Below are 55,799 nucleotides of genomic sequence, written 5' to 3'. Positions count from 1 at the left end.
GATGGCATTCCTTGGCGAGGCCCCGCCACGCCTTCTTCGTCGCCTCGAAATCGGCGTCGGGTTCGAGGTCCAATATTTCCAGCGCGCGCATCTCGTCGGCGCTACGGCTGCCGTCGCCCGACCCGCCCCATTCATAATGCTGGGCGCGGGCGTAGCTGCGCGCGCCGCGCGCTTCGTCGGCGGCGCGTTCGGCGGCATCCTCGGCGCTCAGCCCTTCGAAATAGTCCCAACCGCGATTATATTCGGCGGCGTGGGTTTCACAGAAATACCAGCGATCGGGGTTGTTCGGCGATTTGGGCGCAGGGCAGTTGCCGGGGTTGGTGCAACCGTGACGGTCGCAAAGCCGCACCTTCTGCGCCTCGCGCGACGATCCATAGGGGCGCCAGCGGGGAAAACCCCAGTCGTCGGTTCTTTTGGCGCGGCTCATCCGACCCCATGTAGCGACGAGGGCCGGAAATGGCTAGCCGACCGCGCCGAATCGCGCCGAAAAAAGCGCTTTCCTAAAAAAGATCGCTGTGCGAGCATCCGCTGCCTGGCTCTTTCGATCGTGCATGTCCCGGTGATTTGTCACGCGTCGCCCATCACCGCTTAAAGCGACAAAGGAGACAGTTTCGATGCGCACATGCGTATCTTTTGTCGCTTTAGGACTTCAATCCTTCGGTTGATACCCGAACGCCTTGTGCGCCAGCTTGACCGTCGCGGGGTCGAGGTCGGGCGGGGTCATCGGCACCGCGGCCTCGAGCGTGTCGGCGATGTGGGTCAATGCGGCGATGCGTCCCGCCTTCTTGTTGTTGCCGTCGATCACCGTCCACGGCGCCCAACGTGTGTTGGTCTGCGCAAACATGTCGTGCATCGCGGCGAGATAGTCGGCGCGGCGCGCGCGGTTGCGATAATCGTCGGCGCCGGTCTTCCACCGCTTCCACGGATCGTCGAGCCGGTCGGCGAAGCGCTTGTCCTGTTCGTCCTGCGTGATGTGGACGAACAGCTTGACCAGATGCGTCTTCGACCCGGTCAGTTGCGCCTCGAACTCGTTGATCTCGTCGTAACCCTTGCGCCATTCGCCTTCGCTCGCATAACCCTCGACCCGCTCGACGAGGACGCGGCCGTACCAGCTGCGGTCGAAGATCGACAATTCGCGGTTTCCCGGCAGCCGTTTCCAGAAACGCCAGAGGAAATGGCGCGATTTTTCCTCGTCGGTCGGCGCGCTGATCGGCCAGACTTCGAAATATCGCGGGTCGAGCTGCGCCGCGAGGCGGGTGATGATCCCGCCCTTGCCGGCCGCATCCCAGCCTTCGAACATGATGACGCTGCGCTGGCCGTGGGTGATATGCGCCGCCTGGATGCGTTCGAGCCGCCCCTGCAGCGCGGCGAGATCCTCGCCATAATCGCCATCATATTTGGCACCGGATTCGAAGTCGGACAGGTCGATGGTCATCGCGCGACCTTAGCCCGGTCGATGCGCGATCACCAAGCGCCCGTTGCACCGCTGTCGCCCTTTGGCACAGCGCAGCGAGCGTTTGTTACTGCCCGGCCATATAGGCTTGTCGCGCGTCCCAGTCGGCAAGCGCGCGGCGATGGCGGTCGATACGCGCCAGCCCCTCGCCGATGTCGCGGTTTGTCGACCCCAGGCGCTGCGCCTGCCCGTACCAGTCGATCGCGGCGGTGAAATCGCGTCGCGCCTCGGCGCAGAGGCCGAGGTTGAAGGCAAGCGCCGCGGTCGGCTCGACATCGCGTCCGATCGCCGCCCAACTGTCGCAGGCACCCGCCTCGTCGCCCTTGGTCTGGCGGATCGCGGCTTTGAACGCCTCCGCCGCCGCCTTGGGCAGGCCCTTGCGATTTTCCTCGACGCGGACGTCTTCGGAAAAGCCGCTCGGCGCGAAGTCGCGGCGGATGGTCCCGACCTGCGCCTTCAACGTCGTTTCGACGAACGCATCGACGGTGCGGCTCGCCTTGCGGTCGGGGCAATAGACGAGTTCGTCGCGCGCACTCAGCGGGCGTGTATAGCGCACGCTGCCGTCGCCCATCGCGACCAGCCGGACATTGGTGCTGACCGTCGCCACCCGGCGTCGGCAGCGCATGTCATATTCCTCTTCCTTCAGGCATTTATTCTTGTCGGCGGGGTCCTGTTCAACGCAGCGCTTGCGCTTCTCGGTCGTGGCGGTTTCGTCGACCCCGACGCGAACATTGCCGGTGACCAGCGCATCGGTCGGCACCCCCGATTCGGGCGCAACCACCCGGAAATAGGGCCGGCCGCCAAAGCGAACGCCAGCGAGTTCGCTTTCCAGCGCCTGTGACAGGATGCTGCCGTCCTCGCCCTCGAAGCGGTCGACTGCGATACTGACCAGATCGTTGACGTTGGGGCTTCCGGCCGGGTTGGCACCCGCGATCGTCAGCGTCTCCGCCGTTGCGGGAACCGCACTACAGACCAGCGCACCGGCCAGTATCCATCGCGAATGGCTCATCATTTCCCCCCGACGCCCATCGACCCGCTGCCGGGCTATCGCAGCCCGCCAAGCGAGTCAAAGTTCGGTGGCGATGAAGTCGGCCAGGCGCTCGGGCGCTTCCATCGGGATGAAATGGCTGAGTTCGGCCCAATGCTCGTCGCGCACTGCGCCGAGCGAAGCGCCCAGGCCGGGCGATGTCGGGCTGACGGAAAAATCGAGAGTGCCTGCGCGCTCGCCGGTCTTGGCACGGATCACGCTGATCGGCGCCGAAATCCCACCAAACCAGCGATGGGGGTCGGTACGCAGCGCGTTGAGATAGACCGACGCCTCCAACGCGGGCGGGCAAGCCAGTTCCCACCCCTCGCCATCCGCAGCGGGAAGCAATCCAAACCGGCAATAATCGGCGAGCGCTTCGGCCCGCCAATGCGCATAGGGCGGACGCGTAGCGAAGTGCGCGGCCATCGCCTCCCAGCCATCCCAGCGATTCCGCCGCCGCGCCACCGGATGCTCGGCGGGGTCGGGAACGGGTTGCCCGACTGCTTCGGCATAAAATTCGGGCGGCATGATCACGGGATCGACCAGAATCAGGTGACGGAAAGCCCGCGGCCGCTCGGCGGCGAGCCGCGTGAGCAGATAGCCGCCCATGCTGTGCCCGCAGCCGACGAATGTTGTTCCCGCAAAAGGGTCGATCAGCGGCAACAGGAAATCGGTCGTTGCCGCCCAGTCGGACAGCGAAGCCGGCTTTGCGCTGCGCCCGTGACCGCGGCTGTCAGGCGCCACCACATGCGTCCCGGCCGGGAGCGCCGCAACGACCTGATCCCACAACCGGGCGTGAAAGCCCGTCGCATGAAGCAGCAACACCGACGGCCGGTTGGTGGGCTCGCCCCATTCGAACCAGCAAATCTCGCCATCCGGCGTCGACAGCCGGTGCTCCCGCGCCGCCGACGTCATGCTCAGCCCTTCGGCCCGTCCACGATGCGGATGCCGAGTTCCTTGAGCTGCTTGTCGCTGACCGGCGCCGGGGCCTGCATCATCAGGTCCTCGGCCTTCTGCGTCATCGGGAAGACGATGACTTCGCGGATGTTGGGCTCGTCCGCGAGCAGCATGACGATGCGGTCGACGCCCGGCGCCGAGCCACCGTGCGGCGGCGCGCCGAATTTGAACGCGTTGATCATGCCGGCGAAATTGGTGTCAACATCGGCCTGGCTGTAACCGGCGATTTCGAACGCCTTATACATGATGTCCGGCCGATGGTTCCGGATCGCGCCCGACGACAGTTCGACGCCGTTGCACACAATGTCGTACTGATACGCCAATATGTCGAGCGGGTCCTTCGAGGTCAGCGCCTCCAACTCGCCCTGCGGCATGCTGAAGGGATTGTGGCTGAAATCGATCTTGCCGGTTTCCTCGTCAGCCTCGAACATCGGGAAGTCGACGATCCAGCAGAATTCGAAGCGCGACTGGTCGATCAGTTCCAGCTGCTCGGCGACACGCGTGCGGGCGAGTCCGGCGAGCTTCGTGGCCTGCGCCTCCTTGCCGGCCGAGAAGAAGATGCCGTCGTTCGGGCCAAGACCGAGCGCGTCGGCGATCGCCTTCATGCCCTCCTGCCCGTGATTGTTCGCGATCGGCCCGCCGAACACGCCGTCCTTCTGCGTCGCATAGCCAAGGCCGGGGAAACCTTCGGACTGCGCCCACGAGTTCATTTCGTCGAAGAACTTACGGCTCTTTTCAGCCGTGTTCGGCGCGGGCACCGCGCGGACGACGTCGCCCGCCTCGACCATCGACGCAAAGCGGCCGAAACCCGACCCCTTGAACAGGTCGGACACGTCGGTGATCAGCAACGGGTTACGCAGATCGGGCTTGTCGTTGCCGTATTTCGCCATCGATTCCCGGTATGGGATGCGCTTGAACGGCAGCGGCGACACGGTGCGCCCCTTGCCCTGCCAGTCGGCGAATTCTTCGAACACGCCATGAAGCACGGGCTCGATCGCGGCGAACACGTCGTCCTGGGTGACGTAGCTCATCTCGAAATCGAGCTGGTAGAATTCGCCGGGCGAACGGTCGGCGCGCGCATCCTCGTCGCGGAAGCAGGGGGCGATCTGGAAATATCTGTCGAACCCGGCGACCATCAGCAGCTGCTTGAACATCTGCGGGGCCTGCGGGAGGGCATAGAATTTGCCCGGATGGACCCGCGACGGGACCAGATAGTCGCGCGCGCCCTCCGGCGATGACGCCGTCAGGATCGGCGTCTGGAATTCTGTAAAGCCCTGCCCAATCATCCGGCGGCGAAGGCTGGAAATCACGTTCGAGCGCAGCATGATGTTGGCGTGAAGCCGCTCGCGCCGCAAATCGAGGTAGCGGTAGCGCAGGCGGATATCCTCGGGATATTCGGTATCGCCGAACACCGGCAACGGCAGCTTGTCGGCCGACGACTGGACGACGATCTCGCTGGGATAGATTTCGATCTCGCCGGTCGGCAGTTTCGGATTGATCGTCTCGGGCGAGCGGGCCGAGACCTTGCCCGTCACCGTCAGCACCGATTCCGGTCCGGCCGCATCGACGATCGTGAACAGGTCCGACCCGGTCTCGACGATGATCTGGGTCACGCCGTAATGGTCGCGCAGATCGACGAACAGCACGTTCGCATGTTCACGCGTGCGATGGATCCAGCCCGACAGGCGGACCTCTTGCCCGACTTCGGCGGCGGTCAAGGCGGCACAGGTGTGCGTACGATAGGCGTGCATTTTTTCGTCTTTCAATCGTCGGGGAGCGCGGGCGAAAGCCGCACCGATATGGCCGCGCCTAAGGCAGGGCGACGCGCCATTTGTCAAGGGTAGAAGGGCGATTCAACCAGTCAGCCCCAGCCCGTCGAGCACCGCGCTGCCGAAGATCGCGCGATGCGTGGGATCGGGGATCAGACGGTTGCGGGCGGCGCGCCAGCGTTGCAAATCCTCGCCATAATCGGTTGCGACGCGTGCCCCATCGAGGTGACAGCTTTTCGCCCAGTGGCGCGTGAAGTCCACCCCCTCGCGGTCGAGCAGTTCGACGACGCGCGCATAGGCTTCGGCGGTCCGCGGGCTGCGCGGACCGTCGAAGTCGATCACTGCATTGTGGGTGAAACGCGCAGGTGCGAGCAGCCCCTGCGCGCGTTCCATGAAGCGCACTGTCACCGCGGTCGAACCGCCGTGGCGCGTGTAGACGCCGCAGATCAGCTCAAACACATGCGCCAAATCGCTGCGGTCGATCGTCACCGAGGCGTTGAACAGATCGGCGAGCGGCCGGTGGGTGTCGAGCCCCTCCCCCCAGGTGCCATGCACCGGCGGGTCATCGACGTCGGGACCTGCCGCATAGCCCATCTTCATCGCGAACTGGAGCAGCGCGCCGCGCGCCCAGGGGTAATCGTCGAGCAGCCGCCCGAGCAGGCTGAGCGCGTCGTAACCCGCGCCCATTTCCCCCGGCGTCGCCTGGTCGTAATTAGCGCGCCAGGGCTCGGCATAGAGGAAACGCAGCATCGCGGGGCGTTTGAACGGCTTGTACGGATTGACGATCATCTGGACGAAATCGGGATCGCGATCGAGCGCATAGGCGGCCGAAAAGCGACGGAAGTCGCCGACCGCGAGCCAGTCGAGCGCGGCGCAGTCAACCTTGCGCAGATTCTGGATCGGGCGGACGAGGAATTTGGGGACGCTATCGACGACGAGCGCGGTGACGATGCCGAGCGCCCCGACGGGCAACTGGACCGCGGCGAAGACGTCGTCGTCGCGCAGGACCGTCGACCCGGTCGCGGCGATGAAGGCGTCGCTCATCACCCCGGCCGCGGGTTCGACCCAATGGACGCCCGCAGGTGTCACCAGTTGCAGCGCGCGGATATGATCCTGGATGCCGCCGCGCGCGACCATCGAGCCGTGCGTCCCTGTCGCCGCTGCGCCCGCGAAGGTCTGGCCGTTGCCCGCGCCGCTCGTCCACAGCGAGCGGCCTTCTGCCTCGAGCTTGTCCGACACCTCGTCGACGAGCGTCCCTGCCTCGACGAGCATCAGCCCGGCGGCATCGACACCGGGCAAGACGTCACTCGCGGCGATGCGAAAGCAGCGGTTGAAGCGGCGGGTGTGGAGCAGCCAAGCGTCCGAACAGATATTGACGTTCGATGGCGACCAGCCTGCGCCGAGCGGCCGCACGCGTTTCCCCTTCGCCAGCGCTTCGCCAAGCCATTCGCGCACCGTCGCCGCCGCGATCGCGATCTCGTCGCGCCCGCGCGCCGCATCGCCGCTGCGCAGCGCGAAACGCGTCGCATCCTCGCACACGCCGGTGCCGTGATAATTGGTCCAGCGACCCGACTCGCCGAGCGGAACAATGGGCATCACGCGTCTCCCAGCGGCTGAATACCGGCATGGGCGCGCCAGGCGACGGTCACCGGGCGGATCAAGCCAAGCGTCGCGATAGCAACCAGGGTCTGCCGGCGCGTCGCATAGACTCGCAGGTCGCACAGCCCGTGATCGGCCTCCGGCGTCACAAAGGGTTGCCGCGCCGCGGCGGCGAGTCCCCAATATCTCAGCGTCACGACCATCGATTCCTCGTCGAGTGGCCGCGGATTGGCGATCGACACGAAGATGTCGCCCTGCCCCGCCATATATTGCCCGAAAAGCAGCGCAAAACCGATCGCCGCCAGCGTCCAGCCGACCCACATCATGTGCCGATACCCCCTCGCGTTTCAACATGCCGATGTTCCGGCTTCGCGACCCGAAGAGCGTGGGCAATTTTTCCTGCCCGTCTGCATCAACTAGCTGTATAGGCGCGGCATGCAAGTCCATCCGCTCATCGAAACCAGCGCCGCGCTCGTCGAATTCTGTGATCTCATCAAGGACAGCGAATTCATCGCCGTCGATACCGAGTTCATGCGCGAGAATACCTTCTGGCCCGAACTCTGCCTGATTCAGGTCGCCAACAGCGACCATGCCGCGGGTATCGACCCGTTGGCGAAGGACATGGATATGAAACCGCTGCTCGACCTGATGGTCGACAACGAGGACATGCTGAAGGTCTTCCATGCCGGCGGGCAGGATGTCGAAATCATCTTCAATCTGACCGGCAAAACGCCGCACCCGATTTTCGACACCCAGATCGGGCAGATGGCGCTCGGCCAGGCCGAACAGGTCGGCTATTCGAACCTCGTCGAGGCGTGGCTGGGCATTCAGCTCGACAAGGGCGCGCGCTTCACCGACTGGAGCCGTCGGCCGCTCGACAAGCGCCAGATCGATTATGCGATCGGCGACGTCACCCATTTGGCCAAGATTTTCCCGATGATGCTGAAGAAGCTCGTCAAGACCGGGCGCGGCCATTGGCTCGACGAGGAGATGGAAAAGCTCGCCGATCCGTCGAACTACAGCGTCGACCCCGACCAAGCGTGGCACCGGATCAAGATTCCATCGCGCAAACCCGACGTGCTCGGTCGCCTGCAATCACTCGCCGCATGGCGCGAGCGCGAGGCGCGGTCGAAGAATCTGCCGCGCGGCCGGATCGTCAAAGACGAAACGCTCGCCGACCTCGCGGCGCATCCGCCGAAGGATCAGGACGGCTTGGGCCGCGTACGCGGCCTGTCGGCGACGTGGCGCTCGAACGACATCGGCGGGCGACTGATGGATGCACTCGACAACGCCAAGCCGCTCGACCGCGACGACATGCCCGACCGCGCCCCGCGTGGGCCGGGACTGGGCAAGGAAGGCGTGCTCGTCGCCGACCTGCTCAAGCTGCTGCTCAAGATTCGCGGACGCGAGCTCAATGTCGCAGCGCGGCTGATCGCGCGCAGCGACGAACTCGAAGCGCTCGCAGCGGGACGGCGCGACGATATTCCGATGTTGCAGGGCTGGCGCTATGATGTGTTCGGCCATGCCGCGCTCGACCTGGTCGAGGGACGGATGGGCTTTGCCGTCCAGCACGGCAAGCTGGTGATGAGCAAGATCGAGGCCCCGACCCCGATCGACGCGGCCCCGATCGACGCGACTCAAGCTTAAAGAAGCAGCAATTCGGGCTTGGCGTCGAGCGCTTGCGCGAGCGAGCGCAGGCGGCGGTCGACCGATTCGCCGGCGAGGTGGTGCCAGCCCGCTTCGAGGCTGAGGACCAGCTTGCCCTTTTCGAGTGCAATGCGGCTCGCCTTTAGCGGCGCTTCGACCCCGCCGGTCAGGCGCTGCGCCAGCCGGATCGCGAGCCCCCATTGCCGCGCCCGCGCCAGCCGCTCGGCCGCGACGAGCGATCCCATCGCCGGAAAATCGCCGTCGGCGCCGCCGAAACCTGCGTGGAGAGCGCGCGCGAGCAGGATGCGGCCTGGAATGTCGATGCCGCGCCAGTTGCCGTGGAGGCCGATTTCGGTGCCGCGGTCGGCGCGGAAATCGGGGTTCGCCGACCAGGCGACATCGCTGAGCAGGCTGGCCGCGAGGCGGACACGACTGTCGGCGGCGTCTTCGCTGGCGAAGAGCGGTGCGATCCATTCGGCAAGCGCGGGACCGTGCGGGGCAAAGCGCGCGAGGCGGCGGCCTTCGAATTCGGCGGCAACGATCAGCGGGTCCTGCGCCCGCGTCCCGGCGTCGAGCGCCTGATAGAGCAGCCCTTCGCGCAAACCCGACGACGAAACCGTCATGTCGGGAACGTCGATGATGTTGGCGAGCGCGGCGAGCAGGGCCGCGGCGTCGGGCAGCGATGCGGCGCGATTCGACGCCATGCCGGGAATCGCCTTCAGTTCCTCGAAGCTCAGCCGCTGGGTCGCGCGGAGCAGCCGGCGCAGCGCGGTGCGCGGCAGACTGTGCTGGTCGAGCACCGCGAGCGGATCATGAGTGAGTTCAAGGTCGAGACGCGCCAGCGCGCGCCATGAGCCGCCGACGAGATAAAGCGGCAGCCCGGCGCAATCGCCCGGCCAGTCCTTGGCGCGCAGCATCTTGCGGATCGCGCGCTCGAACGCCTGCGGCCCGTCCTTACGCAGCGCGGGAAGCCGCAGCACGCCGAGCGGAAAACTGTTGCGGCGGCCGACCTGGCCGTTCGACACCGCCGCGAGTTCGAGGCTGCCACCGCCCAGATCGACCGCGATGCCGTGCGCGTCGGGGATGGCGGCGATGACGCCATAGCCCGCCGCCTCGGCCTCTTCCTGGCCCGACAGCAGGCGGATCTGAAGTCCCGCTTCGGCGGCGCCGGCGATGAAGTCGGGGCCGTTGGATGCGTCGCGCACCGCGGCGGTCGCGACGCACTGCAGGTCCTTGACCTCCATGTGCCGGGCCAGCAGCGCGTAACGGCGCAGGGCATAGAGGCCGCGCTTGGCGTCTTCGGAGGCGATACGACCGTCGATCGACAGGCCGCGGCCGAGGCCGGCGGCGACTTTTTCGTTGAAGATCACCGCCGGCGCGCGCGGCGGGCCTTCATAAACGACGAGGCGGACCGAGTTCGAACCGATGTCGATGACCGCGGAGCGGTGGAGTTTGGACTGGGGACGCAATTTTTCAATCATCGCGCATATTGAGGATGAGCGTCGGCACGTCCTGGCGCTGGTGGAGCGCGGTGCCGCGACCCGAAAGCGACGGGTTCGTCATGAAATAGTGGTGCAAGTTAAATGGCTTATCGTCCGGTGTTAAGCGTGCATAGGTGCCGTCGGGCAGCAGGACCCAGCTTTGTTCATTGTCGATGAGGTTGGCGACGAGCACCTGGTCCAGAATCTGGTCGTGGACGGTCGGATTTTCGATCGGGATCATATATTCGACGCGGCGGTCGAAGTTGCGCGGCATCCAGTCGGCGCTGGAGATATAGAGCTTGGCGTTGCGGTGCGGCAGCGCAGCGCCGTTGGCGAAGGCCCAGATGCGGCTATGCTCGAGAAAGCGGCCGACGACCGATTTGACGCGGATCGTTTCGGACAGGCCCGGAACCCCTGGGCGCAGGCAGCAGATGCCGCGCACGACGAGTTCGACCGGCACCCCGGCGACGCTCGCTTCATAGAGCTTGTCGATGATGCCGGGGTCGACGAGGCTGTTCATCTTGGCCCAGACGCCCGAGGGCGCCCCCGCGCGCGCCGCGGCGATCTCGGCATCGATGAGCTGGCTGAGATGCGCGCGCATGTTGAGCGGCGACATGGTGATCATGTCGAGCCGTTCGGGTTCGACATAGCCGGTGATGTAATTGAACAATTGCGCCGCATCGCGGCCGGCGCGCGGGTCGGCGGTGAAGAAGCTGAGGTCGGTGTAGATGCGCGCGGTCACCGGGTGGTAGTTGCCGGTGCCGAAGTGGCAGTAGGTTTTATACCCCTGCCCCTCGCGGCGAACGACCATCGAAATCTTGGCGTGGGTCTTCCATTCGATGAAGCCATAGACGACCTGCACCCCGGCGCGTTCGAGCTGGTTCGCCCAGAGCAGATTCTGTTCCTCGTCGAAGCGCGCCTTAAGCTCGACGACCGCGGTCACCGACTTGCCCGCCTCGGCCGCCTCGATCAGCGCGCGGATCACCGGCGACTGGTCGCCGGCGCGGTAGAGCGTCTGCTTGATCGCGACGACGTCAGGGTCGGCCGCCGCCTGCCGCAGGAAGGCGAGAACGACCTCGAAGCTTTCATAGGGATGGTGGACGAGGATGTCCTTGCTGCGGATCGCCGCGAAGCAATCGCCGCCATGTTCGCGAATGCGTTCGGGAAAACGCGCCGAGAAGGCGGGGAATTTGAGGTCGGGGCGGTCGACGTCGACGAGCGCCGACAGCGCCGCGAGGCCGACGAAGCCGTCGATCTTGGCGACGATCGCTTCATGCCCCTGGATATCGGCGTTGAGCACCGCGGCGAGTTCGCCGGGCATGTCGGCCTCAAGCTCCAAAAGGATGACGCGGCCGCGACGGCGGCGGCGGATCGCGGTGCGGAACAGGCGGACGAGATCCTCGGCCTCTTCCTCCAACTCGATGTCGCTGTCGCGGATGATGCGAAAGACGCCGCGCGCGCGGATACGGTAGCCGGGGAAAATGATGTCGCCGAACAATTCGATCAGAAATTCGATCGGGACGAAATTCGACGCCTCGCCGGGGACCGGCACGAAACGCGGGAGCGAGCCCGGTATCATCACCAGTTCGCGGATCGTCTCACCCGTCGCCTTGCGCTCTAGGTCGAGGATCACCCCGAGACCGCGGTTGGGGATGAAGGGAAAGGGATGCGCCGGATCGAGCACCTGCGGGGTGAGGATCGGGAAAATCTGGTCGATGAAATATTGGCGCAGCAGCGTCCGGAGCTTTCCGGCGTCCGAATGGTCGCCGTGGACGACGATACCCTGTTCGCCGAGTTGCCGGTGCAGCAATTGCCATTCGCTCTGCTGCTGATCGACGAGGCGGTTCACCTCGGCCTCGATCTCGGCGAGCTGTTGGCCAGGCGAGCGGCCGTCGGCGCTGGGATCATCGATCCCCTGCAACTGCTGGCCCTTGAGCCCCGCGACGCGGACCATGAAGAATTCGTCGAGGTTGCTGCCCGAAATCGACAGGAAGCGCAGCCGTTCGAGCAGCGGATGCGCGGGATTGCGCGCCTCCTCCATCACCCGCCGGTTGAAGGCGAGCCAGCTGAGTTCGCGGTTGAAGAAGCGTTCGGGGCCGAAGGATGGCCGCGCCGTGTCGGCATCATTGTCTGCGCGTAGGGGGCCGCCAGCTATCGACATGTGTCTTCATCCTGCCTTTCAAGGAGATCGGGATCGATCAGCCCCTGTGACAGTAATGTTTCACGCGTAAGACGAACCCCGACGCGCCGTCCCTGTTCGAGCGAGGCGGCGTCGAGCGCGGCGACAATGCGGTGGAGCGTCGCATAGCTGCGCTCCATGCGCGGGACGATATAGGACGCGACCTCGGGCGCGAGCGCCATGCCGCGCTGCGCGAACAGCGCCTCGATCAGGTCGCGCGCGAGGCAATCATCGGGTTCGCCGATCGCCAGCACGGGCACGGCGCGCAGGCGCGAGGCGAGATCGGGAAGCCGGATATCCCAGTCGGTGGGCGGCGCGTCGGCGATGACGAGAAGCGGGTCGCCGCTCGCCTGCGCGGCGTTCCACGCATGGAACATCTCTTCTTCGGAGACGCTGTCATGGCCGTCGATGACACGGCCGCCGGTTTCGCGCGCGAACAGCCGGCCGATCAGGCTGCGTCCCGACCCGCGCGGGCCGGTGAGAACCGCGGTGCGGACCGGCCATGTTCCGACATGGCGCAGATAACGCACCGCGTCGGCGTTGCTGGTGCCGACGATCAGCGGGCCGTCGTTGCTGCCCCCCGCGCTCCAGTCGAGCGGGAGCGCGATCTGTCGAGGGTTCCGATCCATTACCAGCAAGCCCGAGGCGTCAAAATGGCAAAGATATCGAGCCGAATGAACCGAAGGGAACAGTGGTTCTGTTTCCAAGGGTCATTTGGTTCGAGATCGAAGCCATTTTGGCGTCCCTTCGGGATTTGACCGATTTTGTCCATTGCTTCGTCAGCAAGCCTTAAAATATCGACATATTCCTGCGCCTTGCTTCCTCGCACTGAACAAAATCGCTTCAAACCTCGGGCTTGCTGGTAATGGATCGGAACCCTGGACGCGCCGGCCATCAGCGGCTGATCCGGAGCGTACTCCCGCTCGCCTGTACCTTGTAGCCGCGCGCTTCGAGCGCGGCTTTCAAAGCGGCGATGTCGCCGCGGAAGGTCACGCGCATCACCGACGTGCCGCCGAGCGCGAGGCTGGTGGTCGAGGCCGACTGGACGCCGGACACCCCACCGACGCTGCGCTCGGTTGCCGAGACCGATTCGACGTCAGGCGAACTATATTGGACGGTGAAGCTGGCGACGCCGACGGTCGGCGCGGTCGGCACGCTGGCATCGGTTTCGATGGGCAGTGCGTCGGTGTCGGTTTCCGCCACGTCGGGCAGTTCCTCGACCTTCACAGGTTTTTCGAGCACGAGATAGGTGTCGGTGCGCAGCACCCCGGCGGCAAGCGCGTCGGTATAGAGTCGGTCCATCCGTGCGACCGCCTTTTCCATCATGTCGGGCAGCGCGCGCGGGGTCGGGCCGGTCATCGTGAAACCGCCGATCAGCTTGTTGTCGGGACCGAAGCGCGCGGTGAAATGACCGGTGATCGGCCCGCCGGGATAGCTATATTCGACGCGCGCGATCGGGGTCAGCACGTCGGCGGCGCCATATTGGTCGAGGATTACGCGCCACCAGACGCGGCCACGGCGGCCGACCTGCCCTGAATTGAGCAGCAGGGTGTCGGCACCGGTGCCCGCGGTGCGGACATAGTCGATCGCGCTCTGCCCCGTATTATATTCGGCCCAGGCGCGCTGCCAGGCGCTGCGCTGTTCGAACACCTGCGGCATGCCGTCGATCGAATAGACGGGAATGACGAGCAGCGGCGGCGAACGCAGGGTGCGGCCGCTGACGCCAAGGATCTGGCCGGCGCGGACGCGGTCGAACTGGACACCGAGGCGCGCGACATAGCGGCGCGGGCCGATCTGTTCGTCCTCGACGACGATCGCGGTGACGATGCCGTCGAGCACCGAATCATTGAGCGCCGGCCCGTCGCTGCCGTTGGTCTTGCGATACAACTGGGCCCAGCCCTGGCGCTGCGCCTCGCGCCAGCCCTTGGTCCGGGCGTCGTCGGCATTGTCGCCGGTGACGTCGACGAGGATGCCGCTGGTCAGGAAGTCGCCGCTGCTGTTGATCGGGGTGATACCGCGATCGCCGCGCGTAATCTGGCCATCGACGACACCGACAACGAGAATCGCGAAGAAGAGACCGAAAAGCGCGGCCCAGCGCCAGTCGCGCGGACGAATGGCATCGAGGGTCAGGCGGGGCGCGAAGCGAGGGAAAGCAGCCGAAATCATATAGTTCTTACGCTTCGTTCCCAACCTTAGGGGCGACAGATCCTTTTTCGTCATTCCGGCGAAGGCCGGAATCTCAATCGTCGCATTCTGACGCGATGTCGAGATCCCGGCCTTCGCCGGGATGACGATTTCAGCATGCCCTACGCCAAAGCCGATGTCGCCGACAAGGAAATCATGGCATTTCGTAGCCAGAGTCGTTAGTCGCGCGTGCCATGGATTCCAAGCAGAACAAATCGGACGGGCAGCCCGCCGGATACACTTATGCCCAGGCGGGCGTATCGATCGACGCCGGCAATGCGCTGGTCCGTGCCATTGCTCCGCTCGCCCGTGCGACGCGGCGTCCCGGCGCCGATGCCGACCTGGGTGGCTTCGGCGGCTTTTTCGACCTGAAGGCAGCGGGGTTCAACGATCCGCTGCTCGTCGCGGCGAACGACGGGGTGGGCACCAAGTTGAAGCTCGCGATCGAATCGGGACGCCATGATGGGGTCGGAATCGACCTGGTCGCGATGTGCGTCAACGACCTGATCGTGCAGGGCGCCGAGCCGCTGTTCTTCCTCGATTATTATGCAACCGCGAAGCTGGACAATGACGTCGCGACCGCCGTCGTCGCGAGCATCGCCGAGGGCTGCAAGCAGGCCGGATGCGCGCTGATCGGCGGCGAGACCGCCGAAATGCCGGGCATGTACAGCGAAGGCGATTACGACCTGGCCGGCTTCTGCGTCGGCGCGGTCGAGCGGCACGAGGTGCTGACCGCCGACAAGGTCGCCGCGGGCGACGTCATCCTCGGCCTCGCCTCGTCGGGGGTGCATTCGAACGGCTTCTCGCTCGTCCGGCGGCTGGCGGCGGACAAGGGCTGGAAACTCGATCGCCCGGCGCTGTTCGACCAGGAGGTGCTGCTGATCGACGCGTTGATGGCGCCGACGCGCATCTATGTGAAGAGCCTGTTGCCGCTGGTGAAGACCGGCAAGGTCCACGCGCTGGCGCATATCACCGGCGGCGGGTTGCTCGAGAATATCCCGCGCATCCTGCCCGCGAACCTGCACGCGCATGTCGATGCCGATGCATGGGAGCAGCCGCGGTTGATGGCCTTCCTGCAGGCGCAGGGCAATATCGAGCCCGAGGAGATGGCGCGCACCTTCAACTGCGGGATCGGCATGGCCGTCGTCGTCGCGGAAGGCGATGTTGACGCTGTTACCGCGGCGCTGACCGATGCAGGCGAGACAGTGCTGCGGATCGGGCATATCGCCGACGGCGCGAAGGGCTGCACCGTGACCGGGAGTGCCGAAACCTGGAGCGCGATGGGCGCGTGGAGCGCGACGCATAATGCATAAACCATTCCTCCCTGTTGCGCAGCAATGGGGAGATGGCAGCCCCGTAGGGGCTGACGGAGGGGCCTTGGCGGCGGCACGAACCGATGGGTCGCCGCCCCTCCACCACCGCTTCGCGGCGGTCCCCCTCCCCATCGCTGCGCGACAGGGAGGATTTTCGTGAAAGCCAGAGTCGCCGTCCTGATCTCGGGCGCCGGGACCAATATGGCGGCGCTGCTCTATGCGGCGAAAGCCGCCGACTGTCCCTATGAGCTGGTGCTGGTCGCCAGCAACGATCCCGAGGCACCGGGGCTGGCGATCGCCGAAGCCGAGGGCGTCGCGACATGGAGCCTTTCGCACAAGGGACTCGATCGCGATGCGTTCGACGCACTGGTCGATACGCAATTGCGCGCGGCGAAAGCCGACTTCGTCGCGCTGGCCGGCTATATGCGAATCCTGAGCGACGATTTCGTCGGCCGCTGGGCGGGCCGGATGGTCAATATCCACCCGAGCCTGCTGCCGCTCTACAAGGGGCTGAACACCCACCGTCAGGCGATCGACGCCGGCGACCGCTTCGGCGGGTGCAGCGTGCATATCGTGACCCCGGGGGTCGACGACGGGCCGGTGCTGGCGCAGACGCCGGTCGCGATCGTCGCGGGCGACACCATCGACAGCCTGAGCGCGCGGGTGCGGATCGCCGAGCATCAGCTTTATCCGCCGACGCTGGCGGCGTTTGTGAGCCGCGAGCGCAATCCCGACTATCTGATCGGCCGGGTGCGCGACCTCGCACTGGCATTGCCCGAGGCCGACGAGATCAGCTCGCACGGCATGCCGTGTTTCGGAATACTGAAGGGCAAGAAATTCGCCTATGTCTCGCAGGACCATCATGGCGACGGCAAGACCGCGCTGTTGGTGAAGATCAGCGGCGCCGACGAGCAGGCGGCGTTGATCGAGATGGACGCGGATCGCTATTACCGCCCCGCCTATTTCGGCGACGGCTGGGTCGGCATCCGGCTCGATCTGGGCGATACCGACTGGGACGCGGTCGGCGACTGGCTGCGCAAGAGCTGGCTTTCGGTGGCGCCGAAGAAGCTGGCGGGCTTGATGGGGATTGCCGAGGAGTTTTGAGTAGCGGGCTTAGATGGCTCGCAAAAAGTCTGGTGTGCGGACGATTGACGATGTGTTGAATGGGCCCATCCCGATCAAGTGCAGGGAATGTGGCCGCTCTCACACGTTCAACGGTAAGAAGGAGCACCGCTCGTTTATCGATTGTGATTGCGGCTTTGCCGTCTCATTGCTTGGTGGCGCGATGTCAGAAGCCAGAATGGCCTACCATGATGAGATTTTGCGTCGTCACCGGTTGATAAGCCGCAATTGAAAAGGCCGCCGGATCGCTCCGGCGGCCTTTTCGATTTCGCTATCCCGAAAGGGTCAGCCGACGATTTCTTCGGGCTTGAAGAAATAAGCGATTTCGATCGCCGCATTCTCGTCGCTGTCCGACCCGTGGACGCTGTTCGCTTCGATGCTCTCGGCGAGTTCCTTGCGGATCGTGCCGGGGGCGGCGTCCTTGGGGTTGGTGGCGCCCATGATGTCGCGGTTCGCCTGCATGGCGTTTTCGCCTTCGAGGACCTGGACGACGACGGGGCCGCTGATCATGAAATCGACGAGTTCGCCGAAGAAGGGGCGTTCCTTGTGAACGGCATAAAAGCCTTCGGCCTGGTCGCGGCTCATGTGGATGCGCTTCGACGCGACGACGCGCAGGCCGGCGTCTTCCAGCATCTTGGTGACCGCGCCGGTCAGGTTGCGACGCGTGGCGTCGGGCTTGATGATCGAAAAGGTGCGGGTGACCGCCATGGGAAAGCTCCTGCGTGGGTGTGTTTTATGATCGGCGCGCGTCTAGCCGCGCTTTTGCCGCACTGCAAGGCAGGAAGGAGGCGGACACCCCGCGCCGGGGTCAACCGCCGTAGGTGACGGTGCCGTTGACCATGGCGCCGGCCTGGGTCGCGGTGACCTGTACCCCGCCCTTGCCGCCTTCGCCCTTCTCGGCGCTGAACATCATCATGTCACCAGCCTTGACCTCGCTCGACACCTTCAGCCCCGCGGCCTCGGCCTGCTTGCGGAAGTGGGCGATGACGTCGGCGGCCTGTCCCTTGACCTCGAAGCTCGCCATGCCGCTTTCGCCGTCCTTGCCCGACGCCGACATGCCGCCGGTCATTTTGGCGCCGGGATAGGCGGTGAAGCCCGCGGGCAGCCTGGCATTGGCGACGCCGCCGCCGAAGCTCACCTCGCCGTCGGCGGTCTTGATGCTGACCGCGCCGTCCTCACCGTCGGCACTCTTGGTGACCTTATAGTCGGCGGTCTTGCCGGTGTCGGGATCGGTGTAGGTGCCGCTTGTCACCTCCTGCTCCGATTTCGAGCTGCACGCGGCGAGCAGAAGCGCGGCGGCGGTGGCGGCGAGGATCAGCGTCGGGCGGTTGGTCATCATAAGCTCCTGTGACGGTTTGCGATTTTCATAGCGGCGGACGCGGACCGCGCGGTGACGCCGGTCACAGTCACGGTCCTTCCGACCAGCGGCCATTTTCGTCCTGTTTCCAGAAGCGGTTGTCGACATCGTCGCGCGCGGCGAGGCTGCGCCACAGCGCGCGGGCATCGTCGATGCGGCTGTTGTCGAAGAGCAGGAAGACGCGCGCGAAACCGAGCGCCTCCTCGCGCCACTCGCCGTCGGCGAGCGCGAGATGCGTCGCGCCATTGGGGGGTGGTGCGGCGAGCGTGCCGGCGATCAGGATCGGCTCGATCGCCTCGTCGGGCGACCCCGCGGCGCCATGCGGCAGGAAGCTCGCAGGCTGGAGCGTCCAGAGCGCCTCGTCGATCGCCTGGCGCTGCATCGCGGGACCCGCGACGACCAGCAGGCGGTCGCCGTTGGCGAGGATACGCCCTGCGATGGCGGGGAGCACCCGTTCGACCGGGTCGCGGGTCAGCCGGTAAAAGTCGACGCGGGGCATGGATTACAAGACCATCGTCATTGCGAGCGTAGCGAAGCAATCCAGAGCGGTTTACGCACACTCTGGATTGCCGCGTCGCCTTCGGCTCCTCGCAATGACGAGGTCCGGTGCATCATCCTTCGAAATTGTCGGCGATGAAGCGGTCGAGCAGGCGTACGCCATAGCCGGTCGCGCCCTTGGCATAGACCGGGCCGTCCTTGTCGTGCCAGGCCATGCCCGCGATATCGAGATGCGCCCATTTGACGCCCTCGTCGACGAAGCGCTTGATGAACTGCGCCGCGGTGATCGAGCCGCCCTCGCGCGGGCCGATATTCTTCATGTCGGCGATCGGGCTGTCGATCAGCTTGTCATAGGCGGCCGACAGCGGGAAGCGCCACAGCTTGTTGTTGCTGGCTTCGCCCGCGGCGATCAGCTGGTCGGCGAGGCCATCGTCGTTGGCGAAGATGCCGGCATATTCATGGCCGAGCGAGATCACCATCGCGCCGGTCAGCGTCGCGAGATCGACGATCACCGCGGGATCATAGATTTTTTGCGCCCAGGTGACGGCGTCGCACAGGACAAGCCGCCCCTCGGCGTCGGTGTTGAGCACCTCGACCGTCTGGCCCGACATTGTGGTGACGATGTCGCCGGGGCGCATCGCATTGCCGTCGGGCATATTCTCGACAAGGCCGACGATGCCGACGACATTCGCCTTCGCCTTGCGGCCGGCGATCGCTTTCATCGCGCCGGCGACCGCGCCCGCGCCGCCCATGTCCCATTTCATCATGTCCATGCCCGCAGCGGGCTTGATGCTGATGCCGCCGGTGTCGAAGGTGACGCCCTTGCCGACGAAGGCGACGGGCTTCGCGCCCGGCTCGCCGCCATTCCAGCGCATCGCGAGCAGCCGCGGCGGGCGGGTCGAGCCCTGCGCGACGCCGAGCAGCGCGCCCATGCCGAGCGCCTTCATCTGGCGTTCGTCGAGAACTTCGAGTTCGACGCCCAAGTCGGCGAGATGCTGGCAGCGTTCGACGAAGCTTTCGGGATAGAGGATGTTCGGCGGCTCGGCGACGAGCGTCTGGGTGAAGGCGACGCCGTCGGCGATCGCCTGCGCCTCGGCCCAGCCCGCGGGCGCCCCGCAGGGCGCCGCGATCACGATCGACTGGAGACTCGGCCGGGCATTATCGGCGAGACGGGTGCGATAGGTGTCGATGCGCCAGTTGCGCAGCGTCGCGCCGGTGGCGAAAGCGAGGATATCGTCGGCATCGACCGGCCCGGCGCTGACAAAATCGACATGGACGGTGGCGACGCCGCTCGTCTGCAGCCGCGCGGTCAGCGCCGCGCCGGCGCGTTCGAGGTCGTGGACGCCACCTTCGCCGATGCCGATAAGCAGCAGCCGCTTCGCACGGTCGCCGTCGATCGCCGCGGTTTCGGCCACCGTGCCCGCCGCAGCGTCGAAGCGCGCCTGCGCCGCCGCGGCGCCGAGCAACGCGCCGAGCGCGGCGGCACCGCCCTTACGGACCGGAAAGGCGACGACGTCGGCAGACGCATCGATTTGCGCGACAAACTGAATGTCCATCCTGTGACTTTCTTATGCGATGATTGATTGGAACGTGCCGGACCGATAGGGGTTTCGCTTGCGAGTTGCAAAAACAAAGCTGCGGGTTCAAGCGGGCCGCAGGCTCCAGGTGACGGGACAAAGGGATTCAATGACGGGGACTTTGTTCCAAGGGGGCGACCGGCCGCTGTGGCTCGCGACCGCCAGCGCGCTGGCGTTGCTGGCGGTTCCGGCCGCGGCGCAGACCGGTGCCGAACCGCCGGTTGTGCCCGCGCCGCAGGGTGAACCCGACCTCCAGACCCCCGATGTATCGACCGGGAAGACCGATGCGCCCGATGTCGCGGGCGAACAGCAGGTCGGTTTTGCCGCCGACAATCTGAATTACGACAGCGATACCGAGATCGTCGTCGCCGACGGCAATGTCCAGATGAACCGCGAAGCGATCCAGATGCGCGCCGACAAGGTGACGTGGAACCGCAAGACCGGCGAAGTCGTCGCCGAGGGCGATGTCGCGATCACCAACCCCGAAGGCGACACCGCCTATGGCGACCGGATCGTCCTGACCGACACCCTGCGCGACGGGATCGTCGACGACATGCTGGTGGTACTCGACAATGGATCGCGGCTTGCCGCAGTGCGCGGAAAGCGGTTCGAGAATGGCAATATCGAACTGGAGAATGCCGCCTACACCCCCTGCCCCGTCGAGGACAATGCGGGCTGCGCCAAGAATCCGAGCTGGCAGGTCCGCGCGGTCAAGGTGCTGTACGACAAGGCCAAGAACAAGGTCCGCTACAAGGGCGCGCGGATCGAGATATTCGGCCTGCCGCTGATCCCGCTGCCCGGTCTCAGCCACCCGCTCGACAGTTCGCCGAGCAGCGGGCTGCTGGTTCCCGAAATCCGGCTCGACCGGACCAATGGTTTCGAAATCGCGGTCCCCTATTATCTGCGGATCGCGCCCGACCGCGACGTCACGATCACCCCGCACCTCTACACCGGCGCGGCGCCGATGATCGAGGGCGAGTTTCGCGCGCTGACCGACGTCGGGTCGTTCCGCATCAACGGGTATGGCACCTATAGTTCGGTGGTCCCGCTCAACGGCACGCCGAGCACGGGCAACAACGAGCTGCGCGGCTATCTGGAGAGTGCGGGCAAGTTTCAGCTCAGCCCGCACTGGAGCGTCACTTACTCCGGCCGCATCGCGAGCGACCGCACCTTCCTGCGCCGGTACGACATCACCCGCGACGACCGGCTGCGGTCGACCTTCGAAGTCGAGCGGATCGGCGGACAAAGCTATTTGTCGATCGCCGGCTGGGCGACGCAGACGTTGCGCGCCGGCGACAAGCAGGGGCAGCAGCCGATCGCGCTGCCGATCCTCGATTATCGTCAGCGGCTGACTGACCCGCTGTTCGGCGGCCAGTTCGAGTTGCAGCTCAACACGCTGGCGATCGGCCGCACCGCGGGGCAGGACACGCAGCGCGCCTTTGCCGGGGTGCGCTGGGACCTGCGCCGCCTGACCTCGCTGGGGCAGGAAGTGACCTTTACCGCGATGGTACGCGGCGACGTCTATCACAGCGACGAGAATCTGCTCACCGCGATTCCCGGCTATCGCGGCAAGTCGGGCTGGGAAGGCCGCGGCATCGCCGCCTTCGCCGCCGACATGCGCTGGCCGTTCGTCGGCGAATTCATGGGCGGGACGCAGACGCTGACCCCGCGCGTCCAGCTCGTCGCGACGCCGAAGCTGAAAAACCTCGACATTCCGAACGAGGATAGCCGCGCCTTCGACCTCGAGGACAGCAACCTGTTCGCGATCAACCGCTTCAGCGGCTACGACCGGTTCGAGGACGGCGCGCGCATCACCTATGGCGCCGAATGGAATTACAGCCGGCCGGGTTTCAACATCAACAGCATCGTCGGGCAAAGTTACCGCCTGTCGGACAAGCCGAGCCTGTTCCCCGACGGCACCGGGCTGACCGACCGGACGTCGGACGTCGTCGGCCGCACCACCGTCGCGTACAAGGATTTCCTGCGGCTGACCCATCGTTTCCGGCTCGACAAGGACAATCTGGCGATCCGGCGCAACGAGTTCGACGCGACGATCGGCACCCGTGCGACCTATGCCGTGCTCGGGTACTCGCGGCTCAACCGCGACATCACGACGGTCGCCGAGGATCTGCAGGACCGCGAGGAAGCCCGCGTCGGCGGCCGCGTCGCCTTTGCCCGCAACTGGTCGGTCTTCGGTTCGGCGATCATCGACCTGACCAGCAAGGCCGATGATCCGCTGAGCCTGTCGGACGGCTTCGAGCCGATCCGCCACCGGCTCGGCGTCGCCTATGACGACGAATGCCTGTCGATCGCGCTGACCTGGCGCCGCGACTATATCGACACCGGCGACGCGCGGCGCGGCAACAGCTTCTCGTTCCGCGTGGCGTTGAGAAACCTGGGGTTCTGAGGCGGGTTTCGAGCGGTAGCGGCCTTGAAAATCCTCCCTGTGGCGAAGCCATGGGGAGGTGGCAGCGCGAAACGCTGACGGAGGGGCTATAGCGCGACGTCGCCGCCCCGCCACCACCGCCTACGGCGGCGGTCCCCCTCCCCATCGCTGCGCGACAGGGAGGATCGGCAACGTCCGCCTCCACCCTGAAGCCGCCGACGGGCCAGGCGCGACCGACATCTCATCCCATTCGCTCAGCTTGCGTTCAGCGTTCGGCGGTTAGTCCGACCCCAGTTATGATGCGCTTGCGCGCGCTTTGCGCTGGACCATCGGGCGTTTCGGCTGATACGGAGCGAACCGGAACCTCTTTCATAGGGTAAAAATGACCAAAATTTCGACCTTGATCGGCCTGACCGCTGTCGTGTCGCTGTGCGTTTCGCCGGTGCTGGCGCAGACCGTCCCCGACAGCGACGTGCCGACCACCAGTCTGAGCATCCCCGGCAATGTCCAGATTTTCGGCGACGCCAAGGGCAATGTCTATCGCCCGTCGGCGACGGTGAACGGCGAGATCATCACCGCCACCGACATCGAGCAGCGCATGGGGCTGATCCGCGTCGCGAACAACAATATCGAGCTGCCGCCCGAAGAAGAACAGCGCCTGCGCCAGCAGGTGTTCAGCAACCTGATCGACGAGAAGTTGCAGATTCAGGAAGCGAGAGCGGCGAAGATCGATATCGACGAAAATCTGATCAACGAACAGTTCGCCCGGCTTGCCGCGCGCTACAAGCAGACCCCCCAGCAGTTCACCGAATATCTGGCGTCGAAGGGTTCGTCGGCGGCGGCAGTGAAGCAGCAGATCCGCGGCGAATATGCATGGGACCGCCTGCTCGCGCGCAACATCCAGTCGACGACCAATGTGTCGACCGAAGAGGTCGAGGCGGTCGTCAAGCGGATGACCGATGCCAAGGGGCAGGACGAGTTCCACCTGGCCGAAATCTATCTGACCGCGACCCCCGAAACGATCCAGTCGGTCGCCGAAAACGCCCAGAAGATCGTCCAGGCGCTGCAATCGGGCGGCAGCTTCGCCGCCTATGCGCGCCAGTTTTCCGAGGCGTCGACCGCGGTGGTCGGCGGCGACCTCGGCTGGGTCAAGGGCGGACAATTGCCCGACTCGATGGCCGACGCGGCACGCCAGATGCAGCCGGGCCAGCTGGTCGGGCCGATCGAGGTTCCGGGCGGCGTGTCGATCATGCTGATGGTCGACCGGCGTCAGGTGCTGACCGCCGATCCGCGTGACGCGGTGCTCAGCCTCAAGCAGATTTCGCTCGATTTCCCGGCGGGTACGACCCCTGCCAGGGGCGCCGAGCTCGCCGGACAGTTCGCCGAAGCGACGCGCGGGATCGCCGGTTGCGGCGGCGCCGACGCCGTGGCCCAGAGCCTGGGCGCGCAGGTCGTCGCACGCGACGGCATCGCGATGCGCCAGTTGCCCGCCCCGCTGCAGGCGACGCTGATCGACCTGCAGGTCGGCCAGACGACCCAACCCTTCGGCGCCGCCAACGAGGGCGTCAGCGTCCTCGTGCTGTGCGGCCGCGAATTGCCGAACACGGCGACCGCGCCCAACCTCGAGGAAATCGAGGGCCGGCTGCTTGAGGAAAAGGTCAACAAGCGCGCCCAGCGCTATCTGCGCGACATGCGCCGGGACGCGGTGATCGACTTCAGCTGATGTCCGATTCCGCAAACCCGCGTCCGATCGCGGTCACCCTCGGTGACCCGGCCGGCGTCGGGCCCGAAGTCGCCGCCCGCGCCTGGGCGGTTCGCAAGGATCATGACCTGCCGCCCTTCGTGGCGATCGGCGATATCGCGTCGATCGCCGCGGTGTGGGACGGCCCGGTCGAACGCGTCGGCGATATCGCCGAAGCCGAACGGCTGTTCGACGACGCCCTGCCCGTCTGGCACCTCGAGGACAGCGGTCCGGTGGTGCCGGGATCGCCGAGCAAGGCAGGCGCGACCTGTGCCCTGCACGCGCTCGAAACCGGGATCGGGCTGACCCGCGGCCAGGCGACCGGCGCGCTCGTCACCGGGCCGGTGTCGAAGTCGCAACTCTATGGCATCGGTTATACGCATCCGGGACAGACCGAATTCATCGCCGAGCGCTGCGGCGTCACCGCGACCAATGCGGTGATGATGCTGGCGGGGCCGCGGCTGCGCGTCGTGCCGCTGACCGTGCATGTCCCGCTGGCCGAAGTGCCCGAGCGGCTGACCAGCGAGTTGATCGTTGCCAAGGGCCGGATCGTCGCGCGGTCGCTGAAGCGCGATTTCGGGATCGAGCGACCGGTGATCGCGGTCGCCGGGCTGAACCCGCATGCGGGCGAGAGCGGCGAGATGGGCGACGAGGAGCTACGAATCATCCGTCCCGCGGTCGAGCAATTGCTGGCCGACGGGATCGCGATCGAGGGGCCGCTCGCCGCCGACAGCCTGTTCGCGCCGCACGTCCGCACGCGCTACGATGCGTTGCTCTGCTGCTATCACGACCAGGCGCTGGCGCCGTTCAAGGCGCTGCATTTCGATGACGGCGTCAATCTGACGCTCGGGCTGCCGATCGTCCGCACGTCGGCCGACCATGGCACGGCGTTCAACATCGCGGGCACCGGCAGCGCCGATCCGGGGCCGACGATCGCGGCGATCCGCATGGCGGCCGCGCTGACCGCGATGCGCGAACGCAATTGCGCCCCCGCGGCGTGACCGGGCGGCCCCTCCCCAGCCTGCCGCCGCTGCGCGAGACGGTGCGCGCGCACGGGCTGCAGGCGAGCAAGGCGCTGGGGCAGAATTTCCTGTTCGACGAACAATTGCTCGACCGGATCGCGGCGCTGCCGGGCGATCTGGACGGCGCGCGCGTGTTCGAGGTCGGGCCGGGCCCCGGCGGGCTGACGCGCGCGCTGCTGCGCGCGGGCGCGCAGGTGATCGCGGTCGAGCGCGACGACCGCTGCCTGCCGCTGCTCGGCGAACTCAGCGAGGCGTTCGGCGGCGCGCTGACGGTGATCGCCGACGACGCGATGGCGATCGACGCCGATGCGCTCGCCGGCGGGCCGTATCATATCGTCGCCAACCTGCCCTATAATGTCGGCACCGCCTTGTTCACGCGCTGGCTGGAGCCCGCGGCCTGGCCGCCGCAGTGGCTGTCGCTGACGCTGATGTTCCAGCAGGAGGTCGCCGAACGCATCGTCGCCAAGGTCGATACCTCGGCTTACGGCCGGCTCGCGGTGCTGGCGCAGTGGCGATCGACCCCGCGCATCGCGATGAAGGTCCACCGCTCGGCCTTCACCCCGCCGCCAAAAGTGATGTCGGCGATCGTCCATGTCGTGCCCGCCGGGCAGCCCGAAGGGGTCAAGCCGAAGCTGTTGTCGCAGTTGACCGCGCAGGGGTTCGGTCAGCGGCGCAAGATGCTGCGCCAGAGCCTCAAGGGCATGCCGGGCGCGATCGAGGCGCTCGAGGCGTGCGGGATCGAAGCGACGCGGCGCGCCGAGACGGTGAGCGTCGCGGAGTGGGTCGAACTGGCGCGGGTGCTCAGCCGCTAGATCAATTCTGGCTGGTCGTGACCACCGTCTTGGGGATCAGCGCTTCGGCCGCGACCACGCGCTTCTCCGCGCTCGCACCGATCGTCTTTTCGAGCGCGGCGACCTGCGGGCATTTTTCGGCGCAGAGGCGCTTCGCCTCGGCGAGCTTTTCGCGCGCGAGTTCGAGCGCGCCCTTGTCGGCGAGCGCCTCGCCCTGCCCGGTCAGCGCGACGATATCGGTGGGTTCGAGCAGCAAAGCCTCGCGATACAGGCCGATCGCCTTGCCCGGCAGGCCCTGCGCGCGCGCGACCTGCGCCAGCGCGATGATCGCGCTGCGGTTGCGCGGGTCGGCGGCGAGTGCCGATTCATAAAAATCGGTGGCGGCGACGAGATCGCCCGAATGCTGCGCCTTCACACCCTGTTCCTGCAGTCCGATCGAGACCGGCAGGATGTCGTTATCGGCCCGCTGCGCGTCGGACGCCGTCGGCAGGCTGGCAAGGACAAGACCCGCGCCGAGGGCCAGGAAACTGATGCGCATCGCATTCTCCCATCGCTTCATTGAAGGCGAGGCTATCACGGAGCCGTCAATCGGGCGAGGAAAAATCCGTCGCAGCCGTCATGCGCCGGAGTCAGCAGAAAACCGCCACCCGCGGCGCGCCCGACGCCCGTCGGGAGATAGTCCGTGTCGGCCGTCCAGCCGGGATGGCGGGTCAGAAAGTCGTCCACCTGGGCGCGCCCCTCGCGTGCGATGATCGAGCACACCGCATAGACGAGTTTGCCGCCCGGCGCCACCAGATCGGCACCGAGGCGCAACAGCTTCGCCTGCTCGGCGACATGGCGGTCGAGCCGTGCGGGGGTGGAGCGCCAGCGCAGTTCGGGGCTGCGGCGCCAGGTGCCGCTGCCCGAACAGGGGGCGTCGACGATGACGCGGTCGGCCTTGCCCATGCGATCGGCGAGCATCGCGGATTCCTGCCCCGGATTGATCAGCAGCGTTTCGATGCGCGTCGCGCCGGCGCGGTTGGCGCGCGGCGGCAGTTGCTGGAGCCGCGCGCGGTTGGTGTCGCAGGCGAGAATCGCGGCCTCGTCATTGATCGCCGAAGCGATGGCGAGGGTCTTGCCGCCCGCGCCGGCGCACAGATCGACGATGACGTGCCCCGCTTCGGCGGCGAGCGCGACCGCCGCCAGCTGGCTCGCGGCGTCCTGCACCTCGAACTGGCCCTCGGTATAGGCCGAATGCTGGACGGCGGCGGTTTCGCCGGGCAGGCGCCAGCCATCGGCGAGGCCGGCGATCGCTTCGCCCTCGGGGAAGATCCGTGCCAGTTCGTCGCGGCTCGAGCGCAGCCGGTTGGCGCGCAGGTCGAGCGGGGCGCGGGCGAGCATCGCCGCACGCTCGGCCTTGCCGACGAGCGGGTCGAACAGCTTGAGCAGCGCGGGCGTGGCGAGCCCGGTTTCGGCGCGCGGTTCGTCGGCGGTGATGACCGCGGGCCCGTATGCGGCGCCGTCGAACAGCGCGGCGAGTTCGGCGTCGGCATCGGCGAGCGCGAGCATCGCGGCGCGGCCCGATACGGGCGCCGACCGCACGCCGCGGATCGCGTCGTAAACATGGTTGCGGATCGCCCGGCGGTCCTTCGACCCCGCGTAGCGGCGCGCGCGCATCGCCTCGGCGAAGATCGCGTCGGCGGGCGGGCCGCCATCGCGCGCGGCGGCGGCGATGGCGTCGAGGATTTCGATCGCGGTGTGGACGCGTGCGGCGGGGGTCATGGGTTCAACCTTTCCTCCCCGTCATTGCGAGGAGCGAAGCGACGAAGCGATCCAGCGTTGCACAAGGCCGCTCTGGATTGCTTCGCTACGCTCGCAATGACGGACGGGCAAATTTACCCGACCGGATAATTCGGTGCTTCGCGGGTGATCGCGACGTCGTGGACATGGCTTTCGCGCAGGCCGGCGTTGGTGATGCGCACGAATTTCGCCCGCTCGCGCAAATCCTTGAGGGTGCGGCTGCCGGTATAGCCCATCGCCGCCTTCACGCCGCCGACGAGCTGGTGGATGACGTCCTTCGCGGGACCCTTGAACGGCACCTGGCCCTCGATCCCCTCGGGGACGAGCTTCATCTGGTCCTTGATGTCCTGCTGGAAATAGCGGTCGGCGCTGCCGCGCGCCATCGCGCCGACGCTGCCCATGCCGCGATAGCTTTTGTACGTGCGGCCCTGGAACAGGAAGGTTTCGCCCGGCGCCTCGGCGGTACCCGCGAGCAAAGAGCCGACCATGACGCTCGACGCGCCCGCCGCGAGCGCCTTGGCGATGTCGCCCGAAGTGCGCAGGCCGCCGTCGGCAATGACGGGGACGCCCAATTTCGACGCCGCTTCGACGCTGTCGAGAATCGCGGTGAGCTGCGGCACGCCGACGCCGGCGACGACGCGGGTGGTGCAGATCGAGCCAGGGCCGATGCCGACCTTCACCCCGTCGGCGCCCGCGTCGATCAGCGCCTTGGTGGCGTCGCCGGTCGCGACATTGCCCGCGAGGATCTGGACGCGATTCGACAGTTTCTTGATCTTCTCGACGGTCTGCGCGACCATCCTGCTGTGGCCGTGCGCGGTGTCGACGACGATCAGGTCGCATTCGGCATCGAGCAGCGCCTCGGCGCGTTCGATGCCGCTATCGCCGGTGTTGGTCGCCGCAGCGACGCGCAGGCGGCCGCTGCCGTCCTTCGTCGCGTCGGGGAAGTTGACCGCCTTTTCCATATCCTTGACGGTGATCAGCCCGATGCAGCGATAATCATCATCGACGACGAGCAATTTTTCGATGCGGCGCTGGTGGAGCAGCTTGCGCGCCTCGTCCTGCCCGACCCCGGGACGCACGGTGGCGAGATTGTCGGCGGTCATCAGTTCGCGTACCGGCTGGCCGGGATTGTCGGCGAAGCGCACGTCGCGGTGGGTGAGGATACCGACGAGCCGCCCGCCGGTCTCGACCACCGGGATGCCCGAAATTCTGTGCTGGTCCATCAGCGCGGTCGCATAGGAGAGCGGCGCGTCTGGGGTGATGGTGATCGGGTTGACGATCATGCCGCTTTCGAAACGCTTGACCTGGCGCACCGCCGCCGCCTGCTCCTCGATCGTCAGATTGCGGTGGAGAACGCCGATGCCGCCGATCTGCGCCATGAGAATGGCCATATCGGCCTCGGTCACCGTATCCATCGCCGAGGACAGGATCGGGATGTTGAGGCTGATCTCGCTGGTCAGCTGGGTCGACAGCACCGCGTCGGACGGCAGGATTTCGGAAGGACCCGGCACCAGCAGCACGTCGTCGAAGGTCAGGCCGGTGATGATTTCCATGGGAGCCACTTTCTGCTTTTGGCGGCGCCTGCTCCCGTTGGCGGGGCGGCACGCGCGAGTCGATTGGTGGCGGCCCATGTAACCAGTCGGCCCCGCGCGCGCCAGTGGGAGAAGGCGATTATTTCGCGGCGGAGCAGGTCGCGCTTTGGCCGGTATCGCGAGCCAAGGCGGGGCGGCGTCGCATTTGGAAGATAGTATACTAACTGAGGGTTGCAGAGCGCCCTCGTTCGGTGCATCGCCGCCGCGACGAACGGGATGATGGAATGAGCAATTACGGGCAGGCGCTCAGCGCCGCACAGAACTATCGCGGCGCCGCGCAGGCGGCGCTCGCCGCACGGTTGCAAGACACGGCTATCGACAGCGAACAGCGCGCGGCGCACGGATTCGCATGGGTTGCGACGACGGTGGCGGCGCTCGAGGCGACGCTCGGCTGGCTCGAAGCCGGCGGCGGTGCCAACCCCCTCGATGCGAAAATCGCCGCCCTCGCCTTCGCCGAAGGCATCGGCCAGCTCGTCGGCGGACTGCCGATGGGACAGAATGAGATATTTCGTCCCGCCGACCTTGGCCTGACCGCCGCGGCCGCCAAGCTCGCCGCCGCCAGCGCGCCCCTGCTCGACGCCGACCATGCGGCGACGCGCGCCGAAGTGGCGGCGGCGCTCGCCGGCGGCCAATGGCCGAGCGAGACGCTTCACGACACCGACCTCGACGCGATCCGCGAGCAATATCGGCGTTTCACCGACAGCGAGATCGTCCCGCACGCGCATGGCTGGCACCTTGCCAACGCATTGATTCCCGATGCGACGGTGCAGGCAATGGCCAACCTCGGCACCTTCGGCGTCTGCATTCCCGAGGAATTTGGCGGGCTGGGACTCGGCAAGCTGGTGATGTGCATCGTCACCGAGGAATTGTCGCGCGGCTGGATCGGCACCGGGTCGCTCGGCACACGATCGGAGATCGCGGGCGAACTGATCGTGCTCGGCGGCACCGATGCGCAAAAAGCCGACTGGCTGCCGCGCATCGCGAGCGGCGAGGTCTTGCCGACCGCGGTGTTCACCGAACCCGATGTCGGATCGGACCTGGGATCGTTGCAGACGCGCGCACGCCGCGATGCGGACGGCGACTGGGTGATCGACGGGGCGAAGAACTGGATCACCCATGCCGCGCGGTCGGACATGATGACGCTGCTCGCGCGTACCCTGCCCGATGCCAAAGGCTATGCCGGGCTGTCGATGCTGCTCGTTCCCAAGCCGCGCGGCAGCGAAGAGACGCCCTTCCCCGCCGCCGGCATGAGCGGCAGCGAGATCGAGGTGCTCGGCTATCGCGGGATGCGCGAATATGCGCTGCAGTTCGACGCGATGCACGCGCCCGCCGACGCGCTTCTCGGCGGCGAGGAAGGTCAGGGGTTCAAACAATTGATGCGCACCTTCGAAGGCGCGCGTATCCAGACCGCCGCGCGTGCGGTGGGCGTCGCGCGTCGCGCGCTCGAACTCGGGCTCGACTATGCGACGACGCGCAAGCAGTTCGGCAAGGCGATCCTCCATTTCCCGCGCGTGTCGGACAAGCTGGCGATGAGCCTCGTCGATTTCGTCACCGCGCGCGAACTCTCCTATGCCGCCGCGCGCGCCAAGGACGGCGGCAAGCGCTGCGACATCGAAGCGGGCATGGCCAAGCTGCTCGGCGCGCGCGCGGCCTGGTCGAACGCCGATGCGAGCCTGCAGATTCACGGCGGCAACGGCTATGCGATGGAATATGAGATTAGCCGCGTCTTGTGCGACGCGCGCATCCTCAACATTTTCGAGGGCGCGGCGGAGATCCAGGCGCAAGTGATCGCGCGCGGGCTGGTCGGGGGCCGTAATTAAGATGGCCGACGGGAGCGAGCCTCGCCCCGCCCCCGTCTCGCCGCTCGCCCCCTTTCAATTCCCCGCTTTCCGCGCGATCTGGATCGCCAATCTCGCGTCGAACATGGGGTCGATGATCCAGTCGGTCGGTGCGGCCTGGCTGATGACCGAGCTGACCCAGTCGCACCTGCTGATCGCGCTGGTCAACGCGGGGGCGACGATCCCGATCCTGCTGATCGGGGTGTTCGCAGGGGCGATCGCCGACAATTATGATCGACGGCGGGTGATGTTGTGGGCGCAGGCGGGGATGCTCGCCGCCTCGGCGGCGCTTGCCGCGGTCACATGGTTCGGCACAATCGGACCGCTGTCGCTGCTCTTCTTCACCCTTGCGGTCGGCTGCGGGACCGCGGTCAATTCGCCCGCCTGGCAGGCCTCGGTGCGCCAGCAGGTCGGGCACGCGCATCTGCCGCAGGCGATCGCGCTCAACAGCATCGCCTTCAACCTCGCGCGCAGCGTCGGCCCGGCGCTCGGCGGGCTGCTCATTTCGCTCACCGGGCCGGCTCCGGCTTTCGCGCTCAACACGCTGAGCTATCTGGCGCTGATCGTCGTGCTGCTGCGCTGGAAGCCCGAAACCGAGCCGCCGAAGCGCAGCCCGATGCTCGCCGCGATCGCGACGGGACTGCGCTTCTGCGCGCAGTCCGACCCGGTGCGCCGCGTGCTGATGCGCGGCTTTTCGTTCGGCTTCGGCGCGGCGGCCTTTCAGGCGCTGCTCCCCTCGCTCGTCCGCGACCAGCTCAGGGGCGGCGAACTCGACTACGGCCTCTGCCTCGGCGCCTTCGGGCTGGGGTCGATCATCTGCGCCCTATGGGTCGGTGCGGCGCGGCGGCGCTGGGGCAGCGAGATCGTCGTCAGTGTCGCAACGCTGGCCTTTGCGGCGGCGCTGGTCCCGGTCGCGCTGACCGATCAGGTCGCCGCGGTGCTCGCCGCGGCCTTCATTGCCGGCATGGCGTGGGTCGGCACTTTGACCTCGCTCAACGTCGCGATGCAATTGCGCTCGCCCGACGCGATCCTCGGGCGCTGCCTGTCGATCTATCAGGCGGTGACCTTCGGCGCGCTGGCGCTCGGGGCGTGGGTCTTCGGGATGATCGCCGATTTGTGGACGCTGCCCGCCGCCGTGCTGGCCGGCGGCGGCTGGCTGGCGCTGTCGGTGCCGATCCTCCACGCCGTCGCCCCAATGCCGGGGCGCGACGAAGGGCGGATCGCGCCTTAAGCCTGCGCGTTTTTCCAATCGCGCTTGATCTTCTTGGCGAGGCTCCATTTGTGGACCTCGGTGGGGCCGTCATAAATGCGGAAGGCGCGGACTTCGCGGAACACCTGTTCGACGATCGTCTTGTCGGTGACCCCGGTGCCGCCCATGACCTGGACGCAGCGATCGGCGATGCGCATCAGCGCTTCGGACACCGCGACCTTCGCCATCGAGCTTTCGGCGGTGCCGAGGTCGCCGGTGTCGAGCACTTCGGCGCACCAGCGGATCATCAGTTCGGCCTGCTTGAGGTCGATCAGATTCTCGGCGAGCATGAAGCCGACGCCCTCATGGTCGATCAGCGGCTTGCCGAAGGCGGTGCGGCGATTGGCGTAGTCGCTCGCGATCTCGTGCGCGCGCTGGCAGGCGCCGTGCCAGCGCATGCAATGCGACAGGCGCGCGGGGGACAGGCGGATCTGGGCATATTTGAACCCCTCGCCCGCCTCGCCGAGCATCTGGTCGGCGGGGACGCGCAGGTTGTCGATGACGACGGTCGCATGGCCGCCGGGCATCGAGCTGTCGATCGTGTTCGGCACATGCTCGATGCGGATCGCGGGGTCGGGCAGGTCGACGAGGAACATGCAGGCGCCGCCGCCCGCCGCGACGTCCTCGGCCTTGGCCATGACGATGCCGACCTTGGCGCCATCGGCGCCGGTGATGAAGCATTTGCGGCCGTTGATCACCCAGTGGTTGCCGTCCATGCGACAGGTCGTCTTCATCATCGAGGGGTCGGAGCCCGCGCCGCCCTCTTCGGCGGGTTCGGTCATGAAGAAGGCCGAGCGGGCCTGGCCCTGCACCAGCTGGTCGAGGAAGCGTGCCTTGAGCTCGGGGCTGCCGACCTTGCCGAGCAGATACATATTGCCCTCGTCGGGGGCGGCGGTGTTGCACGCGAGCGGGCCGAGCGGCGACAGGCCCGATTTCTGGAGCACATAGGCGGTCTCGACCTGGGTCAGATGGTCGCCGTCGGCGAGGATATGCGGGGTGAGCACACCGGCGGCGCGCGCCTTGGCCTTGAGCTCGTCGACGAGATCGTCGGTCGGGGCGCCATGATGATCGCGGCGCGGGTCGTTTTCATAGGGAGCGACGACGGTGCGGACGAAGGTTTCGACGCGGGCGCCGATGTCGAGCGCGCGATCCGAGACGGTCGCGGCGGCGGCTTGCTGATGGCTCATTTCTGGCTCCCCAATATGATCGGGGACCCGTTGGATCATTTGCGCGGCGGGGGCAAGCGCTTCGCGAGCGAAGCGCTCAAAACAGTGAACGCCCCGGCCGTGGGGGGCCGGGGCGTTCGATCAGGCTAATTAAGGGACCAACCAAATATAGCCTGAGTCTCGGTTACTCTGTGTCTTAGCGCAGCAGGTTCATGACGCCCTGCTGGCTCTGGTTCGCCTGGGCGAGCATCGCGGTCGATGCCTGGGCCAGGATGCCGGCCGCCGCGAGCTTCGTCGATTCCGCCGAGAAGTCGGTGTCTTCGATGCGCGACTTCGAGTCCGCCAGATTCACGACGGTCGACGTCAAATTGTCGACAGTGGCTTCGAGGCGGTTCTGCTGGGCACCCAGGTTGGCGCGTTCGGTGGCGACCGTCTGGATCGCGGTGTCGAGCGTGGCGAGCGCGCCCGACGCACCGGCGGCGGTCGAGAAGTCGAGGCCGTCGACGCCGAGACCGGCCGACTGCATGTCGGCGATGGTGATGTTCACGACTTCGCCGTCGTTCAAACCGGTCTGGATGTCGAGGTCGGCGGTGCCGTCGAGCAGCGCGGTGCCGTTGAAGGTGGTGCGCGTCGCAACGTCGTCGATCTGCGCGATCAGCGCCGTGACTTCGGTCTGGATCGCTTCACGGTCGTCGTCGCCCAGCGTGCCGGTCGAAGCCTGGACGGCCAGTTCACGCATACGGACGAGCATGTTCGAAATGCCGCCCATCGCGCCTTCAGCCGTCTGCGAGGCCGAGATGCCGTCGTTCGAGTTGCGGATCGCCTGGTTCAGGCCGCGGACGTTGGCGTCCATGCGGGTGGCGATGGCGAGGCCGGCGGCGTCGTCCTTGGCGCTGTTGATGCGCTTGCCGCTCGACAGGCGTTCCATCGCCTCCGACTGCATGCGACCCGCAACGCGCGAGTTGTTCTGGGCGCGAAGCGCGCTCACGTTGGTGTTGATAACAGTCATATGTTCCCTTTCCGGCCCCCCAAGGGCCATTCCCGTGGTGTAAGGCTCGGTGAGCTTCACGATTGCAGTAACGGCGGGACGCGGCGGGGCTTAAGCGGGGCGCGTCAAAAAAACGCCGGACAGGGATAATTCGCGCGCCACCCCCGCATTAATCTTATGTTTTCCTGAGATAAAAATTTTTGGCACGCGCTTTGCATTGTTCTTGGCGTGCGGCGCGATGCCGCCTCGAGGACGGATGAGATTATGAGCACGATTGACCAGAGCCGGCTGCTGCAGATGCGCAGTTCGATCCTCAATCAGAACCAGGCGCTGCAACGCGCCGCGGGCCGCGGTGCGGCGGGCGGCGTCGACGGCGCCGACACGGGCGTCGGCGGCGCGAACCAGAGCGCCGACTTCGGTGCCGCTATCAGCAACGCGCTGCAGCAGGTGAACAACCAGCAGGCGAAGGCCAGCGACCTCAGCGAAGCCTATGAGCGCGGCGACACCCACGACATCGTCAGCGTGATGATCGAGCGGCAGAAAGCCTCGCTCGGCTTCGAGACGACGTTGCAGGTGCGCAACAAGCTGCTCTCCGCGTACCGCGACATCATGAACATGCCGGTCTGATCCGATGGCCGAAGCCCAGATCCTCACCCCCGTCGACGACGGCAGCGCGAACCGCCTGCCCGTCCCCGTCATGGGCGGCCGCCTGGCCCCCGTGCAGCAGTTCATTCGCCAGCCCGCCGTCCAGCGCGCGCTGCCCGCGATCGCCACCACCGCCGCGATCGGCATCGCCGCGCTCGCCTATTTCGCGACCGCCGCGGCCCCGCAGACCCAATTGTTCGCCGGCCTTGCCGACGCCGACAAGTCCGCGGTCGCCGACGCGCTGACCGCGCAGGGCATCGGCCACACGATCGACCCCGCCACCGGCGCGCTCACCGTCGATGCCGACAAGCTGCATGCCGCGCGCATCGCGCTCGCCGGTCAAGGCCTGCCCAAAGCCTCGGCCGACGGCAGCGAGATGATCGGCGCGCTGCCGATGGGCGCGAGCCGCGCGATCGAAGGCGAAACGCTGCGCGGCGCCCGCGAAGCCGACCTCGCCCGCACGATCGAGGCGATCGACGCGGTCAAGGGGGCGCGCGTCCATATCGCCGCCGCCGAACCCAGCCTGTTCGTCCGCGAGGACAAGCCCGCGACCGCGTCGGTGATGCTGACGCTGCAGAACGGCCGCACGCTCAGCGACGGCCAGGTCCAGGCGATCCGCTTCCTTGTCGCCTCGTCGGTCCCCGGCATGAATGCCGAACAGGTGTCGGTGATCGACCAGCGTGGCGCGCTGCTGTCGGACTCGGCGACGTCGAGCGACATGCAGGCGTTCCAGCTCCAGACCCAGATGGAAGACCGTTTCCGCCGCGCCCTCGACAGCCTGCTCGGCCCGATGCTCGGCGCCGGCAATTACAGCGTCGAAGTCCATGCCGACGTCGACATGTCCGAAAGCCAGGCGACACGCGAAAGCTTTCCCGAAAACGACCGCGCGCTGCGCAGCGAGCAGGTGATCCGTTCGGTCAGCGGCCAGGGCAATGCCCCCGCCGTCGGCATCCCCGGCGCCTTGTCGAACCAGCCGCCGCCGGCCTCGACGCTCAATCAGACACCGACGGGCGCCGCCCCAGCGACGACCGAAACCCAGAGCAACGAAAACGCCCAGCGGGCCTATGAAGTCGGCCGCGAGATTTCGGTGACGCATCGCCCGCAGGGCCAGCTTCGCCGCGTGTCGGTCGCGGTCGCGCTCAACCAGGGTAGCAAGGCGCTGAGCCAGGGCGACCTCGCCAAGATCGACAACCTGGTCAAGGGTGCGATCGGATTCGATGCGACGCGCGGCGATCAGGTCGCGATCGGCCAGCGTCCGTTCGCCAAGATCGAAGACGCCAGCCCGGCCTTTTACGAACAGGGCTGGTTCATGCCGCTGGTCAAGCAGGTCGGCGCGGTACTCGCCGCGATCCTCGCCTTCTTCTTCATCGGCCGCCCGCTGATCCGCTCGGCGAAGGCCAGGGCCGCGGCGCGCGCCGAACGCGATGCCGCGCTGGAGGAATCGCTGATGGCGAGCGCCGCCAACCAGTCCGCGCTGGGCGCCCCGCGCGCCGGCCGCGAAATCACCCTCGAAATGATCGAGGCGGCGCCGAGCTATGAAGCGCGCGCCAACCTCGTCCGCGAATTCGTTCGCCAGGATTCGGCCCGTGCCGCGATCGTCGTGCGCCAGCTGATGCAGGAGGGCGCCCGTGCCTGAACTCGACACCGCGATCGGAACCGCACCCGCCAAGCCCGCCGTCGAGGGTTCGGCCGCCGCCGCGATCCTGCTGATGCTGCTCGACGAGAGCGACGCCGCGACGATCCTGAAGCACCTCGATCCCGATGAAGTGCGCCAGCTTGCCAAGGGCATGTTCGACGCCGCCAACGCCAATGAAGGACAGATCGAGCATGCGCTCGACCGCTTCGTGATGCGCAGCCGCGACGTCAGCGCGTTCAGCGTCGGCGCAGACACGCGCATCCGTACCGTCATCAACCAGGCCGTCGGCAACGTCCGCGCCGACAATATCCTCGCCGCCGTCGCGCCGCAGTCGAGCGCCGCGTCGCTCGAAATGCTGCGCTGGATGGACATGGACGCGATCAGCGGGCTGCTCGCCAGCGAACATCCGCAGGTCGGCGCGCTGATCCTGTCGGTGCTTGTCCCCGACATCGCCGCGCGTGCGATCGAAACGCTCGACGAAGGGCTGCAGGCCGACCTGGTGCTGCGCGCCGCCCAGCTGACCTCGGTCCCCGCCGCGGCGATCGAGGATCTGGAATCGGTGCTCGCCTCCGCCAATGTCGGCGGCCAGCGCGTCGCCAAGCAGCCGATCGGTGGCCCGAGCGACGTCGCCCGGATCATGAAGAAAATGTCGAAATCGGCCAGCGAGCGGACGATCCGTAACCTGAAAAAGGCCGACCGCCAGCTTGCCCAGACGATCGAGGAGGAAATGTTCATCTTCGAAAACCTGCGCGATCTCGATCTCAAGAGCCTTGGCACGATCCTGCGCGGCGTCGACGCGGCGCAGCTGTCGATCGCGCTCAAGGGCGCCGACGACGATATGGTCGACCTGTGCCTGTCGACGATGTCGCAGCGCGCGTCGGAAACGATCCGCGACGAAATGGCCGAGATGACGATGGTCAAGCGCAGCGACGTCGACGACGCGCAAAAGAGCATCATGCAGATCGTGCGCCAGATGGCGGCATCGGGCGAAATCATGATCGCGGGTGCGGGCGACGATTATGTCTGACCAGAGCTTCGCCCCCACCCCGCTCGCGCAGATCATGGCGCGCGACACCGGCTTTCGTCCGCTGTCGTTCGACCCGGCCGCGCGTGCCCGCGAAGCCGTGGCTGCCGCAGAACCGGTCGAGGTCGAGCCGGGCGAAGATCCCTTCGCTACGGGTCTCGCCGAAGGTCAGCGCCTTGCCGAGGCGGGCTTCGCGGTCGAACGCGAACAATTGCTCGCGCTGGTCGCGGGCGCCCAGGCGCTGCAGGACGAACCCAGCGAGGAACTGGCGCAAATGATCGCCGAGACCGTCGAGCGGCTGGTCCGCCAGATCGTCGCCGACGCGCCGATCGATGCCGAGTGGCTGGAGGAACAAGCCGAAACCGCCGCCGCGCTGGTCGCCGAATGCGACAAGGCGCGCACCCTTTGGGTCCACCCCCAGGACGCCGCGCTGCTGATGGACTGCGCGCTCACGCTGCCGATCTCCGCCGACGCGGCGATGGTCCGCGGCACCGTCCGCATCGAAACTTCGGGCGGCTGGATCGAGCATGGCCGCGCCGTCTATCTGAATGAACTCCGCGCCGCGCTCGGCGGCGAAAGCGGTGCCGCATGACCCGCCGCATGGCCATGACCGCACAGCAATTGCTCGCCCCCGTCGACCTCGGCAAGGCGAGCCCGCGCCGCATCGGCACGCTTGTCGCGCATGAAGGCATCATGCTCGAGGTGTCCGGTTTCCCGCAGCCTTTGGGCAGCAACGTCCGCATCAAGTCGGCGGACAACGACTATGTCTATGGCGAAGTGGTCGGCTTTCGCGGCCACCGCAGCCTCGTCCTCCCCTTCGACATGAACAAGCCGCTGGTCACCGGCGCGCCGGTCGAACCGCATGGCGCCTCGTCGATGGTCCCCGTCGGCAAGGCTTTGCTCGGCCGCATCATGGACGCGCAGGGCAATCCGCTCGACGGCCGCCCGCCGGTCAAGTCGCAATTCCTGTGGCCGCTCGCCGGGCGCAAGGTCAATCCGCTGCGCCGCGGCCGCGTGACCAAGGCGCTCAACATGGGCGTGCGCGCGATCAACGGGCTGCTCACCGTCGGCGAAGGCCAGCGTGTCGCGATCATCGCGGGTTCGGGCGTCGGCAAGTCGGTGCTGATGGGCCAGATGATCGCGGGCACCGAATGCGATGTGATCGTCGTCGGCCTGATCGGCGAGCGCAGCCGCGAAGTCAGCGACTTCGTCGAAACCAAGCTGCCCCCCGAAGTCCGCAAGAAGTCGGTCGTCGTCGCGGTTCCCGCCGACCATCCGCCGCTGCTCCGCCTGCGCGCCGCGATGCGCGCCACCGCGATCGCCGAGGCGTTTCGCGACGAGGGCAAGAAGGTGCTGCTGCTGATCGACAGCCTGACCCGCGTCGCGCATGCGCAGCGCGAGATCGGCCTGACGCTGGGCGAACCGCCGACGATGAAGGGCTATCCGCCCTCGGTCTTCGCGCTGATCCCCTCGCTGTGCGAACGCGCCGGCATCGACAAGGAAACCGGCGGGTCGGTCACGGCGCTCTACACCGTGCTCGCCGACGGCGGCGACATCGACGACCCTGTCGTCGACAGCGCGCGCGCCATCGTCGACGGCCATATCATCCTGTCGCGCACCATGGCCGAACAGGGCGTCTATCCCGCGATCGACGTCGCCCGCTCGCTGTCGCGGACGATGGTCGACTCGGTCGATGCCGAGCACAGCGCCGCCGCTGCACGCTTCCGCCAGCTGTGGTCGGCGTATGAAGAGAACCGCGACCTGATGCTGATGGGCGCCTATGTCGCCGGCGGCGATCCGGTGCTCGACGAAGCCATCGCCCGCCGCGCCGACCAGCTCGCCTATGTGTCGCAGCCGGCCAAGGCCCAGGTCGATTTTCAAACCTCCCGCCAGTCACTCGTTGAAGGATATATTGCATGACCTCTCGCACCGCGCGCCGCAAACGGATCATCCGCGTTCGTGGCGTCGAGCATCAGATGGCCGAAGCCAATCTGGCGCGGGCCACCAACGAACTGGCGAACCTGGTCGAGCTGTCGAAGCGGCTCGAAACGCTGCGCAGCGACCTCGCCATGGCGAAGGGCGCAGTGGCCGGGCGCGCGCTCAACACGATCGGCGAACTCGGCATGCGGCTCGACATGGCGAAGGAAAATCTTGCCGCCCCGATGGTGAGCGCCAGCGCGCGCCGCGACCAGATGGGGGCGCTCGCGCAGCGCGCCATGGTCAAGGAAGAATCGGCGGTTCGCCTGTACGAACGCGGCCGCAAATCGGCCGAGCAGGAAATGGAACGCCGCAGCGACGCCAACCGCCCGCACCGCGCACGCGGCGGCATGCGGCTGCGCCTGATCGACGGCGGCGTGGCATGATGGCCACCTTGCCGCAGACCTCGACCCCGGCACTGCCCTCGCTGCTCGCGGCGCTCGCCCCGGCGCAGGCTGTCGGCGCTGGCGAAAGCGGCGCGTTCGAGCTGCTCGTCGCGCAGCAGGCGCCGAACGCCGCTGTCGTGACCGCCCCGGTCCTGTCGGTCGTCCCCGCCGCCGGGGCTCCGGCCCCGCTCGCGGTGGTCGATGCACCGAGCGCCCAGCCCGCGCCCGTCGTCGCCGCTCCCGGCAAGCCCGCGCGCCCGATCGCCGCCGAACCCGAGCTCGCCGACGCCGACGAAACCAGCGGCGAGGTCCCGGCACCGACCGCCGACGCCCGCCCCGCCACCGACAAGGCGGTGGTCGCGGCGAACGAATTGCTTGCGACGCTCGCCCACTTCACCGCCGCCGCTCCCAAGCCGGCGATTGCCAAGCCGGTCGCCGGAGCCAAGGGCGACAGCGAAAGCGACACCGAAACCGGCGAAGAGGGTGAAGCCGTCACCGACGCCGCGCCGGTCGCCACGATGCTGCCGGCGCAACCGGCGGTCGAGACCCGCGCCGCCGCCAAGCCCGCAATCGAAACGGTCCCGGTCGCGCCGCGACGCGACGAGACTCCCACGCTGCCGATGGCCGCGCCCAAGGCGCGCGACGCCGCGCCCGTCCCGGTCGCCGCTTCCGCCGCCGAACCGCAGGCCGTCAGGCCCGCCGCCGAACCGTCGATGACCGTGCTCTTCGCCCAGCCCGCGACGCAGGCCGGTGCGGTCGCCGAAGCCGCCAAGCCCGTCGTCATCGCCGAGCGCGTGCTCGACCTGACCAGCGACGATGCCTGGATCGAACAGCTCGCGTCGGACATCGCCGCGACCAAATCGGCGGCGAACGACGTCAGTTTCCGCCTGATGCCGCGCCACCTCGGCCGGCTCGACGTGTCGATGATGATGGGCGACGACGGCGTGTCGCTGAAGCTCGACACCCAGCATGAAGCGACCGCGACCATCGTCACCGCGGCGCAGGTCCGCCTCGTCGACGACCTCCGCCAGCAGGGCGTGCGCGTCGCCGAGACCCAGGTGACCCACACGCCGACCGACGCCGGACGCCAATCGCAACAGGGCCAGGGTCGCAGCCCGGCGCAGGACGCGGCGCATCTGATCGAAACCGCCACCGCGCATGACGCGCGCCCCGAAACCCGTGACCAAGAGCGCAGCGGCGACCGCCGCAGCCGCTTCGCCTGACGAGGAACTGAGTGATGAGCAAGGACAAGACCGACGCCCCCGCACCCAAGAAGGGCAAGATGAAGAAGCTGCTGATGATCACCGTCGGCGCCGCGGTGTTGATCGGCGCGGGGGCCGGGGCCGGGATGTATTTCGGTGTCGGCATGGCGGCGCATGCCGCGAAGCCCGAGGATCACTACCCCAAGCTGGTCGTGCGCGATCCCTCGGCCGAACCCGCCGCCAAGGGCGAAGGCGACGAAGCCCCGGCGCCGAAGGTCGGTACCGTTTCGGTCCCGAACGACAAGTTCAAGGTCGACCCGCGCAAATATGAGATCACCTATGTGCCGATCGCCCAGAGCTTCACGACCAACCTGGCCGACGGGTCGGGTTTCCTGCAGATCGGGATCAGCCTGTCGACCTTTTACGACGGCAAGGTCGTCGCGAACGTCGCGCGCCAGGACGTGCCGATCCGATCGGCGGTGCTGATGGTGCTTGCCGAGCAGGATCCGGCGCTGCTGTCCACTTCGCACGGCAAGCAGCAGCTGCAGCGCCAGCTGACCGGCGCGATCAATCAGGTGCTGCGCGACAAGGAAGGGTTCGGCGGCATCGACAATGTCTATTTCACGAGCCTGGTGATCCAGTGACCACGAAAAGCAATCCCTTCAAGGCGCCGAAAGCGCCGGCCGCGAAGCCCGCACCCGAAGCCGCGGCGGACGACGCCAGGGCGTCGCTGCTGCTGCGCAAGGCCGAGGGCGGCTATGCCTTTCCGCTGCTCGACAGCGTCGCGAACCAGTTCGCGCGCAGCCTGCGCGACCTCGTCCGCGCGCTCGGCGCCCCGACGGTGCAGGTCGAGCGCGAGGCCGCCGAGGTCGTGCGCTTCGCCGACTGGACCAAGGCGTCGGCGCCGGCGATCTTCTGGCGCTATCACGCGCCGCCGCTTAAGGGTCCGATCCTGCTCGCCGGCGGACGTCCGCTGATCCTCCAACTCGTCGACATCTTTTATGGCGGCAAGGGACAGCTCGGCGCCGAACGCGAAGAGCTGACCGACGCCGAAGAGCGTTTCGCCGCGCGGCTCGGCCGCGACATGGGGCTGCAACTGACCGCCGCCTGGGGCGACAAGCTGGCGATCGCGCCCGAACTCGACTGCGTCACCGGCGATCCCGCCAAGCTCGCCGCGGTGCGCGCCGACGACGAACTGCTCGTCCAGCGCTTCACGCTGCGCGGCGGAAAGCTCGACGGCCGCACCATCACCTGCGCCTATCCCGTCGCGGCGCTGCGCGGCATCGCGGGCGCCGAACCCGCCCCCGAAGCGCGCGAAACCAGCCCCGCCGATGCGGCCTGGGCAGCGACGCTGGGCAGCGCGCTCAAGAGTGTGCGCCTTCCGGTGCGCTCGGTTCTGGCCCGTCCGGAAATTTCTTTGGTCAAACTGCTCGGTTTGGAGGTCGGTGATATCATTCCGTTAACCATTCCGCGCAATGTTCCGGTAACCGTCGCCGGCCGCAGTTTCGCGGTCGGCAGCATCGGCGAAGCCAATGGGAATGCAGCCATAATGATCGAGCATATCGAAAAAGGATCGGATCATGAGTGACATGAGCGAAGGCGCCGGTCGCCGCGATCGCCGCGACGCCAAGGATATGGCGATGGCGCCCAATTTCGACCTGCTCGCGGGGGTCTCGCTGCGCGTTTCGGTCGAGGTCGGATCGACGAGCATGACGCTCGCCGACCTGCTCGCGATGTCCGAGGGCAGCGTCGTCGAACTCGACCGCGCCGCGAACGAACTGCTCGACATCTATGCCAATGGCACGCTGATCGCGCGCGGCGAGATCGTCAACGTCGACGGCCGTTACGGTATCCAGGTCGCCGAAGTGGTCGCCCCCGACCGCGGCCTCGCCGGTTTCGACCGGAGGGCCTGATGTTCGAATATATCCTGCGCCTGCTGATCCTGCTGCCGCTCGTCGGCGGCATGGCGTGGGGCAGCCTGTGGCTGTGGAAAAAGGTCCAGATGGGGACGCTCCAGCTGCCCGGGCAGGGCGCGAAACGGACGCGCGCGATCGAGATGATCGATGTGCTGCCGCTGGGTCCCGGAACCAAGCTGACCGTCGTCGAATTCGCCGGCCAGCGCATCCTGCTGTCGGTATCGCGCGGGGCGGTCACCCGCCTCGCCGACAACAGCCAGGGCGATTTCCATGTCGACTAGGACGAACTGGCTGCGTGCGGCGGCGATCGCCGGCGGCGTCGCGCTGCTCGTCGCGGCGCCCGCGGCCTATGCGCAGGAGGCCAATGGCCTCAGCCGCGCGGTGAACGAACTCGGCGGCGATGGCCGCCCGCTGTCGTTGTCGCTCCAGATCCTCGTCCTGATGAGCCTGCTGACGGTGCTGCCGTCGCTGCTGCTCATGATGACCAGCTTCACCCGCATCATCATCGTGCTGTCGATCCTGCGCCACGCGCTCGGGCTGCAACAGACGCCGCCGAACCAGGTGCTCGTGGGCCTCAGCCTGTTCCTGTCGCTGTTCGTGATGGCGCCGGTGATCACCGAGGTGAACCGCGTCGCGATCGAGCCCTATGGCCAGGAACAGATCGACATCGGCGTCGCGGTGTCGCGGTCGGGCGACGCGCTGCATGGCTTCATGCTGACCCAGACGCGCAAGTCCGACCTGATGATGTTCGCCAAGATCGCCAAAGCACCGAGCTATGCGAGTCCGAAGGACGTGCCCTTCTCGATCCTGCTGCCCGCTTTTGTCACCAGCGAACTCAAGACCGCGTTCCAGATCGGCTTCCTGATCTTCCTGCCCTTCCTGATCATCGACCTGATCGTCGCCTCGGCCTTGATGTCGCTGGGTATGATGATGCTGTCGCCAACAATCATATCCATGCCTTTCAAGCTGTTGCTCTTCGTCCTTGTCGACGGATGGGCGCTGACGATGGGCTCGCTCGCCGCCTCCTTCGGCACTTAGGGAGGCCGACGTGGAAGCAGATTATTTCATCGGGGTGGCGCAGCAGTCGCTGTGGATCCTCGCGCTCGCCACCGCGCCGTTGCTCATCCCGATCCTGGTGATCGGGGTGCTGCTTGGCATGGTGCAAGCGGCAACGTCGATCAACGAACAGACGTTGACCTTCGTCCCCAAGCTGATCGTGGCCGCAGTCTGCCTTGCGATCTTCGGCGGCAGCATCCTGGTGCTGCTCACCGATTTCACCCGCGAGATTTTCGCGCAGATCCCGACGCTCGTCCGATAAGCAGGCGATGAACCCCGCCGACATCCCGAATGTGGAGGCGATGCTGCAGCTGTGGATGCTCGGCATGATCCGCCCCGGCGCCTGCTTCCTGGCGGCGCCGGTGTTCGGCGCGACCAACGTGCCCATCCAGCTCCGTCTCGTCATCGCGCTCGCGGTCGGCGTTCCCGCGGTCGCCGCATCGGGGATGACGCTGCCGCCCGAGGGGATCGTGTCGGTCCCGGGATTCCTGCTGGTCATCGGCGAGGTCGTGATCGGGCTTGCGATGGGATTCGTGCTCCAGATGGGGCTCGCCGCGGCGTTGATCGCGGGTGAGGCGATCAGCAACGCGATGGGTCTCGGCTTCGCGTCGATGATCGATCCGCTGAGCGGGTCCTCGAGCTCGGCGATCGGGCAGTTCCTGTCGATGCTCGCGACCGCGATCTTCCTCGCCGCCGACGGCCATCTGGTGCTGATCTCGATCATCGTCGACAGCTATAATGCCCTGCCGCCGGGCCACGCCTTTCCCTCCTATGAGACGATCGGGGGCATCCTGCGCTTCGGCAGCCTGATGTTCGCCGCGGGGCTGACGATCGCCCTGCCCGTGGGCTTCGTGCTGATCCTGGTCCAGATCATCATGGGCGTGATCGGCCGGTCGGCGCCCGCGCTCAACCTGTTCGCGGTCGGCATCCCGGCGACGCTGCTCGCCGGCGTCGTGCTGCTCGGCGTCGCGACCCCGGTGATGGCCGAGGGTCTCGCACATATCCTGTCCGACGCGCTCGACGCCGCGCGCATGGTCGCGGGGACCTGAGCGATGGCCGGACAGACCGAAAAGGACCAGAAAACCGAACAGCCGACGCCGAAGAAGCTCGCCGATTCGGCGCGCGACGGCGACGTGCTGCAGTCGCGCGAACTGGCGACGGCGCTGATGATGCTCGTCGCGGCGGGCTGGCTGATCGCGGCGGGCGGCTGGTTCGTGCGCTCGGCGGGCGACCTGCTGTCGCGCGGGCTGACCATCGACCACCGCGACATCGCCGATTTTGCGCCGGGCGAAGCACTGCTGCGCAACGGGGTCGAGCTGCTGTTGCCGCTCGCCAGCCTGTTCGCCGCGGCGCTGCTCGCCGCGATCGCCGGGCCTGGCCTGCTCGGCTCGCTCGGCTGGCGCGGCAAATCGCTCGAATTCAAGGGCAACCGCATGAACCCGATGAGCGGGCTCAAGCGCATGTTCGGCGCGCAGGGCGCGACCGAACTCGGCAAGGCGCTCGCCAAGGTCGCCCTGCTCGGCAGCATCGGTTACTGGCTGGTCGCCAAGAACCTGCCCGCGATCCTGCACATGGCGTCGAGCGACCTGCACAGCGCGGTCGGGCTTGCGGGGCAAGCGATCGGCCATGCGGTGCTGGTGATGGCCGGTGGACTCGTCGTCATCGCGCTGATCGACGTTCCCACGCAATGGTATCAGCGCAACCGCCGCCTGATGATGAGCAAGCAGGAAATCAAGGACGAGATGCGCCAGTCCGACGGCGCTCCCGAACTCAAGCAGGCGCAGCGCCAGCGCGCGCACGAGATGCTGAGCGGGTCGGCGCGCAAGGCGGTGTCCGAGGCGACGGTGATCCTGACCAACCCGACCCATTTCTCGGTCGCGCTGCGGTACCGCCCCGGCATCGATGCGGCGCCGGTCGTCGTCGCGCGCGGGCGCGGCGACGTCGCGCTGGCGATCCGCAAACTCGCACGCGGCACCGATGTGCCGATCCTCGAATATCCACAGCTGGCGCGCGCGATTTACTTCACCGCGCGCGCCGGGCGCGTGATCCCGGAGGAATTGTTCGTCGCGGTCGCAACGATCCTGGCCTTCGTCTTCCGCCTTGAGCGCGCAGTCGCCGAGGGGATGGCGCAGCCGGCGGTCGACGTGCCCGTGTCGCATCACTTCGATGCGGATGGACGCAAGCAGGGCTGAGGCTGGGTTCGGGGTCCGGGACGCGGCATAGCCAAGCCGGGGAACAGGCTATGGCGAATGTCCGCGCCCCACGCCGAAACCATCTCCAGCCCCAGAAAACCCGCACCGCCACCGCTTAAGCTCTCCCGCGCGCCGCCGTTAATAGCTGCGAAGGATATCGCGCATGGTCAGTTCAATCGCTAACAGCCTCGGTTTCGGATCGGGGATCGACACCAAGCAATTGGTCACCGACCTAGCCGCGGCGTCGCGCGCGCCGAAGGTCGAGCGCGTCACCCTGCTGGCCAAGCAGAATAATGCCAAGATCAGCGCGCTGGCGCAGGCGCGATCGAACCTCGAAGGCTTTGCCGACTCGCTGGGCCAGATGGTGTCCGACGGCACGCTGCGCAGCACCCCCACCGTCTCCGACGACAGCGTCCTCAGCGCCACGTCGCGCGCCGGCCTGTCGGCCGACAGCTTCGCCGCGACGATCGAGGTGACGCAGCTCGCGCGCGCGCAGACCGTCTATTCGGGCATCGTCGCCGACAAGAGCGCCGCGATCGGCGCCGGCACGATGACGCTGACCGTCGGCGGGGTCGCCAAGACGATCACCATCGGCACCGCGAACAACAGCCTCGACGGCCTGGTCAATGCGATCAACGCCAGCGGCGCCGGGGTGACCGCCTCGCTCGTCGCCGACGAGGGCGGCCATCGCATGATTTTGAAGGGGCCGAGCGGCGAGGCGAACGGCTTCACGCTGGAAACCGCCACCCCCGAACTCGCCGGTTTCGCTTATGGCCCGGGCGGCGGCATGACGCTCGGCCAATCGGCGACCAATGCCCAATTCACTATCGACGGCGTCGCCTTCAGCCGCGCGAGCAACATCGTCGACGATGTCGTGCCCGGCATGTCGCTGACGCTCAAGAAAGCGGCGCCGGGGCAACCCGTCGACATCGGCGCGAGCCGGCCGCTCGACATGATCAAGCAGACCGTCAGCGATTTCGTCGACGTCTATAACCAGCTCAAGAAAAGCCTCGCCTCGGCATCGAGCATGTCCGGCGCGACGACGGGCCTGCGCGAGCTCGAACGCGAATTGCAGGCGCTGGTCGGCAAGGTGCTGACCAGCAACAGCGGCATCAACAAGCTCTCTGACATCGGTATCGGTTCGACCCGCGACGGCCTGCTCTCACTCGACACGGCAAAGCTCGACAAGGCGCTCGCGACGAATGCCGGCGCCGTGGAGGCCCTGTTCAACCCTCGCCGCGACGCGACGCATAACGAGACCAGCGATCCGGGCATCGCTTTCGCGCTCGACGCGATCCGCGACAAGGCGATCGCGACCGACGGGGTGATGGATCGCGTCTCCAAATCGCTCGCCGCAAAAAGCGAGGCGCTCGCCGAGACGCTCGAAAAAATCGAACAGCGCGAGGAATCCTACGCTGCACGGCTCGAAAAGCAGTTCGGCGGCCTTGATGCCAAGCTCGCGGCTTTCAAGGCGACCCAATCCTATCTCGAACAGCAGATCGAGATGTGGAACAACCAGAACAAGAATTAAGGGCGATCGCCATGGCAGCCACCGCGTCCACGGTCCGCGCGACCGGCCAGTACCGCCGCATGCAGAGCGAAAGCCGCGCGGCCGGCGCCGACCCGGTCGAACTGGTCACCATGCTCTACGACGAGTTGGAGATCGCGATCGGCGTGCTTGCCGCGATGGTACGGCAGGGCCAGCCGATTTCGGCCACCGAACCCGCACACCGCGCGCGCGCGATCCTGATCGGGCTCGACGCCGGGCTCGACCACAAAGCCGGCGGCGACGTCGCGGGCGCGCTGTCGCGGGTTTACAGCAGCATGCGCCGCAAGCTCGACAAGGCGGTGGCCGCGAACAGCGACGCGGACCTGGATGAGCTGCTGGAAGGCGTGAAGACCGTAAGCGGGGCGTGGCGGCAGCTCAGGTAAGAGCCGTCATTGCGAGCGAAGCGAAGCAATCTCCAGCCATCGGCCTGGCGCTGCGCCGATGGCTGGAGATTGCTTCGCTTCGCTCGCAATGACGGATTTCAGCTTGCCCAAAAAAACTTCGGCACCGGCCCCTTCCCTCTTTCATCGCCAAGGTGGGGACTGGCGACAGAAGGAACGAACCGGTGCCGATTCAGCGGCACTGAGACTGGTGGGGTAGCCTCAGGCTGCCTGTTGCTGAACTCCATATTTGCGCATCTTTTCGATGAGCGTGGTGCGCTTGAGCGTCAGGAGACGCGCGGCTTCCGAAATGATGCCGTCGGCAAGGTCGAGCGCGACGTGGATCTGTTCGAGCTCGATCGTCTCGATCTCGCGCTTGAGGTCGATCGGGCGGCCCGGCGCGGGCGTCTTGCCGAAGGGCGCGGCGGGCGTGCTATCTTCCGCGCTGGCCTGCGCCGCGACAAAGCTGGTGGGGATAGCCTGTCGCGGCGCAAGCGCTGCGGTGGGGTTCAAAAGAATGGCGACATCGTCGGCACCGAGCGTCTCACCGCCGTGCAGCACGCTGGCGCGCTCGACGAAGTTGCGCAATTCGCGGACATTGCCCGGCCAGCGGTGCTGCATCAGCACGATCATCGCCTCATCGTCGAAACGGCATTTGGCTTCGCCGGGCATCTTGCGCTGGAAATGGCGGATGAGCGCGGGAATATCCTCGACGCGGCTGGCAAGGCTGGGGACCTGAAGCACAACCACGCCGAGCCGGAAGAACAGGTCTTCGCGGAATTTGCCATCGGCGATCGCGGCGCCGAGATCCTGGTGGGTGGCCGAAATGACGCGGACGTCGACGGCCTTCACATCGCTGCTGCCGACGCGGACGATCATCCGTTCTTCCAGCACGCGGAGCAGTTTGACCTGCATGTCGAAACGCATGTCGCCGATTTCGTCGAGGAAGAGCGTACCGCCCTCGCTCGCTTCGAAATGGCCGATGCGGCGGGCATGGGCGCCGGTGAAGCTGCCCTTTTCATGCCCGAACAATTCGGATTCGATGAGGTCGCCGGGGATGGCGCCGCAGTTGATCGCGGAAAAGGCCTTGCCCGAACGGACGCCTTCGTCGTGGATCGCGCGGGCCACCAGTTCCTTGCCCGAGCCCGAAGGGCCGCAGAGCATGACCGAGGCGTTCGAACGCGCCACGCGGCGGATCATGTCGCGCAGCTGCGCGGCCGCCGGGCTCGTCCCGATAATCAGCATTTCAAGGGCAGCCTGGTCGCTGCCGTTCCCCACCTTGGTCATTTCGATCTCCACCGCGCCCCCCGAATTCGGCGCTTCTCGATGAACCAAGAGATTGCGGAATCTGGTAAACAAAAGACTAACCAAACCGACCTAACCCCTTCAAATCAAAGAGTTATTGCCAATCTGGCAGCAATGGTGGCGGATGTCCGTTGTTAAGGATTATAACGCTGCCAAATTGGCACCAATTGTTCCGATCAGCTGCCACCATTGTCCCAGCCGAGGGTGATCGAGATGCGACGGTTGCGCGGATCATATCGATTCGAGGGGACGTAGGGTTCGGTATCGGCCACCCCCTCGATGCGCGCGAAGCGGCTGGAACCGATGCCGCGGAAGGCGAGATATTGCCGCGTGACCTCCGCGCGCTCGACCGACAGGCGCCAGTTGTTGGTGCCCGCCTTCGCCGAATAAGGGCTGGCGTCGGTATGGCCGCGGATCATCACCTGGTTCGGAACCTCGGCGACGATCGTCGCGATCTGCGCGAACAATTTGTTCGCCTCCGGCGTCAGCTGGTTGGTGCCGACGACGAACATCGAGAAATCGGCATCGTCGACGATGTCGATGCGCAGCCCTTCGCGCGTTTCGGTGAAGCGGATGTTGGGCGCGAGGCGGCGGATCTCGGCTTTCGCCTGGACCTCGCGCAGCAGCGACTTGGCGAGCTTCTGGAAATTGGCGCGCTGGATCTCGCGGCCCGATGCCTCGCGCGGGCCGCCGGTGGCGTCGCGCGGGATCGTCATCGCGCGCGTACCCGTCTGCCCCGCGGCGTTCGGATATTTGTCGACGGAGACGAGCGAGTCGCCGCCGAACAGCCCGGTCGAGCCCGCGGTGTCCTGTTTGGTCTGGACGATGGTCGGGGCGAAATAATCGGCGAGCGCCTTGCGCTGCTTCTCAGTCGTCGCGCCGAGCAGCCACATCAGCAGGAAGAAGGCCATCATCGCGGTCACGAAGTCGGCATAGGCGACCTTCCACGCGCCGCCATGATGACCGGCATGCGGCGCTTCGATGATCTTCTTGACGATGATCGGGCGCAGCGGGGTATTCGGACGCGCGGCCATTACCGGCCCCGCATACCGTCGAACACCTCGGCGAAGGTCGGCTGGTTGTCATGGTCAACGCCCGAGCGGGCGGCCTCGATCACCAGCGGCTGCGGATGGCCGTGGAGCGAGGCGATGATCAGCTGCTTCACCGTGTGATAGATGGCGGCGTCGCTTTCGATCACCGCACGCGCGCGCGTCGCGAACGGACCGACGAGGCCATAGGCGAGCAACACCCCGAGGAAGGTTCCGACGAGCGCCGAGCCGATCATGCCGCCGAGGACTTCGGGCGGCTTGTCGATCGAGCCCATCGTCTTCACCACGCCGAGCACCGCGGCGACGATGCCGAGCGCCGGCAACGCATCGGCCAGGCTCTGCAGCCCGTCGGCGGGCTTGATCGCATGATGGTGGTGGTTCTTGATCGCGCTGTCCATCACCTCTTCGACCGCGTGCGGGTCGAGCGTGCCCGACGACACGACGACGAGGCGCAGCGTGTCGCAGATCAGGTGGACGAGCGTGTCGTCCTTCAGGAGTTTCGGATATTGCTGGAAGATCGGCGAGCTCGCCGGATCCTCGATATGCGGTTCGACCGCGACCGGCCCCTCGGTGCGCATCATCTTCATCAGTGTCGAGACGAGCAGGATGCAGTCGAGATAGTCGGACTTCTTGTATGTCGGCCCCTTGAACACCTTGCCGAAGCCGCCGCCGAGCGCCTTCAGCTCCTTGCCCGAATTGCCGATGATCAGCGATCCGACCGCGGCGCCGCCGATGATCAGCATTTCGTGCGGCAGCGCGTGCATGACGGGGCCGAGATTGCCCCCGGTCAGCGCAAAGCCCCCGAACACCAGCACGAGAAGAACAACGATGCCGATTACGGGAAACATGCGCGGTGGGCTCCTGTCGGGGCGGTACCCCGAAAATCAGGGCGTCTTGATGATTAACGGCAGCAGCGGCGAAAGATTTAGGGCGAAGCGCCCTCGCCTCAGCTCAAAATATCGAACAAGGTCTGCCGGTTGATCCGCGCGAAGGCCGCCTGCGCCGCGTCGAGCGTCAATTTCTGGGCATTGAGCTCGGCGATCGCCACCGACAGGTCGGTGTCCTCGACCGCCGATCGTTCGTCGGACAGGGTGATGCCGCGCAAATCGAGGCTGTCGCCGATCCGTTCGAGCCGACCGGCCGAAAGGCCCATTGCCGCGCGCTGGTCGGCGATGTGCGAGATCGCACCCGACAGGGTTTCGAGCGCGGCACCCATCGCGGCGCTGTCGCCCGCGGTGATCGCCGCCGCGGCATCGCGCAGGCCCGTCGACACGCTGTTGCCGTCGACGACAAAGGCGGTGCTGGCCGACGGCACCGGTGCGAAACTGACATCGGCATCGAAACGCACCTGCTTCGCATTGGTCGCGAAGATCGGCTCGCCATTGGAATCGCGCGTCGCGGCAAAGCCGTCGATCTCGTCGGCGATCGCCGACAGTTCGGCCGCGATACTGGCGCGGTCGGCGGGATTGGTCGTCGCGCTTGCCGCCGTCATCGTCAGCTCGCGGGCGCGGGTCAGCAGGTTGCTCACCGAACCCAGCGCGCTGTCCGCCTGCGACACCTGCGCGGTCGCGGTCTTGACGTTCGCCGCCCAGGTCTTCGCACTCGCCTGCGCCTTGCCGATCGTCGCGATCCGCTGCGAGGCGGCGGGATCGTCGGAGGCACGGAGCAATTTCTTGCCGCCCGAAATCTGGGTCTGGATGCGTTCGAGCTGGTCGGAGAGTTTCGACTGGCGCGCGATTTCGCGCGTCATGCGGTTGCCCACGGCGTTGATCATCGCGCGGTCCCTTCTCTATCGTCAGATCGCGCTGAGCAGCGCTTGCATCGTCTCGCGCGCGACCTGGATCGTGCGCGCGGCGGCGGAATAGGCTTGCTGAAAGCGCAGCAGGTCGGCGGCTTCCTGGTCGAGGTCGACCCCGCTGACGCTGTCGCGCGCGGCGGCGGCGCCGTCGGCGCGGGTTGCGGCGGCGGCAAATTGCGCCCGGCTCGACGAGGTGGCCTGCGCCTGCGACGCGAGCCGCGACGCCCAGGCCGCTTCGGGGTCATTGGCTCCGCGCATGCCGCCGATCGCGAGCATATTGCCGTTGGTGCCGCTGCCGTTGGCGGCGGCGACCTGGCTGGCCGACAACGGCGTCGCGGTCAGCGTCGCGGCGGTGGTGCCGGCGAACAGCGGCTGGCCGGCATTGCCATTGGCATCGGTGCCGGCCTGATGCGCGGCATTGAGCTGGCCGGCGAACTGCGCCGCAGCGGCGTCGAGCCCGGCACGCTGGTCGGCGACATGGTCGGCGGCCTGACCGAGTCCGGCGAGGTTGCCCGAACCGGGGTCGATCGCAGCACCGCCGGCCGTGAAGCCCAGACGGCCGTCGGCGGCAGTGGCGATCGCAACATGGGTCACCCTCGCATTGCCGACGAGCGTGTCGCCCGTTCCGGCGGCGCGCAGCGTGACCGTGCCCTTGTCGTCGAAGCTGGCCGTCACCGACATCTGCGACGAAATCTGGTCGATCAACCGGTCGCGCTCGTCGAGCAGGCTCGCCTCGTTGGTCGACCCCGCGCGCGCCTTGCGCAGGCCGGCGTTGACGCTTTCGAGGGCATCGAGATTGTTGTTGAGATCGGTGACCGACGACTGCGCCGCGTCCGAAATGCCTTCCGACATCGCGCCAAGCTGGGTGGCGCTGGAGCGGAACCCCGACGCGACATCGTCGACCGATTGCAGGAACTGCGCCCGCAGGGTCACATTGTTCGGATCGGCGGTCAGCTGGTCGGCGGTGGTGAACAGCTTGGTGAGGTTGGTCGAGATGCCGTTGGCGTCGTCGCTCAGCGCGCTTTCGACCTTGGTCATCCAGTCGGCGCGCGTCGCCGCGCGCTCGGCTTCGCCCGAGGAGATGCGCGCGTCGTTGATCAGCCATTTGTCGACCGAACGACCGATGCCCTGGATCGTCACGCCGCCGGGGCTGACGTTCCGCCCGACCAGCGCCGATTCGGTGCCGCTCGCCATTTCCTTGAGCGCCAGCGTACGCCGGGCATAGCCGGGGGTCTGGGCGTTGGCGATATTGTCGCCGACGGCCGACATGGCGCGCGAATAGGCTTTCAGCCCGCTCGCGCCGATGCTGAGCAGGTCGCTCATTGTGTGCCTCCGCCCAGACTGCTCGGGCCGCTGCCCGTGATGCCCCTGAACTGGCGTTCGACCATGTCGGCGATGCCGAACTGGCGCATCGCGGCGATGCTGTCGGCGGTCTTGGCGTCGGCCATCTCGCGGAAATTATCGGTCGCGCTCGACCCGAAGACGTCTTCGCCGAGCTTCGCCTGGCGCATCGACGCCATCAGCTGGCGCAGGATAACCGCCTCGAAAGCCTCGGCCGCCTTGCGCAGCCCGCCGTCGCCGCCGCCGGCAGCCGCCGGGGTGGCGCCGATCGAAGAAATGGGCGTCGTCATATGATCACCAGTTCCGCAGTGAGCGCGCCGGCCTGGCTCAGCGCCTCGAGGATGGCGACGAGGTCGCCGGGAGGGACGCCCATGCGGTTGATCGCATCGACGAGTTCGGACAGCGACGCGGTCGGCTTGACCAGCATCATCGGCCGATATTCTTCGGTCACCTGGACGTCGCTCGACTCTTCGACCGCGGTCTGGCCGCGGCTGAAGGGCGCTGGCTGGACGACCGTCGGCGATTCCTTGATCGAAACGGTGAGCTTGCCCTGCGACACCGCCGCGGTGCCGACACGCACCGCGCCGTTGATCACCACCGTGCCGGTGCGGGCGTTGACGATGACCTTGGCGGGCGGTTCGGCACGCCGGACGCCGAGATTTTCTATCTGCGACATCAGGCGCATCCGCTGGTCGCCGCCACCCGCGGCGCGGATCGCGATGCTGGCGCCGTCGATCATCGACGCGCTGCCGGGGATCGCGGCGTTGATCGCGTCGGCCACCGCCTTGGCGTTGGTCGCATCGAACTGGTGGAGATTGAAGGTCAGCATCTCGCTGCTGGCGAAGCCGGTGTCGACCGATCGTTCGACCGTCGCGCCACCCGCGATGCGGCCGCTCGACGGGACGTTGACCGTCAGTTTCGACCCGTCGGCGGCATCGACGCCGAGCCCGCCGATGACCAGATTGCCCTGCACCATCGCGTAAATCTGTCCGTCGGCACCATAGAGCGGCGCGAGCACGAGGGTGCCGCCGCGCAGGCTCTTGGCCTTGCCGATCGCCGAGACGGTGACGTCGAGACGCTGGCCGGGCTTGGCGAAGGGCGGCAGTTCGGCGGTGATCATCACCGCCGCGGCATTTTTCAGCGCCGGATTGACGCCGGGAGGAAGGGTCAGGCCGAAGCGCGACATCGCGCCCTTCATGCCCAGCGTCGAATAATCGAGGCTGTCGTCGCCCGTGCCCGCGAGCCCGACGACAAGGCCATAGCCGGTCAGCTGGTTGGCGCGCAGGCCCTGGAACTGGCCCATGTCCTTGATCCGCTCGGCCTGCGCCGGAGCGGCGAAGCTGAAGCTCGCGGCGAGCAAGGCAAGGAAAGCGAAAATGGCATGGCGTATGAGCACGGAGTTGGTCCCTTCGTGTCTGTCAGAACGGGCTGATGATCGAGAAGAAGCGTTGCAGCCAACCCTGCTGGCTGGCACGGGCGATCTCGCCCTTGCCGACGTAGCGGATGTGGGCGTTGGCGACGCGGGTCGACAGGATGCGGTTGTCGGGGCTGATGTCGATCGCGCGGACGATGCCCGAGATCTGGACGCGCTCGTCGCCGCGGTTGAGAGTGAGAAGCTTCTCGCCCTT

The 55,799-nt window shown here is 66.8% G+C and carries 55 protein-coding genes (2 of these 55 cut by a window edge); 27 read left to right on the top strand and 28 right to left on the bottom strand.

From position 1 onward, the window contains the following. The 7 genes from AC07U1_RS17075 to AC07U1_RS17045 all read right to left on the bottom strand — a co-directional run. Positions 1-427, bottom strand: partial view of a J domain-containing protein gene (locus AC07U1_RS17075; protein ID WP_495178201.1) — the 5' portion only. The gene continues 110 nt to the left of window position 1, outside the view; only the first 427 of its 537 coding nucleotides appear in the window; the start codon lies at positions 425-427; its stop codon lies off the left edge, out of view. Between the two features lie 222 nt (positions 428-649). Then, complete coding sequence (locus AC07U1_RS17070) at positions 650-1,435, bottom strand: polyphosphate kinase 2 family protein (RefSeq protein WP_056349581.1); 786 nt, start codon at positions 1,433-1,435, stop codon at positions 650-652. An 85-nt stretch (positions 1,436-1,520) separates the two neighbouring features. Continuing rightward, the gene (locus AC07U1_RS17065) at positions 1,521-2,465 is read right to left on the bottom strand and encodes a hypothetical protein (protein ID WP_495178202.1); all 945 of its coding nucleotides are present in this window, start codon (positions 2,463-2,465) and stop codon (positions 1,521-1,523) included. 54 nt (positions 2,466-2,519) lie between these two features. Beyond that, entirely contained in the window at positions 2,520-3,395 is an 876-nt protein-coding gene (locus AC07U1_RS17060; protein WP_495178203.1) for an alpha/beta fold hydrolase, read from the bottom strand. A gap of 2 nt (positions 3,396-3,397) precedes the next feature. Continuing rightward, the gene (gene aspS, locus AC07U1_RS17055; RefSeq protein WP_495178204.1) at positions 3,398-5,188 is read right to left on the bottom strand and encodes an aspartate--tRNA ligase; all 1,791 of its coding nucleotides are present in this window, start codon (positions 5,186-5,188) and stop codon (positions 3,398-3,400) included. Between the two features lie 102 nt (positions 5,189-5,290). After that, the gene (locus AC07U1_RS17050) at positions 5,291-6,802 is read right to left on the bottom strand and encodes an FAD-binding protein (RefSeq protein WP_495178205.1); all 1,512 of its coding nucleotides are present in this window, start codon (positions 6,800-6,802) and stop codon (positions 5,291-5,293) included. Next, the gene (locus tag AC07U1_RS17045; RefSeq protein ID WP_495178206.1) at positions 6,802-7,131 is read right to left on the bottom strand and encodes a hypothetical protein; all 330 of its coding nucleotides are present in this window, start codon (positions 7,129-7,131) and stop codon (positions 6,802-6,804) included. Before AC07U1_RS17045 ends, AC07U1_RS17050 begins: the two co-directional genes overlap by 1 nt. 109 nt (positions 7,132-7,240) lie before the next feature. Here AC07U1_RS17045 and rnd point away from each other — a divergent pair, with 109 nt between their 5' ends. Further along, a complete protein-coding gene (gene rnd / locus AC07U1_RS17040; protein WP_495178207.1) occupies positions 7,241-8,452 on the top strand; it encodes a ribonuclease D in 1,212 nt (403 codons plus the stop codon). On the opposite strand, the gene AC07U1_RS17035 is transcribed toward rnd, so the two are convergent. The 4 genes from AC07U1_RS17035 to AC07U1_RS17020 all read right to left on the bottom strand — a co-directional run bounded on the left by AC07U1_RS17035 (position 8,449) and on the right by AC07U1_RS17020 (position 14,278). Beyond that, positions 8,449-9,921: a Ppx/GppA family phosphatase gene (locus tag AC07U1_RS17035; protein WP_495178208.1), complete on the bottom strand. Its 1,473-nt coding sequence runs from the start codon at positions 9,919-9,921 to the stop codon at positions 8,449-8,451. The genes rnd and AC07U1_RS17035 overlap by 4 nt on opposite strands. 4 nt (positions 9,922-9,925) lie before the next feature. Beyond that, on the bottom strand, positions 9,926-12,094 hold the full coding sequence (locus AC07U1_RS17030) for an RNA degradosome polyphosphate kinase (protein ID WP_495178209.1): 2,169 nt from the start codon (positions 12,092-12,094) through the stop codon (positions 9,926-9,928). Next, entirely contained in the window at positions 12,085-12,741 is a 657-nt protein-coding gene (locus AC07U1_RS17025; RefSeq protein ID WP_495178210.1) for an HdaA/DnaA family protein, read from the bottom strand. The genes AC07U1_RS17030 and AC07U1_RS17025 overlap by 10 nt, the downstream gene beginning before the upstream one ends. 265 nt (positions 12,742-13,006) lie before the next feature. Next, positions 13,007-14,278, bottom strand: a complete 1,272-nt coding sequence (locus AC07U1_RS17020) for a heavy-metal-associated domain-containing protein (RefSeq protein ID WP_495178211.1) — start codon at positions 14,276-14,278, stop codon at positions 13,007-13,009. Between the two features lie 212 nt (positions 14,279-14,490). Between AC07U1_RS17020 and purM the strand changes: the two genes are divergently transcribed. From purM to AC07U1_RS17005, 3 genes are all read left to right on the top strand, one after another. After that, positions 14,491-15,609 carry a phosphoribosylformylglycinamidine cyclo-ligase gene (purM, locus tag AC07U1_RS17015; protein WP_495178212.1) on the top strand — a complete coding sequence of 373 codons (1,119 nt, stop codon included), beginning with the start codon at positions 14,491-14,493 and terminating at the stop codon, positions 15,607-15,609. A 156-nt stretch (positions 15,610-15,765) separates the two neighbouring features. Beyond that, positions 15,766-16,713 carry a phosphoribosylglycinamide formyltransferase gene (gene purN / locus AC07U1_RS17010; protein WP_495178213.1) on the top strand — a complete coding sequence of 316 codons (948 nt, stop codon included), beginning with the start codon at positions 15,766-15,768 and terminating at the stop codon, positions 16,711-16,713. Positions 16,714-16,726: 13 nt separating this feature from the next. Continuing rightward, on the top strand, positions 16,727-16,963 hold the full coding sequence (locus tag AC07U1_RS17005; protein ID WP_495197756.1) for a hypothetical protein: 237 nt from the start codon (positions 16,727-16,729) through the stop codon (positions 16,961-16,963). A 53-nt stretch (positions 16,964-17,016) separates the two neighbouring features. On the opposite strand, the gene ndk is transcribed toward AC07U1_RS17005, so the two are convergent. From ndk to AC07U1_RS16985, 4 genes are all read right to left on the bottom strand, one after another. Next, positions 17,017-17,439, bottom strand: a complete 423-nt coding sequence (ndk, locus tag AC07U1_RS17000; RefSeq protein WP_056349541.1) for a nucleoside-diphosphate kinase — start codon at positions 17,437-17,439, stop codon at positions 17,017-17,019. A 100-nt stretch (positions 17,440-17,539) separates the two neighbouring features. Next, a complete protein-coding gene (locus AC07U1_RS16995) occupies positions 17,540-18,067 on the bottom strand; it encodes a hypothetical protein (RefSeq protein WP_495197755.1) in 528 nt (175 codons plus the stop codon). A 70-nt stretch (positions 18,068-18,137) separates the two neighbouring features. Next, positions 18,138-18,587: a DNA polymerase III subunit chi gene (locus AC07U1_RS16990; RefSeq protein WP_495178215.1), complete on the bottom strand. Its 450-nt coding sequence runs from the start codon at positions 18,585-18,587 to the stop codon at positions 18,138-18,140. Positions 18,588-18,699: 112 nt separating this feature from the next. Next, positions 18,700-20,142 (bottom strand): leucyl aminopeptidase, encoded by a 1,443-nt coding sequence (locus AC07U1_RS16985; protein WP_495178216.1) that lies wholly within the window; start codon positions 20,140-20,142, stop codon positions 18,700-18,702. A gap of 130 nt (positions 20,143-20,272) precedes the next feature. On the opposite strand from AC07U1_RS16985, the gene AC07U1_RS16980 reads away from it, so the two are divergent. The 4 genes from AC07U1_RS16980 (at position 20,273) to rsmA (ending at position 26,124) form a co-directional block, all read left to right on the top strand. Beyond that, entirely contained in the window at positions 20,273-22,570 is a 2,298-nt protein-coding gene (locus AC07U1_RS16980) for an LPS-assembly protein LptD (RefSeq protein WP_495178217.1), read from the top strand. A gap of 361 nt (positions 22,571-22,931) precedes the next feature. Continuing rightward, a complete protein-coding gene (locus AC07U1_RS16975; RefSeq protein ID WP_492740169.1) occupies positions 22,932-24,272 on the top strand; it encodes a peptidylprolyl isomerase in 1,341 nt (446 codons plus the stop codon). Next, positions 24,272-25,291, top strand: a complete 1,020-nt coding sequence (gene pdxA, locus AC07U1_RS16970; protein WP_187139401.1) for a 4-hydroxythreonine-4-phosphate dehydrogenase PdxA — start codon at positions 24,272-24,274, stop codon at positions 25,289-25,291. The genes AC07U1_RS16975 and pdxA overlap by 1 nt, the downstream gene beginning before the upstream one ends. After that, positions 25,288-26,124: a 16S rRNA (adenine(1518)-N(6)/adenine(1519)-N(6))-dimethyltransferase RsmA gene (gene rsmA, locus AC07U1_RS16965; RefSeq protein WP_495178218.1), complete on the top strand. Its 837-nt coding sequence runs from the start codon at positions 25,288-25,290 to the stop codon at positions 26,122-26,124. Before pdxA ends, rsmA begins: the two co-directional genes overlap by 4 nt. A gap of 1 nt (position 26,125) precedes the next feature. Here rsmA and AC07U1_RS16960 read toward each other — a convergent pair whose 3' ends face one another. The 3 genes from AC07U1_RS16960 to guaB form a co-directional block, all read right to left on the bottom strand. Beyond that, a complete protein-coding gene (locus tag AC07U1_RS16960) occupies positions 26,126-26,641 on the bottom strand; it encodes a tetratricopeptide repeat protein (RefSeq protein WP_056349518.1) in 516 nt (171 codons plus the stop codon). A 35-nt stretch (positions 26,642-26,676) separates the two neighbouring features. Further along, positions 26,677-27,864 carry an RsmB/NOP family class I SAM-dependent RNA methyltransferase gene (locus AC07U1_RS16955; protein ID WP_495178219.1) on the bottom strand — a complete coding sequence of 396 codons (1,188 nt, stop codon included), beginning with the start codon at positions 27,862-27,864 and terminating at the stop codon, positions 26,677-26,679. A 113-nt stretch (positions 27,865-27,977) separates the two neighbouring features. Further along, a complete protein-coding gene (gene guaB / locus AC07U1_RS16950; protein ID WP_492740163.1) occupies positions 27,978-29,435 on the bottom strand; it encodes an IMP dehydrogenase in 1,458 nt (485 codons plus the stop codon). A 263-nt stretch (positions 29,436-29,698) separates the two neighbouring features. On the opposite strand from guaB, the gene AC07U1_RS16945 reads away from it, so the two are divergent. Continuing rightward, a complete protein-coding gene (locus tag AC07U1_RS16945) occupies positions 29,699-31,294 on the top strand; it encodes an acyl-CoA dehydrogenase family protein (RefSeq protein WP_495178220.1) in 1,596 nt (531 codons plus the stop codon). Between the two features lies 1 nt (position 31,295). Continuing rightward, positions 31,296-32,543 carry an MFS transporter gene (locus tag AC07U1_RS16940; RefSeq protein ID WP_492740161.1) on the top strand — a complete coding sequence of 416 codons (1,248 nt, stop codon included), beginning with the start codon at positions 31,296-31,298 and terminating at the stop codon, positions 32,541-32,543. Here AC07U1_RS16940 and AC07U1_RS16935 read toward each other — a convergent pair. Continuing rightward, on the bottom strand, positions 32,540-33,748 hold the full coding sequence (locus AC07U1_RS16935) for an acyl-CoA dehydrogenase family protein (protein WP_187139395.1): 1,209 nt from the start codon (positions 33,746-33,748) through the stop codon (positions 32,540-32,542). The two genes, AC07U1_RS16940 and AC07U1_RS16935, sit on opposite strands and share 4 nt — an antisense overlap. A gap of 175 nt (positions 33,749-33,923) precedes the next feature. Continuing rightward, a complete protein-coding gene (locus AC07U1_RS16930; RefSeq protein ID WP_056349501.1) occupies positions 33,924-34,736 on the bottom strand; it encodes a flagellin N-terminal helical domain-containing protein in 813 nt (270 codons plus the stop codon). A 243-nt stretch (positions 34,737-34,979) separates the two neighbouring features. Here AC07U1_RS16930 and fliE point away from each other — a divergent pair, with 243 nt between their 5' ends. From fliE to AC07U1_RS16845, 17 genes are all read left to right on the top strand, one after another. Next, positions 34,980-35,342 (top strand): flagellar hook-basal body complex protein FliE, encoded by a 363-nt coding sequence (gene fliE / locus AC07U1_RS16925; protein ID WP_187139394.1) that lies wholly within the window; start codon positions 34,980-34,982, stop codon positions 35,340-35,342. A gap of 4 nt (positions 35,343-35,346) precedes the next feature. Beyond that, entirely contained in the window at positions 35,347-36,996 is a 1,650-nt protein-coding gene (gene fliF / locus AC07U1_RS16920) for a flagellar basal-body MS-ring/collar protein FliF (protein ID WP_056349495.1), read from the top strand. Next, positions 36,989-38,023: a flagellar motor switch protein FliG gene (locus AC07U1_RS16915; protein WP_056349492.1), complete on the top strand. Its 1,035-nt coding sequence runs from the start codon at positions 36,989-36,991 to the stop codon at positions 38,021-38,023. Before fliF ends, AC07U1_RS16915 begins: the two co-directional genes overlap by 8 nt. Then, complete coding sequence (locus AC07U1_RS16910) at positions 38,016-38,612, top strand: FliH/SctL family protein (protein ID WP_495178221.1); 597 nt, start codon at positions 38,016-38,018, stop codon at positions 38,610-38,612. Before AC07U1_RS16915 ends, AC07U1_RS16910 begins: the two co-directional genes overlap by 8 nt. Next, complete coding sequence (locus tag AC07U1_RS16905; RefSeq protein ID WP_056349485.1) at positions 38,609-39,940, top strand: FliI/YscN family ATPase; 1,332 nt, start codon at positions 38,609-38,611, stop codon at positions 39,938-39,940. The genes AC07U1_RS16910 and AC07U1_RS16905 overlap by 4 nt, the downstream gene beginning before the upstream one ends. Beyond that, positions 39,937-40,383 (top strand): hypothetical protein, encoded by a 447-nt coding sequence (locus tag AC07U1_RS16900; RefSeq protein WP_056349480.1) that lies wholly within the window; start codon positions 39,937-39,939, stop codon positions 40,381-40,383. Before AC07U1_RS16905 ends, AC07U1_RS16900 begins: the two co-directional genes overlap by 4 nt. Beyond that, positions 40,383-41,606: a flagellar hook-length control protein FliK gene (locus AC07U1_RS16895; RefSeq protein WP_495197754.1), complete on the top strand. Its 1,224-nt coding sequence runs from the start codon at positions 40,383-40,385 to the stop codon at positions 41,604-41,606. Before AC07U1_RS16900 ends, AC07U1_RS16895 begins: the two co-directional genes overlap by 1 nt. A gap of 14 nt (positions 41,607-41,620) precedes the next feature. Continuing rightward, positions 41,621-42,229, top strand: coding sequence for a flagellar basal body-associated FliL family protein (locus AC07U1_RS16890; protein ID WP_495178223.1), 609 nt, complete (start codon positions 41,621-41,623; stop codon positions 42,227-42,229). Next, positions 42,226-43,173 carry a FliM/FliN family flagellar motor switch protein gene (locus AC07U1_RS16885; protein ID WP_495178224.1) on the top strand — a complete coding sequence of 316 codons (948 nt, stop codon included), beginning with the start codon at positions 42,226-42,228 and terminating at the stop codon, positions 43,171-43,173. Before AC07U1_RS16890 ends, AC07U1_RS16885 begins: the two co-directional genes overlap by 4 nt. After that, positions 43,166-43,498, top strand: coding sequence for a flagellar motor switch protein FliN (gene fliN / locus AC07U1_RS16880; RefSeq protein WP_187139388.1), 333 nt, complete (start codon positions 43,166-43,168; stop codon positions 43,496-43,498). The genes AC07U1_RS16885 and fliN overlap by 8 nt, the downstream gene beginning before the upstream one ends. Next, on the top strand, positions 43,498-43,782 hold the full coding sequence (locus tag AC07U1_RS16875) for a flagellar biosynthetic protein FliO (protein ID WP_056349463.1): 285 nt from the start codon (positions 43,498-43,500) through the stop codon (positions 43,780-43,782). Before fliN ends, AC07U1_RS16875 begins: the two co-directional genes overlap by 1 nt. Beyond that, entirely contained in the window at positions 43,772-44,539 is a 768-nt protein-coding gene (gene fliP / locus AC07U1_RS16870) for a flagellar type III secretion system pore protein FliP (RefSeq protein WP_187139387.1), read from the top strand. Before AC07U1_RS16875 ends, fliP begins: the two co-directional genes overlap by 11 nt. Positions 44,540-44,549: 10 nt before the next feature. Further along, on the top strand, positions 44,550-44,819 hold the full coding sequence (locus AC07U1_RS16865) for a flagellar biosynthetic protein FliQ (RefSeq protein ID WP_056349455.1): 270 nt from the start codon (positions 44,550-44,552) through the stop codon (positions 44,817-44,819). Between the two features lie 7 nt (positions 44,820-44,826). Next, a complete protein-coding gene (gene fliR, locus AC07U1_RS16860; protein ID WP_495178225.1) occupies positions 44,827-45,606 on the top strand; it encodes a flagellar biosynthetic protein FliR in 780 nt (259 codons plus the stop codon). A gap of 3 nt (positions 45,607-45,609) precedes the next feature. Beyond that, positions 45,610-46,749 (top strand): flagellar type III secretion system protein FlhB, encoded by a 1,140-nt coding sequence (gene flhB, locus AC07U1_RS16855; protein WP_495178226.1) that lies wholly within the window; start codon positions 45,610-45,612, stop codon positions 46,747-46,749. Positions 46,750-46,912: 163 nt separating this feature from the next. Further along, entirely contained in the window at positions 46,913-48,280 is a 1,368-nt protein-coding gene (gene fliD, locus AC07U1_RS16850; RefSeq protein WP_495178227.1) for a flagellar filament capping protein FliD, read from the top strand. A gap of 11 nt (positions 48,281-48,291) precedes the next feature. Next, on the top strand, positions 48,292-48,681 hold the full coding sequence (locus AC07U1_RS16845) for a flagellar export chaperone FliS (RefSeq protein WP_056349439.1): 390 nt from the start codon (positions 48,292-48,294) through the stop codon (positions 48,679-48,681). 219 nt (positions 48,682-48,900) lie between these two features. On the opposite strand, the gene AC07U1_RS16840 is transcribed toward AC07U1_RS16845, so the two are convergent. The 8 genes from AC07U1_RS16840 to AC07U1_RS16805 all read right to left on the bottom strand — a co-directional run. Further along, positions 48,901-49,965, bottom strand: coding sequence for a sigma-54 interaction domain-containing protein (locus AC07U1_RS16840; protein WP_495178228.1), 1,065 nt, complete (start codon positions 49,963-49,965; stop codon positions 48,901-48,903). A gap of 194 nt (positions 49,966-50,159) precedes the next feature. Next, positions 50,160-51,017, bottom strand: a complete 858-nt coding sequence (locus AC07U1_RS16835; protein ID WP_056349436.1) for a flagellar motor protein MotB — start codon at positions 51,015-51,017, stop codon at positions 50,160-50,162. After that, complete coding sequence (motA, locus tag AC07U1_RS16830) at positions 51,017-51,880, bottom strand: flagellar motor stator protein MotA (RefSeq protein ID WP_056349433.1); 864 nt, start codon at positions 51,878-51,880, stop codon at positions 51,017-51,019. The genes AC07U1_RS16835 and motA overlap by 1 nt, the downstream gene beginning before the upstream one ends. A 98-nt stretch (positions 51,881-51,978) precedes the next feature. Next, on the bottom strand, positions 51,979-52,806 hold the full coding sequence (locus AC07U1_RS16825; RefSeq protein WP_056349430.1) for a flagellin: 828 nt from the start codon (positions 52,804-52,806) through the stop codon (positions 51,979-51,981). Positions 52,807-52,827: 21 nt separating this feature from the next. After that, positions 52,828-54,153 carry a flagellar hook-associated protein FlgK gene (flgK, locus tag AC07U1_RS16820; protein WP_495178229.1) on the bottom strand — a complete coding sequence of 442 codons (1,326 nt, stop codon included), beginning with the start codon at positions 54,151-54,153 and terminating at the stop codon, positions 52,828-52,830. Further along, on the bottom strand, positions 54,150-54,461 hold the full coding sequence (locus tag AC07U1_RS16815; RefSeq protein WP_492740145.1) for a rod-binding protein: 312 nt from the start codon (positions 54,459-54,461) through the stop codon (positions 54,150-54,152). The genes flgK and AC07U1_RS16815 overlap by 4 nt, the downstream gene beginning before the upstream one ends. Next, on the bottom strand, positions 54,458-55,561 hold the full coding sequence (locus AC07U1_RS16810) for a flagellar basal body P-ring protein FlgI (protein WP_410468130.1): 1,104 nt from the start codon (positions 55,559-55,561) through the stop codon (positions 54,458-54,460). The genes AC07U1_RS16815 and AC07U1_RS16810 overlap by 4 nt, the downstream gene beginning before the upstream one ends. A 28-nt stretch (positions 55,562-55,589) precedes the next feature. Beyond that, positions 55,590-55,799: the 3' portion of a flagellar basal body L-ring protein FlgH gene (locus tag AC07U1_RS16805; RefSeq protein ID WP_495178230.1), read on the bottom strand. 471 nt of this gene lie beyond the right edge of the window; the window shows 210 of its 681 coding nt (coding positions 472-681); the start codon falls outside the window, past its right edge; the stop codon is at positions 55,590-55,592.

This window comes from Sphingopyxis sp. GW821-FHT02C12, from assembly GCF_059421785.1.
The sequence above is the reverse complement of the archived record's forward strand: the minus strand, read 5'-3'. Positions and strand labels throughout refer to the sequence as shown.

What these genes read in the sequence shown, in the direction of transcription:
- AC07U1_RS17070 (WP_056349581.1), bottom strand. Translation starts at nt 1,435, where the DNA reads ATGACCATCGACCTGTCCGACTTCGAATCCGGTGCCAAATATGATGGC.
- AC07U1_RS17065 (WP_495178202.1), bottom strand. Translation starts at nt 2,465, where the DNA reads ATGATGAGCCATTCGCGATGGATACTGGCCGGTGCGCTGGTCTGTAGT.
- AC07U1_RS17060 (WP_495178203.1), bottom strand. Translation starts at nt 3,395, where the DNA reads ATGACGTCGGCGGCGCGGGAGCACCGGCTGTCGACGCCGGATGGCGAG.
- aspS (WP_495178204.1), bottom strand. Translation starts at nt 5,188, where the DNA reads ATGCACGCCTATCGTACGCACACCTGTGCCGCCTTGACCGCCGCCGAA.
- AC07U1_RS17050 (WP_495178205.1), bottom strand. Translation starts at nt 6,802, where the DNA reads ATGCCCATTGTTCCGCTCGGCGAGTCGGGTCGCTGGACCAATTATCAC.
- AC07U1_RS17045 (WP_495178206.1), bottom strand. Translation starts at nt 7,131, where the DNA reads ATGATGTGGGTCGGCTGGACGCTGGCGGCGATCGGTTTTGCGCTGCTT.
- rnd (WP_495178207.1), top strand. Translation starts at nt 7,241, where the DNA reads ATGCAAGTCCATCCGCTCATCGAAACCAGCGCCGCGCTCGTCGAATTC.
- AC07U1_RS17030 (WP_495178209.1), bottom strand. Translation starts at nt 12,094, where the DNA reads ATGTCGATAGCTGGCGGCCCCCTACGCGCAGACAATGATGCCGACACG.
- AC07U1_RS17025 (WP_495178210.1), bottom strand. Translation starts at nt 12,741, where the DNA reads ATGGATCGGAACCCTCGACAGATCGCGCTCCCGCTCGACTGGAGCGCG.
- AC07U1_RS17020 (WP_495178211.1), bottom strand. Translation starts at nt 14,278, where the DNA reads ATGATTTCGGCTGCTTTCCCTCGCTTCGCGCCCCGCCTGACCCTCGAT.
- purM (WP_495178212.1), top strand. Translation starts at nt 14,491, where the DNA reads ATGGATTCCAAGCAGAACAAATCGGACGGGCAGCCCGCCGGATACACT.
- AC07U1_RS17005 (WP_495197756.1), top strand. Translation starts at nt 16,727, where the DNA reads ATGGCTCGCAAAAAGTCTGGTGTGCGGACGATTGACGATGTGTTGAAT.
- ndk (WP_056349541.1), bottom strand. Translation starts at nt 17,439, where the DNA reads ATGGCGGTCACCCGCACCTTTTCGATCATCAAGCCCGACGCCACGCGT.
- AC07U1_RS16995 (WP_495197755.1), bottom strand. Translation starts at nt 18,067, where the DNA reads ATGACCAACCGCCCGACGCTGATCCTCGCCGCCACCGCCGCCGCGCTT.
- AC07U1_RS16990 (WP_495178215.1), bottom strand. Translation starts at nt 18,587, where the DNA reads ATGCCCCGCGTCGACTTTTACCGGCTGACCCGCGACCCGGTCGAACGG.
- AC07U1_RS16985 (WP_495178216.1), bottom strand. Translation starts at nt 20,142, where the DNA reads ATGGACATTCAGTTTGTCGCGCAAATCGATGCGTCTGCCGACGTCGTC.
- AC07U1_RS16980 (WP_495178217.1), top strand. Translation starts at nt 20,273, where the DNA reads ATGACGGGGACTTTGTTCCAAGGGGGCGACCGGCCGCTGTGGCTCGCG.
- AC07U1_RS16975 (WP_492740169.1), top strand. Translation starts at nt 22,932, where the DNA reads ATGACCAAAATTTCGACCTTGATCGGCCTGACCGCTGTCGTGTCGCTG.
- pdxA (WP_187139401.1), top strand. Translation starts at nt 24,272, where the DNA reads ATGTCCGATTCCGCAAACCCGCGTCCGATCGCGGTCACCCTCGGTGAC.
- AC07U1_RS16960 (WP_056349518.1), bottom strand. Translation starts at nt 26,641, where the DNA reads ATGCGCATCAGTTTCCTGGCCCTCGGCGCGGGTCTTGTCCTTGCCAGC.
- AC07U1_RS16955 (WP_495178219.1), bottom strand. Translation starts at nt 27,864, where the DNA reads ATGACCCCCGCCGCACGCGTCCACACCGCGATCGAAATCCTCGACGCC.
- guaB (WP_492740163.1), bottom strand. Translation starts at nt 29,435, where the DNA reads ATGGAAATCATCACCGGCCTGACCTTCGACGACGTGCTGCTGGTGCCG.
- AC07U1_RS16945 (WP_495178220.1), top strand. Translation starts at nt 29,699, where the DNA reads ATGAGCAATTACGGGCAGGCGCTCAGCGCCGCACAGAACTATCGCGGC.
- AC07U1_RS16940 (WP_492740161.1), top strand. Translation starts at nt 31,296, where the DNA reads ATGGCCGACGGGAGCGAGCCTCGCCCCGCCCCCGTCTCGCCGCTCGCC.
- AC07U1_RS16935 (WP_187139395.1), bottom strand. Translation starts at nt 33,748, where the DNA reads ATGAGCCATCAGCAAGCCGCCGCCGCGACCGTCTCGGATCGCGCGCTC.
- AC07U1_RS16930 (WP_056349501.1), bottom strand. Translation starts at nt 34,736, where the DNA reads ATGACTGTTATCAACACCAACGTGAGCGCGCTTCGCGCCCAGAACAAC.
- fliE (WP_187139394.1), top strand. Translation starts at nt 34,980, where the DNA reads ATGAGCACGATTGACCAGAGCCGGCTGCTGCAGATGCGCAGTTCGATC.
- fliF (WP_056349495.1), top strand. Translation starts at nt 35,347, where the DNA reads ATGGCCGAAGCCCAGATCCTCACCCCCGTCGACGACGGCAGCGCGAAC.
- AC07U1_RS16910 (WP_495178221.1), top strand. Translation starts at nt 38,016, where the DNA reads ATGTCTGACCAGAGCTTCGCCCCCACCCCGCTCGCGCAGATCATGGCG.
- AC07U1_RS16905 (WP_056349485.1), top strand. Translation starts at nt 38,609, where the DNA reads ATGACCCGCCGCATGGCCATGACCGCACAGCAATTGCTCGCCCCCGTC.
- AC07U1_RS16900 (WP_056349480.1), top strand. Translation starts at nt 39,937, where the DNA reads ATGACCTCTCGCACCGCGCGCCGCAAACGGATCATCCGCGTTCGTGGC.
- AC07U1_RS16895 (WP_495197754.1), top strand. Translation starts at nt 40,383, where the DNA reads ATGGCCACCTTGCCGCAGACCTCGACCCCGGCACTGCCCTCGCTGCTC.
- AC07U1_RS16890 (WP_495178223.1), top strand. Translation starts at nt 41,621, where the DNA reads ATGAGCAAGGACAAGACCGACGCCCCCGCACCCAAGAAGGGCAAGATG.
- fliN (WP_187139388.1), top strand. Translation starts at nt 43,166, where the DNA reads ATGAGTGACATGAGCGAAGGCGCCGGTCGCCGCGATCGCCGCGACGCC.
- AC07U1_RS16875 (WP_056349463.1), top strand. Translation starts at nt 43,498, where the DNA reads ATGTTCGAATATATCCTGCGCCTGCTGATCCTGCTGCCGCTCGTCGGC.
- fliP (WP_187139387.1), top strand. Translation starts at nt 43,772, where the DNA reads ATGTCGACTAGGACGAACTGGCTGCGTGCGGCGGCGATCGCCGGCGGC.
- fliR (WP_495178225.1), top strand. Translation starts at nt 44,827, where the DNA reads ATGAACCCCGCCGACATCCCGAATGTGGAGGCGATGCTGCAGCTGTGG.
- flhB (WP_495178226.1), top strand. Translation starts at nt 45,610, where the DNA reads ATGGCCGGACAGACCGAAAAGGACCAGAAAACCGAACAGCCGACGCCG.
- fliD (WP_495178227.1), top strand. Translation starts at nt 46,913, where the DNA reads ATGGTCAGTTCAATCGCTAACAGCCTCGGTTTCGGATCGGGGATCGAC.
- AC07U1_RS16845 (WP_056349439.1), top strand. Translation starts at nt 48,292, where the DNA reads ATGGCAGCCACCGCGTCCACGGTCCGCGCGACCGGCCAGTACCGCCGC.
- AC07U1_RS16840 (WP_495178228.1), bottom strand. Translation starts at nt 49,965, where the DNA reads ATGACCAAGGTGGGGAACGGCAGCGACCAGGCTGCCCTTGAAATGCTG.
- AC07U1_RS16835 (WP_056349436.1), bottom strand. Translation starts at nt 51,017, where the DNA reads ATGGCCGCGCGTCCGAATACCCCGCTGCGCCCGATCATCGTCAAGAAG.
- motA (WP_056349433.1), bottom strand. Translation starts at nt 51,880, where the DNA reads ATGTTTCCCGTAATCGGCATCGTTGTTCTTCTCGTGCTGGTGTTCGGG.
- AC07U1_RS16825 (WP_056349430.1), bottom strand. Translation starts at nt 52,806, where the DNA reads ATGATCAACGCCGTGGGCAACCGCATGACGCGCGAAATCGCGCGCCAG.
- flgK (WP_495178229.1), bottom strand. Translation starts at nt 54,153, where the DNA reads ATGAGCGACCTGCTCAGCATCGGCGCGAGCGGGCTGAAAGCCTATTCG.
- AC07U1_RS16815 (WP_492740145.1), bottom strand. Translation starts at nt 54,461, where the DNA reads ATGACGACGCCCATTTCTTCGATCGGCGCCACCCCGGCGGCTGCCGGC.